Source organism: Mesorhizobium sp. M0808 (assembly GCF_040320025.1).
In the GTDB taxonomy this organism is placed as follows: Bacteria; Pseudomonadota; Alphaproteobacteria; order Rhizobiales; family Rhizobiaceae; genus Mesorhizobium.
Genome location: NZ_JAMYOX010000024.1, coordinates 1 through 55,548 on the forward strand (window position 1 = coordinate 1; position 55,548 = coordinate 55,548).

Genomic DNA, 55,548 nt, shown 5'->3' on the forward strand with positions numbered 1-55,548 from the left:
CCCAGCAATGTTCGGATCGGTGCCCAGTCCAGTTCCTTCGATACCAGGTCGAAAATCGTCTCGTCCGACGCCGCCAGCCCGTCCGCCAGACTCAACTGACCCAAAACACGATCCGCCATCCCGAATCTCCCTGCTTCGACCATCATCACAGAATCACCAATCGGCTTCTGTGCAAAGGTCTCACAAGGGGAGAAGGAAAGGCTAACCCCGGCCGTTCACCAGATCCCCGACAATGTCGTATTTGCCGGAGATACGCATCTTGTAGACCTCGTAGTTCTCCATCACGCGCTGGACGTAACTTCTTGTTTCCGTATAGGGAATCCGCTCGATCCAGTCGACGATGGCATCGATGTCCTTGCCGCGCGGATCGCCGTATTTCGCCACCCACTGGGCGGCGCGGGTGGGGCCGGCATTGTAACCGGCGAAGGTCAGCACGTAGGAGCCGTCGAAGCGGCCGAGCTGCTCGCCGAGAAAGGCCGCGCCCAGCGTTGCATTGTAGCCGGCATCGGTGGTCAGCCGGGCCTGAGAAAATGTCATGCCGGCCTTCTTCGCCAATTGCTTGGCCGTGCCCGGCATCAGTTGCAGCAGCCCGCGTGCGCCGGCGCTGGAGACGGCGCCGATGTTGAACTCGCTTTCCTGGCGGGCAATCGCATAGGCCAGCGCCTTGCCCGAGCCGGAAATGTTGGCGGTGTCGGGAATGACGCCGAGCGGATGCGACAGCGCGCCGACGTCGATGCCACGTGCGCCGGCGATCTTGCCCACCTTCAGCGCCATGAAATGGTTGCCTTGTCTTTCCGCCAGCATCGCAAGCAGCGCCAGTTCACCGGGGCTGCTCAACTGCCCGGCAAGGTCGCGGTAGAGGGTTTCGGCATAGCGGTCATAGCCTGCCTGCTGCAGCCGCTCGATGGCGCTGACCGCCTCGCGGGTGGCAAAATTCCGGCGGTCGGCGGCACTTGGCTGGGGGTAGACGATATTGAGGGTCTGCCGGCCGACACGCTCGCCGGCGAGCTGGCCGTAAAAGGTCGTGCCGTAGCTGGCGGCACGGCTGAAATAATCCTTGGCACTGCCGGGACCGCCGAGTTCGGCGGCACGGCCGAGCCAGTAATAGGCGCGCGACAGCGACATCGGCCCTTGGGCGAGCTCCGCGATTTGCGCAAAATGCTTGGCGGCGGTGCTCGGGTCGTTGAGGCCGCGCAGCGCGTACCAGCCCGCATGGAATTCCGCCTCGGCAGCATTGGCGGGACTTTCGGCGGCATGCGCGGCGACTATTCTGTAGGCCGTCTTCATGTCGCCCTGGTCGACCAGCTCGCGCGACAGCACCCGGCGTTCGACCCACCAGGCGTCCGGATCGACCAGAGCGTCGCGGTCGCCCGGCGCCTTCAGCACCAGCGCGGCGGCATCGGAAAATTTCTGTTGCTTGCGCAGATATTCGGCTTCGGCAAACAGATAGCCGGCCGCCCGCTGCGCTGCCGGCACCGCCTTCAGCAGCTTGGCCGCGTTCTTGTCGCCTTTGGTGACTGCCGCCCAGGCATCGGCCAATTGCTGGGCGCCGGCGAGACCGGCGACGCGCAGCGCCGAAGCGACCCGATCGGCATAGAACATGCGCTCCATGCGGAAGCGATGGTCGGCGGCCGGGATCAGCGCGCCGAACTCGCGGATGACCGCCGCCTCGTCCGTGGCTTCGAGCTTTTCGGTGCGCCAGAATGGCGACAGCACCGAGCGCGCCGCCTTCGTATCGCCCTGCGCTACATAGGAGCGGGCTAGGATCACCACACCCTCGAAGGTCAGCGGCTGGCTGCCGTCGAACGCCCGCACCACCACCTGTGGCGCGGGGTTCTCGCGATAGAGCGCGCGCTCGCTGTTCTTGCGCAAGGCGATCGTGCCCGGCCAGTTCGGCAGCATCTTCGCGGCATCGGCGATGTCGCCGCTCGGCACCTGGTCGCCGCCATAGAGCGCAATCGCCCAGGCAAGGATGTGCCGATCGAGCGATTTGGCCGGCAGCGCTTCGCGCACCTGGCGCGCGCGCTGAATGTCGTTTGCCGCCAGCGCATCGAGACCGCTCTTCAGCGCCGCGACGCTGGCGGATGGCGAAGGGGACTGCTGCAGTGCATCGTTCTGCGGCTCCGTCATCGGGATCGCCGACGTGACCTGCCCATCGACGCTGCCGCCGATCGCCGCGCCAGGGATCAGCACAACGATCGCGCCGAGAAGCGCGAAAAGATGAGGCCGCCTAGTCGGCATGGATTTGGTCATTTCCTATTCTTCGATGCTACAGCTGGCACAGATGAACTGCAGCCTATTCGTCTGTGATGAAGGGCCCGTAAAGAAACCTTATCGAGGTCGTTCGAATTGCAATTGCTGGCGCAATGCTTGCCGCGCAACAATGTCGAGACTATGGTGCGCCGCTTCGCTTTCGGCTAGAAGGCGCGCACGACAAACACCTACAGCGCCGCGCGTCTTCTCAGACGCGCAAAGGACGCTGTAGCAATTTAAATTTGGCGCATGATCCTTTCCGAAATCGACTGCGATTTTCGGGGTCATGCGCTAGTCCCAAGGAGTTGGACGACATGCTAAGAGGCTCGCTGACCGCGCTCGTCACACCGTTCGAAAAGAGCGGCCGTTTCGACGAGAAAGCCTTTCGCGCGTTCATCGCCTGGCAGATCGCCGAAGGCACGACGGGCGTGGTCCCTGTCGGCACCACCGGCGAGTCGCCGACGCTGTCGCATGACGAGCACCGCCAAGTCGTCAAGGTTTGCATCGAGGTCGCCAAGGGCCGGGTTCCGGTCGTCGCCGGCGCCGGCTCCAACAACACCGACGAGGCGGTCGGCCTGGTCCAGTATGCCGAGAAGGCGGGCGCCGACGCGGCCCTTGTCGTCACGCCTTATTACAACAGACCGACGCAGCGCGGCCTCTATGCGCATTTCGCCGCCGTCGCCAAGGCGACCAGCCTGCCGATCATCATCTACAACATTCCACCGCGCTCGGTGGTCGACATGAGCCCGGAGACGATGGGGCAATTGGTGCACGACTTCAAGAACATCGTCGGCGTCAAGGATGCCACCGGCAAGGTCGAGCGGGTTTCGGAGCAGCGCGCCACCTGCGGCAAGGATTTCATCCAGCTCTCCGGCGAAGACGCCTCGGCGCTCGGCTTCAACGCGCATGGCGGCGTCGGCTGTATTTCGGTGACGGCAAATGTCGCACCCAGGCTTTGCGCTGAATTCCAGGAGGCAACGCTTTCCGGCGACAGCGCCAAGGCGCTCGACCTCCAGGACCGTCTGTTGCCGCTGCACAAGGCGATTTTCATGGAGCCCGGCGTTTCCGGCGCGAAATATGCGCTGTCGAAGCTGGGCAAGGTCGAGAACGTGCTGCGCTCGCCGCTAATGACGGTCGAGCCGTCGACCGCCGAGAAGATCGACGCGGCGATGAAGCACGCCGGCTTGATAAACTAAGGATGAGGCGCCACCTCTCCGCATCATGAATCAAGTCAGAAAAGCCGATCCCAACAACAAGACCGTTGCGGAAAACCGCAAGGCGCGGTTTTCCTATGAGGTGCTCGACACGATCGAGGCCGGCCTGGTGCTGACCGGTACGGAAGTGAAATCGCTGCGCCAGGGTCAGGCCAATATCCAGGACAGCTACGCCTCGGTCGAGGGCGGCGAGATCTGGCTGATCAACTCCTATTTGCCGGAGTATCTGCAGGCCAACCGCTTCAACCATGAGCCGCGCCGCCGCCGCAAACTGCTGCTCAACAAGCGCGAGATGGCCAAGCTGGCGCAAAGCGTCGACCGCGAAGGCATGACGCTGGTGCCGCTGAAGATCTACTTCAACGACCAAGGCCGTGCCAAGCTGCTGCTCGCCGTTGGCCGCGGCAAGAAGCTGCACGACAAGCGCGAGACCGAAAAGCAGCGCGACTGGTCGCGCGAGAAGGGCCGGCTGCTGAAGGAGCGAGGGTGAGGAGCGGTCCGCGAAGCGGAGGAAAAGCCAGCGATTTGGCTTTTAGAGCGACGAACGCCCGGAGCCATAGCGGCGGGCAGGGCGGACCAAAAGGGATAGGTCTCGTTTGAAAAACCGGATCGTCTTATGGGGCGCGGCCGGTCTGCTCGTGGCGGGCCTCGTTCTGGCCGGCGGCTATACCTACTTCCAGACGTTTTCTCCGGACCGCGGCAAATATCCGGTCAGGGGCATCGACGTCTCCCATCATCAGCGGCAGATCGACTGGCGGCGTGTTGCCGCCGACGATGTCGCCTTCGCCGTGATCAAGGCGACGGAAGGCGGCGATCATGTCGACGATGCCTTCGCCGCCAATTTGCGCGCGGCCCGCGCCGCCGGTCTTGCCGTCGGTGCCTATCATTTCTTCACCTTCTGCAGACCGGGTGCGGATCAGGCACGCAACTTCATCTCGGTGGTGCCGCACGATCAGCCTTTGCTGCCGCCGGTGGTAGACATCGAGTTCGGCGGCAATTGCCCGCAGCGGCCAACTCCCGAACAGCTGAGCGCCGAACTCTCCGCCTTCCTCGGCCCGGTCGAGGCGGCGTTCGGCAAGACGGCGATCCTCTATGTGACCGACGAGGCGGCGCAAGCCTATGCCGGGCAGCTAGCCAGCCGCCCGCGCTGGCTGCGTTCGCTGGCGCTGCGGCCGGGCCATGACAACTGGATCTACTGGCAGTATCACAACCGGGGCCGCGTCGACGGCATCAGCGGCGACGTCGACCTGAATGTTCTCCAGGGCGGACCTGCGACGCTGGCCGCATTGTTTGCCGCAGCGCCTGAAGCGACAGCGTCGGATTGATGCTATTCCCGTCCACCAAAACACCCTCGATGGCACGAAGACAGAGCGACGAAGCTTCCCCATGTGGCTATTCATATCGCAGGCGGCGCCGTGCTAAGGACGTTTGATGCCGGAGCGCCCTTCATCAACCAATGACAGCAACGCCCCGCCTGCTGCGACGGACGGCGGCGACCCCCGCCTAACATTTGTCTATGCGGAGGCGGTGCGTGGCCTCCAGCACCAGCAGGGCGTGGTTGAAAGTCTCAATACGCGCGCCGGCAATCTGATCTTCGCAACCGCGTTCGCGAGTTCTCTCCTTGGAGGCAGGGCGCTCCTGGATGGCGTGGGGCCTTGGGACTGGCTGGCGCTGACATTGCTTTTTCTTATCGGGCTGCTGGTCGCGATTATGGTGTGGCCGTATTATAACTATACGTTCCGTTTCGATCCAGAGAAGCTGCTCCAGGACTTCGTCGATCAGCACCCTCCCGCAACCCTGGACGGGATGCACCGAGCGCTTGCGCTGCGCATCAAATCCGACATGGCCAGCAATTGGCGGATCATCCAACGCCTGCGCGTCGCGCTGCAGCTTGCACTGTTTCTGTGGTTGCTGGATCTCCTGGCCTGGTTGTTCGCGATCGCCCGAATCTAGGGCTCGTGCCCTGGCGGGCCTCGTCCGACTCTATGTCTTCAGAAAAGCTTCTATCTGACTGAAGACGTTGACGAACATCGCTTCCGTCAACACGCCGGTATTGGTGTTGTAGCGCGAGCAATGATAGCTGGAAAACAGCGTGATGCCATTGGCCTGCTGCTGCCCACCATGCCGGAACGGATAGGCGGCAACGCGTTGGCCGAGCGCCCGCACGGTCGACTGGTGCGCGATCGAGCCAAGCGCCAGCACGGCGCGCAGATTTGGAAACCGCGCAATCGTCGGCACCAGGAACGTCCGGCAGGTCGCTATCTCGGCGCCAACCGGCTTGTTGTCCGGCGGCACGCAGCGCACCGCATTGGTAATCGCCGTACCGACAAGCTCCAGCCCGTCATCCGGTCGCGCTTTGAATTCGCCGCGCGCAAAGGCGTGCGCGATCAGCGTGTTGTAGAGCAGGTCGCCGGCAAAATCGCCGGTGAAGGGACGCCCCGTCCGGTTTGCCCCGCGCAGGCCCGGCGCCAGCCCGACGATCAGCAGACGCACTGCATCCTCGCCTTCCGGCGGCAAAAAGGTCGGCACCGGCGCGTTGAACCAGGACGGCTCGCGCCGCCGCCACTCGGCGATGAAGTCGTGCAACCGCGGGCAGAGCGGGCAATCGCGATCGGGTTCGGGGGAGACGACCAGGGGTGCGGTCAAGGCAACGACCGTCAATAGTCTTCCTCGTCGACTTCGGCCGGTTCGGGCCGGCGCACCGGCCGCTCCGACGGATCGCGGCCGACTTCATTCTTGAGCGTCATCAAGTCGATGAAATGATCGGCCTGGCGGCGCAGATCGTCGGAGATCATCGGCGGCTGCGAAGCCATGGTCGAGACGATCGACACCTTGCGCCCGCGCCGCTGCAGCGCCTCGACCAGCGTGCGGAAATCGCCGTCGCCCGAAAAGATGACATAATGGTCGACGACATCGGCAAGCTCGAGCGCATCGACGGTCAGCTCGATATCCATATTGCCCTTAATCTTGCGCCGGCCGGTCGAGTCGGTGAATTCCTTGGCCGGTTTGGTCACCACCTTGAAGCCGTTATAGTCGAGCCAGTCGATCAGCGGCCGTATCGAGGAGTATTCCTGATCCTCGACCAGCGCGGTGTAGTAATAAGCGCGCAGCAGATAGCCGCGTTTCTGGAAGCTCGCCAGAAGTTTGCGGTAATCGATGTCAAAGCCCAGCGCGCGCGAGGTGGCGTAGAGATTGGCACCGTCGATAAAGAGAGCGATTTTTTCACGAGGATCGAACATGGAAAATGTCCTTTTTCGAAATAAGCGGTCGTCTAAATGGGTGGCGACTATCGGCCGGTCTGATAATAGACCTGTTGGCCTTCATCGTTCGAGATAACGCCAGTTTTACGGCAATCCAAGGCACCATGCCGCACCGCAAGCAATTGTGATCGGCGCTGTGTCGTCGCAGGCGGCCCGCGTCAGAGCTGCGCACCGCCATAAAAGCTTGTATTTTGGCGGCGTTCGGGTTATGGACCGCGCCTGTTTTCCATCAAATCCAGGCATGAAAGGGGCAACTCATGGCCCGCGTAACCGTTGAAGATTGCATCGACAAGGTCGACAACCGCTTCGAGCTGGTGCTCTTGGCCGGCCACCGCGCCCGTCAGATCAGCCAGGGCGCGCAGATCACCGTACCGCGCGACAACGACAAGAACCCGGTCGTTGCGCTCCGCGAAATCGCCGAAGAGACGCTGTCGCCGGATGACCTCAAGGAAGATCTCATCCATTCGCTGCAGAAGCATGTCGAGGTCGATGAGCCGGAGGCCGATGGCGAGGCGATTGCCGACCAGACCGGCAGCGCCGTTGCGGCCACCGATGCCGACGACGCCGAGGACAACGTCACCTTCGATCGCATGACCGAAGAAGACCTGTTGGCCGGCATCGAAGGCCTGGTGCCGCCGGAAAAAAGCGACGATTATTGATCTTACCGACAACTGCCGACACTTTCGCGTCGGCAGTTTCGTGGCTATCTATGACATGCGCCGTACGCCAGTGCGGCGCATGATTCATTTCAGCATTGCGAGATCCCGCCCATGATGCGTCAGTATGAGCTTGTCGAGCGCGTGCAGCGCTACAAGCCTGACGTCAACGAGGCGCTGCTCAACAAGGCCTATGTTTACGCCATGCAGAAGCATGGCCACCAGAAACGCGCCTCCGGCGACCCGTATTTCTCGCATCCGCTCGAAGTCGCCGCCATCCTCACCGAAATGCACATGGACGAGGCGACGATCGCCGTTGCCTTGCTGCACGACACGATCGAGGACACCACGGCGACCAGGGCCGAGATCGACGAATTGTTCGGCCCGGAAATGGGCAAGCTGGTCGAGGGCCTGACCAAGCTGAAGAAGCTCGACCTCGTCTCGAAAAAGGCCGAGCAGGCGGAGAACCTGCGCAAGCTGTTGCTGGCGATCTCGGAAGACGTGCGCGTGCTTCTGGTCAAGCTCGCCGACCGCCTGCACAATATGCGCACGCTCGACCATGTGCCGGAAGCCAAGCGCCTGCGCATCGCCGAAGAGACGATGGACATCTACGCGCCGCTGGCTGGTCGCATGGGCATGCAAGGCATGCGCGAGGAGCTGGAAGAGATTGCCTTCCGCTTCATCAATCCGGAAGCCTACCGCGCCGTCACCGCACGGCTGGCCGAAATCTTCGAGCGAAACAAGGGCGTGCTGTCGGAGATCGAGAAGGCGCTCTCCACGCTGTTCGACAAATATTCGATCAAGGCCGAGGTCAAGAGCCGGCAGAAGAAGCCGTGGTCGGTATTCCGCAAGATGGAGGCCAAGGCGCTGTCGTTCGAGCAGCTGTCCGACATTTTCGGCTTCCGCGTCGTTGTCGAGACGGTCGAGGACTGTTACCGCGCGCTCGGCGCCATCCACACCACCTGGTCGATGGTTCCCGGCCGCTTCAAGGATTACATCTCGACGCCGAAGCAGAACGACTACCGCTCGATCCACACCACCATCGTCGGCCCGTCGCGCCAGCGCGTCGAATTGCAGATCCGCACCTATCAAATGAACAAGATCGCCGAATACGGCGTCGCGGCTCATTCGATCTATAAGGATACCGGTGGCAAGATGAATGGTGCCGCCCATGCGATCTCGAAGGAAACCAATGCCTATGCCTGGCTGCGGCGCACCATCGAGCAGCTTGCCGAAGGCGACAATCCCGAGGACTTCCTCGAAAACACCAAGCTGGAACTGTTTCAGGACCAGGTATTCTGCTTCACGCCGAAGGGCATGCTGATCGCGCTGCCGCGCGGCGCCACGCCGATCGACTTTGCCTATGCCGTCCACACCGACGTCGGCGACACTTGCGTCGGCGCCAAGGTCAATGGCCGCATCATGCCGCTGATGACGGAGCTGAAGAACGGCGACGAGGTCGAGATCATCCGCTCGAAGGCGCAGGTCCCGCCGGCGGCGTGGGAATCGGTGGTCGTTACCGGCAAGGCACGCTCGGCCATCCGCCGCGCCACCAAGAATGCCATTCGCAAGCAATATTCGGGTCTCGGTATCCGCATCCTGGAGCGCGCCTTCGAACGCTCTGGCAAGACCTTCACCAAGGAAAGCCTGAAGCCGGTGCTGCACCGGCTGGCGCGCAAGGACATCGAGGATGTACTGGCCGCGGTCGGCCGAGGCGAACTTGCCTCCACCGATGTCATGAAGGCGGTGTTTCCCGACTACAAGGACGAGCGTGTCACGCTGGTCGCGCCCAAGCAGCGCGAGGAGGGCTGGTCGAAGATCCGCAACGCCGCCGGCATGCTGTTCCAGATTCCGGGCCGCGCCGCACGCAAGGACAAGAACCAGCCGCGCGACGACGCGGTGCCGATCCGCGGTGTGCGCGGCGATCTGCCGGTGCGCTTCGCGCCGGAGGGGGCAGTGCCAGGCGATCGCATCGTCGGCATCGTGCAGCCGGGAACCGGTATCACCATCTATCCGATCCAGTCGCCGGCGCTGCAGGCCTTTGACGACCAGCCCGAGCGCTGGATCGACGTGCGCTGGGATATTGACGAGCGCACCAAGGAGCGGTTCCCGGCGCGCGTCTCGGTCACCGCCATCAACGCGCCGGGTTCGCTGGCCGACATTGCACAGGTAGTCGCATCCAACGACGCCAATATCCACACTCTGTCGATGGTGCGCACCGCGCCCGATTTCACCGAAATGCTGATCGATCTTGAAGTGTGGGACCTCAAGCACTTGAACCGGCTGCTGTCGCAGCTAAAGGACAATTCGAGCGTCAGCGATGCAAGGCGCGTGAATGGGTGAATAGTGAATAGTGAATGAGGGTGCTCTCACTACCCTACTACCATTTACCATGGACATGGAGTGAACGATGAACACCGATGAAGTGCTGGGCATTTTCCGCGAGGCCGGCGCCGTTCTCGAAGGGCATTTCATCCTGACGTCGGGCCTGCGCAGCCCGGTCTTCCTGCAGAAGGCGCGCGTTTTCATGCATGCCGACAAGACCGAGCGCTTGTGCAAGGCGCTCGCCGAAAAGATCCGCACTGACGTGCCCGGCAGGATCGACTACGTCGTCGGCCCGGCGATCGGCGGGCTGATCCCGGCCTATGAGACCTCGCGCCATCTTGGTGCGCCGGCGATCTGGGTCGAGCGGGAAGGGGGCGAATTCAGGCTGCGCCGTTTCGAGATCGCCAAGGGATCGCGCGTTGTCATTGTCGAGGACATCGTCACCACCGGTCTGTCGATCCGCGAGACCATCGACTGCCTGCGCGGCCTTGGCGCCGAAGTCGTTGCCGCCGCATGCATCATCGACCGCTCGGCCGGCAAGACCGATGTCGGCGTGCCGCTGATCGCGCTCGCCGAATATGAAGTTCCGGCCTATCCAGCCGACATGCTGCCGCCCGAGCTCGCCGCCATACCGGCGATCAAGCCGGGCAGCCGCAATATCTAATGCATGTCGCCCAAAAGTGTGCGGCGGTTTTGGGACAACGACATGCATAAAAACAAGTCAAGAGGCGCTGCCGTGATTGCCGGCATCGATCATTTCGTGCTGACAGTTCGTTCGGTGGACGATACCTGCGCCTTCTATCAGCGGGTGCTTGGCTTCAAGCGCCTCGACGAGCCGGACCGACCAACGGCGCTGCTGTTTGGAACGCAGAAGATCAATGTGCATCAGGTCGGGCGTACCTTCGAGCCGAAGGCCAAGGCGCCGACGCCGGGCTCCGGAGATTTCTGCTTGATTGCTGCCCAGCCGCTCGCCGAGATATGTGCCAACCTCGCCGCCAATGGTGTGGTGATAGAGGTCGGCCCGGTCGAGCGTGTCGGCGCCCGGGGCGCGATGATGTCGGTCTATTTCCGCGATCCGGACGGCAACCTCGTCGAGGTCAGCGAATATCGATCCTAAGTGACGCTCCTTAAATTCGCCGCGATCATGCCCTGTTCAGAACGGCGATACCCAGGGCTGGCGCGACCGGCCACCGAGCGGATGCCCTCGGCCTCGTTGTTCTTCGGCCAGCGCATCGCTATATCAAAGTCGTAGTTGCTTTTCGGCGACCGCAGAGCGCAGCATAGGCTGTCGCGCCTGGCTGGAAAGGCCGGTGCGAAGCCATCGATGGAACTAGGAACAGGAACAGAGTGCTTTTTCGACGGCGCAAGCCTGATGGTTTTTTCGAGCGGGTGCGTACTTATTTGTGGCCGCGCCGCTCGTTCTCGCGCTCGCTGCGGTATTTTTCCAAGCGCATCCTGCGGCTTAGGGCCACGCCGCATGCCGTGGCCGCCGGTGTTGCGGCGGGCGTATTCGCGTCGTTTTTCCCGCTTGGCTTTCACTTCATCATTGCTGCCATCCTGTGCTGGCTGATCGCCGGCAATCTGGTCGCGGCAGCACTCGGCACGGTCTTCGGCAACCCCCTGACCTTTCCGCTGCTATGGGCCGCCTCCTGGGAGGTCGGCAAGCTGATCCTGCATGAACACCTGCCGGCGCATGGCCCGCCCGCGCATCTCGGCGACATGCTGCATAATCTTTCCTTTGCGCAATTGTGGGGACCGGTGCTGAAGCCGATGACGATCGGCGCAATACCGCTCGGCCTGGTTTTCGGCCTGCTGTTTTACGGCATCACCCGCTGGGGCATGGTCACTTTCCACGAGCAGCGCCGCAAGCGGCTGGCCGAAAGAGCGGCAAAGGCTGGAAAAACCGGGCCGGAAGTTCCTGCCGAATGATTATCGGTATCGGCAGCGACCTCATCGACATCAGACGCATCGAGAAGTCGCTGGAACGCCATGGCCAGCGCTTCATCCAGCGCATCTACACCGAGATCGAACAGGCGCGCTCCGAAAACCGCGCGGCGCGTGCGGCCTCCTACGCCAAGCGTTTCGCTGCCAAGGAAGCCTGCGCCAAGGCATTGGGTACCGGTATGGCGCAGGGTGTGTTCTGGCGCGACATGGGGGTCGTCAACCTGGCCAGCGGCAAGCCGACCATGGCGCTGACCAATGGGGCGGCAGCGCGGCTGGACGAAATTCTGCCTGAAGGGCACCGCGCGGTGATCCACCTCACCATCACCGATGATTTTCCGCTCGCTCAAGCCTTTGTGATCATTGAAGCGTTGCCGGTCGAAGAAGCGCCACATTGATTGCATCTGACCACCGGCATGACGTTGCCCAGCGCGCGCCGAGACTCTATACCATCCAACGCACAATCGAGGACGACATGAGCGTGGCTGAAAAAACCCAGAAGAAATCCGGCGGACTTGGCGAAACCGTCAGCGTCATAGTCCAGGCCCTGCTGCTTGCGCTGGTCATCCGCACGCTCCTGTTCCAGCCGTTCTCGATCCCGTCCGGGTCGATGCGGCCGACTTTGCTCGAAGGCGACTATCTCTTCGTCACCAAGTGGTCCTACGGCTTCTCCCGCTATTCACTGCCGTTCGGGCCGAACATCTTTTCGGGCCGCATCTGGGGCTCAGAGCCGAAGCGCGGCGACGTGGTGGTGTTCAAGTTTCCGCCGGATCCTTCTGTCGATTATATCAAGCGCGTCGTCGGCCTGCCGGGCGACAAGATCCAGGTCAAGGATGGCCAGCTCTTCATCAACGACGTGGGCGTGCCGCGCATCAAGGTCGGGCAGATCGACAACCGCGACATCACCGAGGAGAACGGGCCGGTCGATGTCTATCGCGAGACGCTGCCGAACGGCGTCAGCTACGACACGCTCGACCTGACGCAGGCTTCGATCGGCGACAATACCAAAGAGTTCAAGGTGCCGACCGGTCACTATTTCATGATGGGCGACAATCGCGACAACTCGTCGGACAGCCGCTTCACCGTCGGCTTCGTGCCGGACGAGAATTTGGTCGGCCGCGCCAACCTCATTTTCTTCTCGATCGGCGGCAGCGCCAGCCCGCTCGAAATCTGGAAATGGCCGTCACTGATGCGCGCCTCGCGCCTGTTCCATTTCGTCAATTAGGGCCATGGCGGCGACGAAACGGCTGACCGCCGATGCGCTCGCCGAGGCGCTCAGGGAGCGCACCGGCCACAGTTTTGGCGACCATCAGCGCCTGCAGCGGGCGCTGACCCATGCCAGCGCTCGCGGCAGTCACGCCGGCATCGACTACGAACGTTTCGAATTCCTGGGCGACCGCGTTCTCGGCCTTGTCGTTGCCGATATGCTGCTGGCGGCATTTCCCGACGCCGCCGAGGGTGAGCTGTCGCTGAGATTGAACGCTCTGGTCAACGCTGAAGCCCTGGCGGAAATTGCCGAGGAGATCGGCCTGCCGGAACTTATTCGCGCCGGTTCGGACGTACGCGGCCTCGACGGGCGCAAGCGCGTCAATCTGCGCGCCGATGCATTGGAATCGCTGATCGCCGTGCTCTATCTCGACGGAGGGTTGGAAGCGGCCCGTGACTTCATCCACAAATACTGGCGGCCGCGCTCGCAAGCCATTGACGCCGCCCGTCGCGATGCGAAAACCGAACTCCAGGAATGGGCGCATCAGGCGGCAGGCGCAGTGCCGGTTTACATAATCGACAGCCGCGAGGGACCGGACCACGATCCGCTGTTCACCGTCAGTGTCAAGGTCGGCGCCTATCCGCCGGCGACCGGCAGCGGGCGCTCCAAGCGCGAGGCGGAGCAGGCTGCAGCCGCGGCACTTCTGCAGCGGGAAGGCGTCTGGCTCGATCAAGGGAGTGCCGCATGACCGCCACCGAAGCTTCGGCAACAGAAGCTCCCGCTACCCGCTCCGGCTTCGTCGCGCTGATCGGCGCGCCCAATGCGGGGAAATCGACGCTGGTCAACCAATTGGTCGGCGCCAAGGTGTCGATCGTGACGCACAAGGTGCAGACCACGCGCGCTATCGTGCGCGGCATTGCCACCCACAACAACGCGCAGATCGTCTTCGTCGACACGCCGGGCATATTCAAGCCGAAGCGCCGGCTGGACACCGCGATGGTGACCACAGCGTGGGGCGGTGCCAAGGACGCCGATATCGTGCTTCTCTTGATCGATGCCGAGCGCGGCATCCGGGGCGATGCCGACGCCATCCTCGATCGGCTGAAGGATGTCCGACAGCCGATGGTGTTGATCCTCAACAAGGTCGATCGGGTCAAGCACGAGACGTTGCTGGCATTGTCGGCGGCAGCCAACGAAAGGGTGCCGTTCAAGCGCACCTTCATGGTTTCGGCGCTGACCGGGTCCGGCTGCAAGGACCTGCTCGACTATCTCGCCGAGACCTTGCCGGCCGGCCCCTGGTACTATCCGGAGGACCAGATCTCCGACCTGCCGATGCGCCAGCTTGCGGCCGAGATCACCCGCGAAAAGCTCTATCTCAGGCTGCATCAGGAACTGCCTTATTCCTCCCACATCGAGACCGAGAAATGGGAAGAGAAGAAGGACGGCTCGGTGCGCATCGACCAGACAATCTATGTCGAGCGTGACAGCCAGAAGAAGATCGTGCTCGGCCATAAGGGCGAGACGATCCGCGCCATCGGCCAGGCCGCGCGCATGGAAATCGCAGGCATACTCGAGCAGAAGGTGCACCTCTTCCTGTTCGTCAAGGTGCGCGAGAACTGGGGCGACGATCCCGAGCGCTACCGCGAAATGGGGCTCGAATTTCCGCACTGAGCCTGTTTGGGCGATCCGCAGAGCGGCCTGTTGGCCGCCTCAGGATTCTGAGCGGTCGCCGGGCTGCCCGCTTGGTCGACTTTGCATTTTGAACAACGGCCGAGTCATTCCGGGAGGCCATGCGTCGACCACGTCGTCGACCCGTTCCTCATTGGTACCGGCGCGACGGGAAATCCTGAGCGGGTTCTGAGAAATTTCCGATATTTCATGCAAACAGGCCAGCTGGGACGGCTGGAACACCTGCCGATAATGCGATCGTGCATGGTTACCGTTTGTCGTCTCTCCGTCATACACCCTGCCTATAGGCTGTGCGAAAGACCCGCTTCCGAGCAAACCGGAACCGGCAGGCAAACAGCCAGATCAGGACATGACCGGGACTTGGAATCGCATCGACCCCATCCGTCAGATCGAGTTTGCAAACGCCGTCGCTGTTGAGATCGAGCGCGTGCTGGCGCGGCAAGGCAAGGTGACGAACAGCGATGCGGTCGTTGCAGCGGGCAGGGTCGCCGGCGCCGTTGCCGCCGCCGTCGCTTTGCTTGCGCCGACCGACATCAGTGCGATTGACACCATGCAGGAAAGATTACCCGGCATGGCGTCGCGTTTCGTGCGGATATTGGCAGCCGAAGCTGCGGAACGCCGTGCCCGGACGCATCTGTCGACGGCGCACGAAGGCCAAGGGGCAGACATCCAACGCCTGGCCGGAACGGGCGACCTCGACTCGATGCGGGTCGAGGACTGGGCCGGTCGCGTCGCCGGGTCGACGTTCCTGCAGCAAAATCTCGGCATATCGCGCTCGACCCTGCATCGCTGGCAGCGGAGCGGCACGGTCGTTGCGTTGCGCACCGGTGGCCGCAAACATGTATTTCCCCTGGCCCAGTTCATCGATGGCAGGCCGGCGCCGGGTATCAAGGAAGTGTTATCCGCGATGCCCGATCCACGGCATGCCTGGTCGTGGCTGATCGGCCTCACGCCCGGCCTCGCCGGACGTATTCCCATTGAAATGCTCAAACGGGATCTGGTGGCGGAAGTCGTTCTTGCCGCACAGAACGCAGCGATGGCGAAGTCGGCTTGATCTCGCTGCCAACGTTAGAAGTCTATTTCAAAAAAAGAACACGTAGAAGAAATGTATGTCGGATTACGATCGGTTTTACGGCTAATGGCATAAGTATATTTTTGTGCAATTGTGACAGTGTCTCGTTTGTGCCGGCGGGAAATGTGAAGAAAATATGAAGTGATAGTTGTGAAACATGGAGTTATTCTGTTATGCAAACATTGATTATTTTTGGAATAGTCATTGAGACTGGAATGCGGATGAGTATGTTCGCCGCCTGAAGAGGGGGTGCGGTGCGCGCCTTTTTCGACGTGGGTGAGGCGTTCAGCCGTTCAACCCATGAATCCAAAGCCATTTTTAACTTTGACTGGAGAGGTCAGAAAATGAATATCAAGAGCCTTCTTCTCGGCTCAGCCGCGGCATTCGTCGCGGTCTCCGGTGCGCGCGCCGCCGACGCTGTTGTGGTCGCCGAGCCGGAACCCGCCGAATACGTCAAGATTTGCGACGTCTACGGCGCCGGCTACTTCTACATTCCCGGCACCGAGACCTGCCTGCGCATCGGCGGCTATGTCCGCTATGACGCCAGCTTCGGCGACGCCGGCCGCGTTTTCGATGGCGCGACGACACATGACCTTTTGGACGGTGACGAGCAGCAGACCTGGAACAAGAATGCCCGCTTCAATCTGAAGACGTGGACCGGCCAGGAGACCGAGCTCGGCACGTTGAAGACCTATACCGAGACCCGTTTCAACTTCGGCAACACCAAACACACCGTGAGCGGTGTTGATTTCAGCGTGCAGGACAACAAGGCGGTTACCCTGAACTTCGCCTGGATCCAGCTTGGAGGTTTCCGCGTCGGTAAGGATGAAACTGTCTATGATTCGTTCATCGGTTACGCCGGCAACGTCGTCCAGGACACTATCATTCCTTACGGCACCAAGGACACCAACCTGATCAGTTACTATTTCGACGGCGGTAATGGCTTTACGGCAGTCGCCTCGGTCGAAACGGGCTCCGGCGCTGACCAGTCGATCGACAGTTACGTTCCGTTTGTCGTCGGCGGCGTGAAATACAAGGGCGACTGGGGTGCGATCATTGCGGTCGGCGCCTATAACAGCACGTCGGAAGAATGGGCCGGCAAAGCTCGCCTCGACGTCAAGCCGGTTACTGACCTGACCCTGTTCGTGATGGCGGGCTACGGCAGCGACGACAACGTCGCGAAGAACTTCTACAAGCCGTGGACTGGCAACTTTGCCGTCTGGGGCGGCGGCAGCTATGCCGTCAACAAGAAGACCTCTTTGAACGCCCAGGTCTCCTATACCGACGACCAAGACTTCGCCGTTGCGGCCAACGTCGCCTACACCATCGTTCCTGGTTACACGATCACCGCCGAAGTCGATTATTACGACAATTTCGATGCCGACGATGCCGACGCAATCGGCGGCATCTTCCGCTTCCAGCGCTCGTTCTGATCAAACGACGATCTCGCAAAAAACGGCCTAGCGATACGCTACGGGCCGTTTTGGTTTGGCGGCGGATACGTCGCTCATCTTGATTTCGCCATCCAACCGGTGACAAGCTCTCGTCATGGAATGGCGCGACGAGGGAATCATTCTCGGCACCCGCAAGCATGGCGAAACCAGCGCCATTCTCGAGGTGATGACGCGCGCGCATGGCCGCCATCTCGGTCTCGTGCGCGGCGGCCGTTCGCGCAAACAGCAGCCTGTCTTGCAGCCCGGCAATCGCGTCGACCTGTTGTGGCGGGCGCGGCTCGACGAGCATCTCGGCACCTTCCAGGTCGAGGCCATCGAGATGAACGCCGCCCGGCTGATGGACAGCGCCGTTGCCGTCTACGGCCTGCAGACGATGGCCGCGCATTTGCGTCTTCTGCCTGAGCGTGACGCCCATGGCGGCCTTTACGAGACGCTTGCGGTGATGATCGCTCATCTCGACGATGCCGATGCCGCCGGCGAGCTGGTGGCCCGCTTCGAGCTGCTGGTACTCGACGAACTCGGTTTCGGCCTCGATCTCAGCCAGTGTGCGGCGACCGGCACCAGGCAGGACCTTGCCTATGTCTCGCCGAAATCCGGCCGCGCCGTGTCGCGGGCGGCGGGCGCGCCGTGGCGCGACAAGATGCTGGCGCTGCCTGCCTTCCTGCAGCGCGGCTCCGGGCTGCGCGCCGATCCGGCGGCGATCGAGGACGCCTTCCGGCTGACCGGCTTCTTTTTGACCCGCCATGTCTACGAACCGCGCGGCATCGAGCCTCCCGGCGCCCGCGCCGGGTTTCTCGCCGCCTTGCGCAGGCATCATTCACCCGGCCGTGAATCCGGCAAGGCAAGCGCCGGGGAAGCCGCCACCGGGGAAACCACCAGATGAGCGAAGTTGAACCTGATCCCGAAAACGTTTCGCCGCTCGGCCTTGGCACCATTTCGCAGGTGGGCGAGGCCTATGCGACGGCCAAGTTCAAAGTGAATTTGACTGGCCGATCACGCCAAGGACGGGCGAGGTGGTGTGCGAGGGCAAAGTGGTGCACAAGGGCCGCACGCTGACCGTTTCGGAAGCGGCGCTGAAGGACGCCAACGGCAAGCTGCTGGCTTTCGGCACCGAAACATGCTCGATCTTTCCGGCCAATCTGGCGGCACGTCGAATGGACCGGCCGTTTGGCCGCCGCATTTGAATGTCACTGAACATTGAATGTCAGTGACAACTGGCCTGGTTTGGGGGAACCGCCATGTTTGAAAGCCTGATTGGCCTCGTCGCCATAATCGTGCTGTTCGTCATCATTTCACGCCAGCAGAGCCGCATCGGCCTGATCGAGCGCGAGCTTGGCGCGTTGCGCAGCCTCGTGCTCTCGGGCGCGCCTGTCCTGCCGCCGCAAGCCAAGGAACCGGCTGCAAACGACAGCAAACCGGCGGATGCCGCAGCCCCAGTTACGGTTGCTGCCGACATTGCCTCATCGCCAACGACCGCAGCGGTCGTGTCAGCTACAGAGGCCGATGCCGATACAACGGCGCCGTCCGCGCCGGAGTCGGCGCAACCGGCGGCAGCGGCGAAGGCAGCTCGCCAGTCCGACGTCGAAACGGCGCTCGGTACCCGCTGGGCGGTCTGGGTCGGCGGCATCGCGCTGGCGCTGGGTGGCTTGTTTCTGATCCGCTACACCATCGAGGCCGGCATTTTCGGGCCACGCGTGCGGCTTGTCATGGCGGCGGCACTCGGGCTGGTGCTGGTCGCCGGCGGCGAGTTCATCCGGCGCACCGGCTTCAGGGTGCCGGTGCAAGGTGCCGCCGGTGCCTATATCCCGGCGATCCTGACGGCGGCCGGCGCTTTCATCCTGTTCGGTACCGTCTACGCCGCGTACAGCGTTTACGGCTTCATCGGCCCGACGCTCGCTTTCACGCTGCTCGGCGCCATCGGGGTGGCGACGATCGCGGCAAGCCTGGTCCACGGTCAGGCGCTGGCCGGCGTCGGCCTGCTCGGTGCCATGGTGACGCCGCTGCTGGTCGCCTCGCAGGCGCCCAATCCGTGGGCGCTGTTCGGCTATCTGGCGATCGTGCTCGCCGCCACCTGCGTCATTGCCCGCATCCGCGACTGGAGGCTTTTGATGGCCGCAGCCTTCGTCGCCACGGGCATCTGGACCATCTTCTACATGACCGACGCGCCGGGGGCGAACCTTGCCGTCATCCTCTTTATCGACGCGGTGACACTGGCCGTGCTCGCCTTCGTCTGGCTTGGCCGCCGCGACGAAGCGGTCGCCGGCAGCGGCTTCGACTGGCCGTCGATCGCGCCGGGCTTCTTTGTCGGCCTTTCGGCGCTGGCCCTGTTTGTCGATCCGGCCTTCGCCGCCATCCGCGGTGCATTGCCGGGGGCCGCCCTTGTCGCAGCCCTGGTGGCGGTGGCGCTCTACCGGCCGCGGGCGCTTGCACTGCTGCACGCCGCCGGGCTGGCGACGGTACTGGTCTATCTCGGCATCATTCCGCCGACCACGATCGCTTCTGATTTTTCGGGTGGCGCTCTCGGCGTCGACGGCATGCCGGTTGTGGCGTCCGATGCCTTGATGTTCAGGGTCGGCATCGCGCTCAGCCTGGTCTTCATCGGCGCCGGCTTTTGGGCGGCGCGCCGTTTTGCGGCCTCTGGCTGGCTGCGCGCCGCCGCATGGGCGGCCTGGAGCGCTGTCGCGCCACTGGTCATCCTGCTGGCGCTCTGGTCTGCCTTCGGCAATCTCGACCGTGACCTTGCTTATGCGGCGGTCGCAGCCGTTTTGGTCGGCGTCTTCGTCGCCGGCGGCGAATGGATAGCGCGCGGCGAAGCGCCGCCGCTGACCGGCGGCGCTGCCGTCTCCTTCGCGCTCGGCGGCGCGGCGATTGCCGGCTTGCTGATGCTGCACATGGCCTTCGGTTCAGGCTGGACAACCATCCTGCTCGGAGCAGCCGCCGTCGTGCCAGCGCTGGCGACGCGCTGGCGCAGCTATCCGGTGCTTGGCTGGATTTCCGTTGGCGCGGTGATTGCAGTGCTCGGCCGCGCTGCCTTCGACCCGACCATCGTCGGTGCCGAGTTCCTGTCGAAGACGCCGGTGTTCAACTGGCTGCTGCTTGGATATGGCGTGCCGGCGCTCGCCTTCGGCTTTGCCGCCTGGCAACTCGCCCGCACCACCAATGGCCGGCCGCGCCTCGCCATGGAGGCCGGCGCCGCGCTGTTTGCTCTGCTCGCCGTTGCCATGCTGGTGCGCCATGCCATGCATGGCGGCGTCATCGATACGGCTGCTGCGACGCTTGCCGAACAGGCGATCTACACGCTGATCGCCATCGGTGCCGGTGCCATCCTGGTCGCCATCGACATGCGCTCGCCAAGTTCGGTGCTGCGCTACGGCTCGATTGCAGCGGGCGTGGTCTCGGTCGCCTTCATCGTCCTCCAGCATTTTCTGGTGCTGAACCCCTTGCTGACGGACGAATCGACCGGCAGCATTCCGGTGTTCAACCTTCTGTTGCTCGCCTACCTCTTGCCGGCAGTCGCGACAGGCGCACTGGCGCTCTATACCCGCGACAAGCGGCCGAAATGGTATGCGGCCATGCTGGCGGTCATGGCGGCGGTGCTCGCCTTCGCCTATGCGACTCTGTCGGTCAGGAGGCTGTTCAAGGGTGAGTTCATCGGCCTGTGGAGCGGCCTCGGCCAACTCGAGACCTATACCTATTCGGCGCTCTGGCTGGTCATCGGCGTGGTGCTGCTCACCGCCGGTGTCTGGCTGAGGTCGCAGGTGCTGCGCATTGCGTCGGCGGCGCTGATCTCGGTCGCCGTGCTTAAGGTCTTCGTCTTCGACATGTCGGAGCTGGAAGGTGTGTTGCGGGCGCTGTCCTTCATCGGCCTCGGCGCGGTGCTCATCGGCATCGGCTTGTTTTATCAGCGGCTGCTGACAAGGGCCGCGAGGGAGGCCTAAGGGATCAGGGAGATCGCTGGAGTCACCGGCCTTCTTCAATTTTCCAAGGATGCAGAAAAGGCGCTGTCGCCGAAGCTGCCAATCTCCCCACTTGTGGGGGAGATGCCCGGCAGGGCAGAGGGGGGCGAAGGAACGCGGCCTCCAAGGCGAACAGGGCGAAGCGAATTCGCATTTTTTGCCGGTCGCAATGTATTTTGTTCTTGCTTTGTGCCGGCAGCTATGGTATTAGTTTGGGTATGGTGCCAATTGGCTCCAACGACCCGCCCGCCGAGGCGGGTTTTTTGTGTGTGCCGAGCATGATCGACAGCTCGGAGGTGCAAGTCCTCTACCCAGCCTGATGGCGGCGAAGGGTTATCGAAGCACAAGGGCGTCGTCGTGAGGCGGGGTCTGAAGGAAGTGTGGAGCAAAACCGCGACCCGATGGACAAGAACCGGATATGAGGCCTACCCGGCCGGACGAGCGGGCAACTGACCGCGAAGTCCAAGGTCATCCAGCCCCACCCTCTGTCCTGCCGGACATCTCCCCCACTTGCGGGGAGATCGCTGTCATTACTGCCTTCGCCAATTTTCCAGGGATGCAGAAAAGGCGCTGTCGCCGAAACCGCCAATCTCCCCCTTGCGGCGGCAGGCCAGAGGGTGTGCGAAGGAACTCGACGGCTCGATTCTGGATCGCTGCGCCTTCCGGCACGTGCCAAGGCGGGATATCGGGTCTTTGTCGCGTCGCTCGCGATGGGAGGGACTCTGTTTGCCTCTCAATCCTGCCGGGAATAAACCTGCCACTGGCAGCGTTATTCAGATGCTTGGGTGACCGGGGCGGCGGACCGCTTCGCGCTGGCCGCTTGCGCCGCGCCGCGAAGGCGCGTTCAATCACCACGGACAGGGGCTCCAGAACCAGCGGTCATGGACGAAAAGAAGGCAGCAATCCTTGGTGAAATACCGCGTCTGCGCCGCTATGCACGCTCGCTGTTGCGCGACCGCGATTCCGCCGACGATCTCGTCCAGGATTGTCTCGAGCGGGCACTTGTGCGGCTCGACAACTGGCAGACAGGAGAAAGCCCCAGGAGATGGCTGTTTACGATCATGCATCATTTATTCATCGACCAGATGCGCAAGGTGAACCGGCGCGGCGAGGCAGCGATGCTGCCGCTCGAGGCGAGCGAGGCGCAGGCAGCACCCGCCGAGCAGGTCGAGAGCATCGCCTCGCGCGAGATCGTCGAGGCTCTGCAGGCGATCAGCCCAGACCGGCGCGCGGCCCTTGTGATGGTCGCCATCGAAGGGTTTTCCTATGCCGAAGCCGCCAACATCCTTGGGGTTCCCGCCGGCACTTTGATGTCGCGCATCGCGCGCGGGCGTGAGGAGTTGCGCGGGCTTTTGGACGACACCGCGCGCCGCCGCTCGATAAGGATCGTCGAGAAATGAGCCGGCGCGATTTCTCCGAACGCGACATCCACATGGCTCTCGATGGCGAGTTGCCGGGCGACGAGCGGACGGCCTATGAGGCATGGCTCGAGGCCAATGCCGAGATGAAGGCCAAGAGCGCACGCTACGCCGCCGACCGGGCAGCATTGCGCGCAGCCTTTAACGGCGTGCTGGACGAACCCGTCCCGGTGCGGCTGAGCAAGGTGGTGCTTGGCGAGGCGCCGGTGGTCAGAGCGTCGCCGTCGCGCTCGCGTTGGTGGCTTGCGGCCGCCGCTGCCGCCATGCTGGTGATTGGCGGTGCTGGCGGCTATCTTGCCGGCATCGGCGGCCTCGGCCTGGAAAATACGGCCGAGGACCAGCTTGCCGAAGAGGCGATTGCCGCCCACGTCATCTATGCCGCTGAAAAGCGGCATGCTGTGGAAGTGCCGGCAAGCGACAAGGATCATTTGCAGAACTGGCTGTCTAACCAGGTAGGTTTGAAGCTGGTCGCGCCAGATCTGGCGGCGCAGGGATTCCAACTGGTCGGTGGCCGGCTGCTGCCTGCCGGCCAGGGCAAGGCCGCGATGCTGCTTTACGAGGACGACAAGGGCGAGCGCATATCGCTCTTCGTAATCGCCGAATCGGCAGCCAAGACCAAGGGCACTTATGGGGAGGAAGATGGTCCTGAGGCCGTCTACTGGCTGGACAAGGGTTATGGCTGCGCCGTCGTCGGCTCGCTGCCGCGCGAGCAACTGGCCGCGGTGGCCAAGAGCGCCTATGGCCAGCTGCTAGCAGGCTTGCAAAGCTGAGCAGGCTCTCGTTTTTTCCGGAGCCGCGCCGATGCCGAAACACGGAGGTCGTTCAAAGCCTTTGCGCGACCTGCCTGCCTTAAAAACTGTCACAATTCGGCCCTAATCGAGGTGCGATAGCGCTTGCTGAATGCTGGCATTTCGGCTGGTGTGACCGATGTTTAGACTAGGCCCTTTTCCACAACCCAATCGAGGTTTTCTGAGCCCGCATGCCTGCCGAGATTCGCAAGGCCCGCGCGTCCGACGTCGATGACCTCGCCGCCATCGAAAAAGCTGTTTTCTCGAGCGACCGCATTTCTCGCCGCTCCTTTCGCCAACTGATCGAACGCGACACCGCCGAACTGCTGGTTGGCGAGAACGATGGTCACGTCGCCGGCTATGCGGTCGTGCTGTTTCGCAAGGGCAGCGGCGTCGCGCGGCTCTATTCGATCGCCGTCGGTCCATTTTTCGGCGGCCGTGGCGTTGGCCGCCTGCTGCTGGAAGAGGCTGAAGCCGCCGCTTTCGAGCACGGCCGCATGATGCTTCGTTTGGAAGTCCGCGAAGACAATCCGCGCGCCATCCAGATTTACGAGCAGAGCGGCTACCGCAAGATCGGCCGTGAACCGGACTATTACGAGGACGGCGCCACGGCGCTGCGCTATGAGAAGACCTTGCGCGGCGACATTCCGGTCGCCACCGAAGTGCCGTTTTATCAGCAGACTTGCGAATTCACCTGCGGACCATGCTGCCTGATGATGGCGATGGCTAACTTCGACCCCGGATTCGTGCCGGATCCGGTGATGGAAATCCGGCTGTGGCGTGAGGCGACGACCGTTTTCATGATGTCGGGGCCGGGCGGCTGCGAGCCGTTCGGGCTTGCCGTCGCCGGCTATGAGAGCGGGCTTGCTGCTGAGATCTATGTGTCCTTCTACGGCGCGCTGTTCCTGCAGTCGGTGCGCAGCGAGGACAAGCGCCGGGTCATGGAGCTGGCGCAGGTCGACTTTCGCCGCCGCGCGGAACTTTACGGCATCCCGGTGAATTACCGTTCATTCGGGCTTGACGACATTCGCACCGCGATCGCAGAGGGAAAACTGGTGCTGGTCCTGATCAGCGGCTTCCTGATGTTCGGCAAGAAGGTTCCGCACTGGGTATTGGCCATCGGTGACGATGGCGATCATATCCTGATCCACGACCCCTGGGTCGAGGACGAGCGGCAGGAGACGATCCTCGATGCTGCCAATATTCCCGTGCCTTACGGCATCTTCATGAACATGGCGCAATTCGGCCGCGACGGATTGCGCGCCGCCATCACTCTCGGAAAGCGCGACAGCCAATGACCTGGGTCATCCTTACCGGCCGGCAGAACGATCTCGACCAGGTGGCGACGCCGCACAAGATCATCACCAATCGCGACTACCTTGCCCATCCGGCACTGTTTCGCGGTCAGCGGCCGAAGGTCATCAACCTGTCGAACAATTATGGCTACCAGAGCCGCGGCTATTACGCGTCGCTGCTTGCTGGTTCGCGCGGCCATAAGGTCATCCCGACGGTCGAAACGATGATCGACCTGTCAGAACGCAAGCTCTATGAGCACGCGTTGCCGGAACTCGAACTCGCACTCAACAAGTGCCGCAAGGACCTGGGTGGCGCTTTTCCGCAGAAGGTCTGCATCTTCTTCGGCATCGGACCATCCAGGATATGGGACCGCTTCGCAAAACTTCTGTTCGACTGGTTCCGTGCCCCGGCGCTCGAGCTCCACATCAGGGACAGCGCCGAATGGGCCTCGATCCGCAAGATTGGCTTCCATCCCCTGGCCAGGATGACCGAGGACGAGGAAACGCACTTTCTCCAGTGCCTGGAGACCTACACTAACCGCGAGTGGCGCGACACCAAGGGCCGCACGCCGGCGCGCTACACTTTCGCAACGCTGGTCGATCCGCATGAGGAACTGCCGCCGTCGGAGATTTCGTCGCTGCGCCACTGGGCCAAGATCGCTGAAAAGATGGGTGTCGAAATCGAGCCGATCACCAAGCGGGATCTGGCCAAGCTCGCCAACTACGACGCGCTGTTCATCCGCGAGACCACTTCGATCTCCAACCACACCTACCGCTTTGCCCGCCGCGCCCAGCAGGAAGGCATGCCGGTCATCGACGATCCGCTGTCGATGATCCGCTGCACCAACAAGGTCTATCTCAACGAGCTGATGACCTACAACAAGGTACCGGTGCCGCCGACGGTGATGATTGCCGGCACCTCGGACCTGGACGTTGCGGCACAGACGCTGGGCTTCCCGCTGGTGCTGAAGATCCCGGACTCCTCGTTTTCGCGCGGCGTCAAGAAATGCGGCACCTTTGAAGAGTTGAAGACGCTCGCAACCGAATGGCTGGAGGATTCCGACCTCCTGATCGCGCAAAAATTCATTCCGACGGAATATGACTGGCGTGTCGGTGTCCTCGGCGGCCAGCCCTTGTTTGCCGTTCATTATCTGATGGCCAAGAAACATTGGCAGATCGTCAATCATAAGGCCAACGGCAAGCCCGACCAGGGCGGCATCAAGACCTTCACCCTGAAGGAAGCACCGGCCCATGTCGTCGAGACGGCGGTGAGCGCGGCGCGCTGCATTGGCGACGGCCTCTACGGCGTCGACCTCAAGGAAACCAGGGACGGCGTCTTCGTCATCGAGGTCAACGACAACCCCAACCTCGACCACGGCTGGGAAGACTCCGGCGAAAAAGACGAGGTCTGGGTGCGGCTGACGCAGTGGTTCCTGGAGCGGCTGGACCGGCCGGGGCGATAATATCCGAACTGAGGGGAAAAAGATGCTGTTCTTCGTAACCGAGGATTTTCGCGGCTGCGACCGCAAGGAGATCTACCGCCGTTTCGCGACCAGGGCCGCCTGAAGCCGGACGCGCTTCTCGTGCACCACAGCTGGATCGCAGCGGATATGAGCCGCTGCTTCCTGCTGGTGGAGGCCGATGACGTCACGCTCCTGCAGCGGTGGGTCATCGAATGGGCGGATCTGGTCGAATTCGAGATTGTTCCCGTGGCGACGAACAAGGATATGGTGGAGGCATTGAGCGGACATCTCTGACCCGTTGGGAACCTCCTGGTTCGCCACACCTGAATGCCGCCTTCTCCTATCAAGGAATTAACACGCGGATCGAGCGTCATCTCAAGGAGATCTAAGGCGGTTGCCCGCGCTTCCGCGAGACTGTCGCACTTAGCCGGACTGCCGGATCGTCGCGCTCGACTTCAGCAGCCGATTAATGTCCGACGCCTTTGACGGCACCCCGATCAAATAGCCCTGGGCCTCGACACAACCCTCCTTTTGCAGGAATTCAAGCTGCGCTTCGGTCTCGACACCTTCGGCGGTGACGGTGATGCCCAGCTGTGCGCCAAGCCCGATGATGGTGCGCACGATCGCCGCGGTATCGCGACTGTCGATGTCACGGGTGAAAGAGCGATCGATCTTGATCTTGTCGACGGGAAAGCGCCTGAGGTAGCCCAGCGACGAATAGCCGGTGCCGAAATCGTCCAGCGCGATGCGGACGCCCAGATCGCGTAGCTGCCTGAGTGTCTTGAGCACCAGATCGCTCTCGTCCATCAGCACGGTTTCGGTGATTTCCAGTTCAAGCCGGTTGGCCGGCACGCCCGAGAACGCCAGTGCCGAGATAACGCTGCGGGCAAAGGTACCGCTTTTGATCTGCACAGCGGAGACATTGACTGCGATCCGCCAAGCCGCCCAGCCTGCCGCGGTCGTGCAGGCTTTTCGCAGCGCCCATTCTCCAAGCGGCACGATCAGCCCGGTCTCCTCGGCGGCCGGAATGAAGTCGTCCGGCCGTACCAGGCCGCGCACCGGCGAACGCCAGCGCATCAAGGCTTCGGCACCGACGATTTCGCCGGAGGCGATGTTCATGATCGGCTGGAAATCCAGCTCGAATTCCCGGCGCGACAGCGCTGCCCTGAGATCGATTTCGAGCGCCCGGCGTGCCCGCACCATCGCGTCCATGGCTGGTTCGAAGAAGCGGTACAGGTTGCGCCCTTCGCTCTTTGCCCGATAGAGCGCCATATCGGCATTTTTCAGCAAAGTGTCGGCGTCCTTGCCGTCATTCGGAAACAGCGCGATGCCGAGACTGATGCCGACACGCATGTCGTGTCTTTTGTCGCGAAACGGCTTTCCGATGATCTCGACGATGCGTTTGGCCAGCTTTTCCGCGTCGCCCGGGCTTTTGAGATTGAACTGGATGATGACGAATTCGTCGCCGCCGAAGCGGGAGACAACGTCCGTTTCATTGCGCAGGCACCGTTGCAGCCGTTCGGCCACGCATTTCAGCAGCCAGTCGCCGGAAGGATGGCCCCAAGTGTCGTTGACCGCCTTGAAGTGATCGAGGTCGAGCGAGAATATCGCCAGCGATCCGTCTCTCGTCTCACTCAGGGCTTGGTCGAGCCTTTCGCGAAGCATCGAGCGATTGGGCAGGTTCGTCAGTGTGTCGTGGTGCGCAAGATGGGTCATGCGCTCTTCCACACGCCTGCGCTCGGTGACGTCGTCGAACGTCGCGACCCAGCCGCCGCCGCTCATCGGCCGGCGCGCAACCAGCAGCGTCCTGCCGTCAGCGAGATGGCGATGCGTTACGTGTGTTTTCCCCGCCCGCAGGCAGGCTTCGATTTGCGAGATTTCGCTGTCGGGGTCGAGCTTTGTATAAATGCCCAGTTCCAGCAGCCGCTTGAACGCATCATGGTGACTCATGCCAAGCGGGAAGTCGGCCGGCCTGACATGATAAAGTTCCAGGAAACGTTCGTTGCGGACGATCAGCTTGCCATCCGCATCGTACATCAAAAGGCCTTGCGACATGTTGGCAAGTGCCGCGTCGAAACGGCGGTGCTGCTCCTTCAACTCCTGCTCGGCGCGCCGTTGCTCGGTGATGTCCTCGTAGATCGATACCCAACCGCCTGACGCCAGCGGCCGGTGCGAAATGTTGACGATACGCCCGTCTGCAAGCGTTTCCTCATAGGTGGAAGGTTTTGCCTGGTCGATATAGGGCTTGCGGATGGCATAGAGTTGCTCAGCGCTTTGCGAGGCGATGCCGATATCCACGCTGTGCTGGAGGATGTCGAAAAACCGGATGCCGGGCCGCACCACTTCGGCGTCGAGGCGAAAGATGCTGATGTAGTTCCTGTTGCAGATGATCATCCGTTCATCGGCATCGAACATGCACAGGCCATGCGACATGTTCTCGACCGCTGCCGAAAAACGCTCGTTCTGTTCGCGCAGCTCGTCTTCAATAGGTTGCGGCTGACCAACGCCTTTGGCCCTCCGTCGGCGGACGGACGAACCAGCCTTGATACCGGCAACGGGCATGAGGCAAGCCTATGGACCATGGTTAACCATGGCACTGTTGTCCCTGCCGGTTAATTTACCGTTTTCAGCCGGCTGGAACGGCAGTCTGGCGTCGAGACTTTTCGATCGCCGCAAAGCGTTTGAGAAAGGCATTCTGCGCCCAAGTCACCGAGCGCGGCGTGACGTCGAAGCGCTCGGCATTGAAGCCGCGCGGCCTGCCGAAGAACTCCGTCGCCTCTGCCGTCGAAAAACCCGCAAGCAGCGTTGCTTCGAAATAAGCGGCGATCTGATCCGCTCGCTTGATCTCCTTGCGCAGTCCCGCGTCGAGTTCGGCCGGCAGTGAAAAGCGCAGATGGATGGCGCGCTGCAGCCTGATCTCGCAATCCCTGTAGCTGCCGCCCATCACGGATTTGAACGGCGAGATCATGTCGCCGATGACATATTCCGGCGCGTCGTGCAGCAGCGCCGCCAACCGCGCGTCGGCGTCGGCATCCGGCATCAGCTCGCCGACAAGCGTTTCGACCAGCAGCGAATGCTGGGCGACCGAAAAGGCGTGATCGCCTCTGGTCTGGCCGTTCCAGCGTGCGACGCGGGCAAGGCCATGGGCAATATCGGAGATCTCGATGTCGAGCGGCGAGGGATCGAGCAGATCGAGCCGTCGGCCGGACAGCATGCGCTGCCAGGCGCGCGGCGGCGCCCCGGCGCGATCTGCAGCCATCAGGCGTCCTCCGCGCCGATGGCTTCCTGCGGAAAGCTGAATTTCGCCCAGGACGGGATAGCGAGCGACACGGCGACATCCTCCGCCAGGACCGGCAGGCCGGCGTCGAGCGCTGCCTTGACCCGGTCGATGCGGGCAATGGCAAGGCCTGTCCTGGCCGCGGTCGAGCCAAGCGTGCCGACCGGTCGCCCCTCCACGGTCAACTCTGCGCGCGAAGTGGGCAGGGTGCGTTCGGCCGAGACAATCAACACCCGACGCCTGGCAGTGCCGCGATGCTGCATGCGCGAGACGACCTCCTGGCCGACGTAGCAGCCTTTCTTGAAGCCGACACCGCCGATCTCGTCGAGCAGCACGTCATGCGGAAAAGCGTCGCCGAGTTGGTAGTCCGCACCGCTTTCGGCAATGCCATGGGCGATGCGAAAGGCTTGCCATGCGGCAAGGTCGCCGCCATCTGCGGTGTCATCATAGAAGCGCTTGACGGCAGTATCGACAAACCGCGCATCAGCAAACGGTGCTGATTCAAATTGCGAAATGGTTGAATCGCTTCCCCATGCGATGGCCACAACCGGCTGATCCAGCTTGGCAATTTCGACTTTGGCGCGCAATTTGTAGAGCGTCAGCCGTCGCATGAAATCATCGGCGGTCTCGGTACGGCATTCAAGTCGGAAAGCATTTTCGCCGGCGCGCGAGATCAGGAAGTCGAAAAGGATCTTGCCTTGCGGCGTTAGCAGCGCACCGGGCTTTGCTTCGCTGCTGCCGAGCACGTCGAGGTCGGTGGTCAGGATGTTCTGTAAAAAGTGCTCGGCATCCGGCCCGGACACGGAAACGAGTGCGCGATCTCTGAGCGAGGCAAAGGGCATGGTGGGAAAACGAGCCTGATCTTGCAAAACTATTGGTCATTACGTAAGCCGCTGGCACTTCCCCCGCAAGAGACCGGATCCGTATGGCCCCCATCTACGATCTCATCCTGACAGGCGGCACCGTGGTCAATCACGACGGCCAGGGTTTTCGCGACGTCGGCATCAATGGTGGGCGCATCGCTGCCATCAGCGACCTCCGCGAGGCGTCGGCCGGTGAGACGATCGACTGCCGTGGGCTGCACATCCTGCCGGGCGTCGTCGACAGCCAGGTGCATTTCCGCGAGCCGGGCCTGGAGCACAAGGAAGATCTGGAGACGGGCTCGCGGGCAGCGGTGCTCGGCGGCGTCACCGCCGTCTTCGAGATGCCGAACACCAATCCGCTGACCACCAGTGAGGCAACCCTTGCCGACAAGGTGCGGCGTGCCACCGGCCGCATGCATTGCGACTTTGCCTTCTGGGTCGGCGGGACCCGCGACAATGCAAAAGACGCTGGCGATCTCGAGCGGCTGCCAGGTGCGGCCGGCATAAAAGTTTTCATGGGCTCGTCCACCGGCGACCTGCTGGTCGAGGACGACGAAGGCGTTGCCTCGATCCTGAGGAACACACGCCGCCGCGCCGCCTTTCACTCCGAGGACGAGTTCCGGCTGCGCGAGCGGCTTGGCGAGCGCATCGCGGGCGATCCGTCCTCACATCCGGTGTGGCGCGACGAGATCGCTGCGTTGCGCTGCACCGAGCGCCTTGTGCGAATCGCGCGCCAGGTCCGCGCCCGGATCCATGTGCTGCACATCTCGACCGCCGAGGAGATAGGCTTCCTCGAACAGCACAAGGATGTCGCGACCTGCGAGGCGACGCCGCATCATCTGACGCTGAGCGCCGATGATTATGCGCAGTTGGGCACCCTGATCCAGATGAACCCGCCGGTGCGCGCCACGCGCCATCGCGACGGGGTCTGGTACGGCGTTGCGCAAGGCATCGTTGATGTGCTCGGCTCCGACCATGCGCCGCACACGCTGGCCGAGAAGGCAAAGCCTTATCCGGCGTCGCCGTCCGGCATGACCGGGGTGCAGACTTTGGTGCCGATCATGTTGGATCATGTCAACGCCGGCCGGCTGACGTTGCAGCGCTTTGTCGACCTGACCAGCCACGGCCCGCAGCGTATTTTCGGCATCGCCAGGAAAGGCCGTATTGCCGCCGGCTACGATGCCGATCTGACCATCGTCGATCTGAAGCGCCGCGAGACCATCGCCAACGCCCAGCAAGGCTCCAAGGTCGGCTGGACGCCTTATGACGGCACGCAGGTGACCGGCTGGCCGGTCGGCACCATCGTTCGCGGCCGGCGCGTGATGTGGGAAGGCGAGATCGTCGCGCCGGGCCAGGGTAGGGCGGTGGAGTTTTCCGAGGCGTTGGCGGGCTAAGCTCCCTGCCTCCATAGGGGCCAGGCTAAATCACTCAATCCCCAGCGACGAAGAACGTCCATTGTCCGGTCGGCGTGATGCCGACTCGGTAGAAGATGTACGCACCGAACTGCTTCATATCGTCATAGTCGCTGGCGGTGACGATCTTGAACAGCTCGACCCGCTGCCTGGCATCGAGCTTGTCCAGCGGCAGGGCGAAGAAATAGGGCCAGACATAGAGATCCTGCGGCGTGCCGGCATCGACATGGACAAAACCGGCATTGAGCACCTCTTCCAGGATGGCGAGGATCTCCTGGCCTTCCGTGTCGCCGGAAAGGCCTTTCAGGAAGGCGATCGGGTCGCCCTCCATGTCGCCCAGCGACAATTGGGTCATCATGTCTCCCGTGCCGATCAGCGGCCGAAGCTTTTCGATGTCGCCGCTTTTGCACGCCTCGACGATCAGATCGTGCATGCGCCTGACCGGTTCCGGCAACTTGGCGAGGTCGTAGACGACTTCGGGCACAGGCGCGTCGGGATCGACATGCGGATTGGCCACGCCGCCATCATTGGCCGGCCCTATCGGTTCGGTTTGTTCCGGCTCGTCGGACGGAGTCGGCTGGCTGGCTGCAGGTGGCGTCGTGCCGAGCGGGCCGGGCATCGGCACGGTACTTCCACGCGGCGACACGTCGCCGTCGGGCGGCGGCGTGACCGGCGAGGGCAGGTCTTCGCGCTTGATCTCGCTGAGGGCGTGAGCGGGACTGCTCGCAAGAAACAGTGCAGAAGGAATCATGGCGCAGGAAGCGGTGAGCCAAATGCTGAGGACCAGGCCGTGCGGCTTGCCTGATATCGAAAAATTCACCGCCTGCTACTCCCTGGTTCCAGGCCCGTCCATGTGCCCGGATATGATGTCCGGGCGGCGCGCCGTCGTCAAAGAACCGGGGTCAGTGCCGCAGTCTTTCGGGCTCGAAGGCCCCGGCAATCACCTTTTCACGCATGCGATCGAGCAGGGCAAGCGCCGAGGTCTCGCCATTGGTGCGCAGCATTTCGCCGAATGCCGTTTCGAGGGCTGCCTCGGCGATGATTTCCGGCTCGATCCCGGCCGACAATCCTTCTGCCCAGGCTTCGCTGTGGCTTTCCACGGCGGTCAGGCGCTTTTCTTCCCTGACCAGCGCGTCGATGTCGTTGACGCCATGTTCCATTGCGATTTCCACCCTTTCAAGCGGTGATCCGTTGGACAGGGATCAAGCTTGAGTTGTCCCTTTTACACGCAGGCGCAGTAAGTATTTGTAAATACGACATTTTTTTGGTCGTCTTCTACAAATTCCGTCGCGTCCAGCAAACCTGCGTCCGATCCGATTCAAACTTAGCCGATTAGGCCGGCCAAGGGGACGGAAACCTTCAGTTTGAGTTAATTTCACATTCGCGCGCTAACGTTTCGTTAACATAGTTGCAAAAGTGCAACATCAGGTTTGCACCAAGACCTCACCCGAGGCAAGCGGAGAAGTGTCGAACGCGTCCGCCGCCCACAGCGCCGGCGGTTGATGCCGGTTTGCCGGAACGGCAGCTGCCGTCGTCAGTTTCCGTAGCGCGAAGCGATGTCGCGAGACAGCGTCTCGCCTTCCTTCATGTAGCGGCTGATGGCTTCCGTCGCCGAGGCGGTGCATTGCGTATAAGTACCGCCGAACGACCGGTAGCCGCGGTTGAAGCTGGCGATGAAGCGGGCGCGCCGCTCCGGGTTCGGATTTTCCGATGCGATCAGTTTTTCCATCTCGGCTCGCCACCGATCGCCCTTCTCGCCACACAGATTACGCAGGAAATGCAGCGAGCCGAGCACTTCCGCCAGCCGCATCAGCCCGGGCTCGAACGGTGCTTCGGCGGCAATCGCCGGGCGCGCACCGACAACCACACTGACGGCGAGGCATGCGGCGAGAAACGAAGACGTGCGGCTCATGAGTCCTTGTGCTGAAACAATTTGTCGCCTGCAAGGCGATTCTCTGGCTCAGGTCTCGCCGTCTTTGTTGGGACCGAGTAGATCGTCCGCAATTTCAAACACCGCATCGGCGAGCGGCATCGCTGTCATTTCGGCCAGCGTATAGAAAGCCGCGGTTTCGGCGTCGTCGCTGGCCACCGCCTCGCCGCCAGCATAATCGGCCCCAAACACCGTCAGCCAGTAGTCGACCGGATGCCCGTCGCCGCTACCGTCGATGTGGATTTCCCGCAGCGGCCGGTAGCTACGCGCCTGCAATCCGGTCTCTTCCAGCAATTCGCGCCGTGCTGCCTGTTCCAGCGTTTCGCCGGCTTCGACCTTGCCGCCGGGAAAGGCATGGAGGCCTTGCGAGGGCGGCCTGGCCCGCTTGACCAGCAGCACCGTGTTCTCGCGCACGACGCAGACCGAGACTGCCGGAATGATCTTGCGTGCTTCCATGGGCTTCGGATCGCTCGATTGGCATAGCCCGTTGTGGACCGGCCGTCGGCGAACAGCTTTAGCGGTTGCGAAAGGCGGGTTCCATGGCCACTTTCACATGCCACCAATTCGAGAGCTGAATTCATGTGCGGACGCTTTGCCTTGACCGCCACTCCGGACCAGACCGCCGCCTTTCTCAGCCTGGCGGAACTTGAGGAGTTTCCGGCCCGCTACAACATCGCGCCGACGCAGCCGGTGCTGATGGCGCTCGCCGGACTGCCGCAGGCGCCGGGCTCGAACCTGCCCGACCGCCGCTCGATGCTGGTGCGCTGGGGCCTGATCCCGGCCTGGGTCAAGGATACGCGCAACTTCCCGCTGCTGTTCAACGCGCGTTCTGAGGGGGCTTCGGAAAAGGCGTCGTTTCGCGCTGCCATGCGCCATCGCCGCGCCCTGGTACCGGCTTCGGGATTCTACGAATGGCACCACACCGGTGGCAGAAGAGGGCAGCCCTATTGGGTGCGGCCAAGGCGTGGCGGGCTTGTCGCCTTCGCCGGGCTGATTGAGACCTATGCCGAGCCGGGCGGCTCGGAAATGGACACCGGCGCCATTCTGACCGCCCACGCCAATGCCGATACTGCCCATATCCACGACCGCATGCCGGTGGTGATCCATCCCGAAGATTTCGCGCGCTGGCTGGATTGCCGCACGCTCGAGCCGCGCGATGTGGCCCATCTGCTGAGACCCGCCCAGCCCGATTTCTTCGAAGCGATCCCGGTTTCCGACCTCGTCAACAAGGTCGCCAATACCGGGCCGGAGATTCAGGAGAAGGGCGTCGTCGAGCCTGAGCCCGAGAAGGTCAGGCGCCAGAAGTCCGGCGCGAACGACAGTCAGATGAATTTATTTTAGCAAAAGCTACTATTGCTGGTGTGCCGTGAGCGCCTCAATCTTCCCGACGGCATTCTCAGGCAGCGCGCGGCGAAACGATCTTCTGCGCTGGCTTCTTCTTCTTCGCGGTGTGCAGAAGAGCTGCGACGATTGCTGCCGGGCCGATCGCCCGGTAGTGGCTGGCGAGCGCCGGTTGCTTGGCGCGGTTGGATTCTTGCTTAGGCATTGTTCTCTTCCCTGGTAACGTCTTCATGTCTGCGTTTGCTGGCCGAATCCGACCAAATCGTGACGCTTGCTGATCTAGCCGGCGAATGTTTCATCACAGTGCCGACCTGTTTAATAAAATGTTTCAGTGGCTCAATTCCTGTGAGCCAACGATATTTTTGGCGAAGGTAGCGACTTGACGGCAACACCGGGCAAGGCGATAAAGCCGGCCATGAAAACGTCTTTCGCCATTTGTGGCATTTGCATTATCGGCTAGCCTCGCGCTGGTCCTGGACGTTTTCGCCTCATCTCCTCCCAGATTGGACAAACGCCCCGGCCAGCAGGCTGGACCCCGATTTGCGCCTCGGCGTAACCGACTCCATCCAGAGCACGATCCCAAAAGATCATGCCAAAGTAACGCACCGGGAACGCACGTATGTCTGACGCATCGAAGAGCCTGCGCCTCTACAATACGCTAACGCGGAGCAAGGACGATTTCTTCCCGATCGATCCGCGCAACGTGCGCATGTATGTCTGCGGCCCGACGGTCTACGACTTCGCCCATATCGGCAATGCGCGGCCGGTGATCGTCTTCGACGTGCTGTTCCGTTTGCTGCGCCATCTCTACGGGCAAGCGCACGTCACTTACGTCCGCAACATTACGGACGTCGACGACAAGATCAACGCCCGCGCACTGCGCGATTTCGGCGGCGAGATTGCCTCTGGCAAACTGTCGCTGAACGAAGCGATCAGGCGGGTCACCGAAAAGACCGCCGGTCAGTTCCACAAGGACGTCGCGGCGCTCGGTTGCCTGGAACCGACGGTCGAGCCGCGCGCCACCGAGTTCGTCGAGCCCAGGCCCGACGGCAAGGTCGACATGATCTTCTTGATTCAACGCTTGATCGAACGCGGCCATGCCTATGTCGCGGCTGGAGAAGTCTTGTTCGACACCGCTTCCATGCCGGATTATGGGCAGTTGTCGAAGCGCAATCTCGATGAGCAGCAGGCCGGCGCCCGCGTCGCCGTCGATGAGCACAAGAAGAACCCGCAGGATTTCGTGCTGTGGAAATTGTCTTCGCCCGAGGAGCCAGGCTGGGACAGCCCGTGGGGCAGGGGTCGGCCGGGCTGGCACATCGAGTGCTCGGCGATGTCGGCCGCCTATCTCGGCGAGGTGTTCGACATCCATGGCGGTGGTCTCGACCTGATCTTTCCGCACCACGAGAACGAGATCGCGCAATCGCGGTGCGCCCACGGCACCGAAACGATGGCCAAGATTTGGATGCACAACGGTTTCCTGCAGGTCGAAGGGCAGAAGATGTCCAAGAGTCTGGGCAATTTCTATTCGATCACCGAATTGCTGGAGACGGATACCTTTGGCGGCCGCAAATGGCCGGGCGAGGTGCTCAGGCTGGCGATGCTGATGACGCACTATCGCGAGCCGATCGACTTTTCCGTGCGCAAGCTGGAAGAGGCGGAGAATACGCTGCGCAAATGGAAGCGGGCGGCCGATCTGGCGCCGCCGACGGCAAAGCCGGTGCCGGCGGATGTGATCGAAGCGCTGTCGGATGACCTTGCCACCTATGCCGCATTCCAGTTGCTGACGCAGTTGGCTGGTGATGCTGTTGATTTCAACGCAGGTAGCGGCAACGCAGCCGCCGAAGACAACGATGCTGCCGCTTCACTGAAGGCATCGCTTCTGTTCCTCGGCTTCGACATCGCAACAGCCAAGGTGGATGAAGACGCCATTGCCAAGGCGATCGCCAAACGCCTCGCGCTGATCGCCGCCAAGAACTGGGCCGAGGCCGACCGCATCCGCGACGAGTTGCTGACGCAAGGCATCCAGTTGAAGGACGGCAAGGACCCCGTCACCGGCGAACGCATCACCACCTGGGAGGTAAAAAGATGATCGATCATCTCGGCATCACCGTTTCGGATTTCGACGCGTCGAAGGCTTTTTACGACAGGGCGATGGCGCCGCTCGGCGCCTCGCTGCTTTACATGGTGCCGCAGGAATATACCGGCGGCGCCAAGGTCGGCGGCTACGGCCGCGACCGGCCGGTGTTTTGGCTGCACGCCGGCAAGGACAAGCCGAAGGATCATCAGCATGTCGCTTTCACCGCGCGCAGCCGCGCCGAGGTCGATGCCTTTCACGCCGCGGCGATCGCCGCCGGCGGCAAGGACAATGGCGGGCCTGGCCTGCGCCCGCACTACCATCCGAACTATTATGGCGCCTTTGTCTTCGATCCCGACGGCAACAATGTCGAGGCGGTCTGCCATGCCCCGGAGTAGTGCGCGATGAGCCTCGACAACAGACCGGTCTATACAGGCGGCTGCCAGTGCGGCGCGGTGCGCTTCCGCGTCGAAGGAGCTCTCGGCGATGCTTCCGTATGCCATTGCCGCATGTGCCAGAAGGCGAGCGGCAATTTCTACCTGCCGCTGGTCTCGGTGCGCGGCGCAAGGCTGGACTGGACGCGCGGTGAGCCCAAACGCTTCCGCTCGTCCAACGCGGCTTTGCGCGGTTTCTGCGCCGAATGCGGCACGCCGCTGACCTTCGAAGCGCCCGACGGGGTGGCCCTCGCCATCGCCACATTCGACCACCCCGAGGAGATCGCCCCGACCATCCAATGGGGTGTCGAAGCCAAGCTCCCGTACGTGGATCACGTCCACGAATTGCCAGGTGAGGAAACGATGGCCGACGTCTCGTCGGCCTCCTATCTCGCCGATCTCGTCTCCTACCAACATCCCGACCACGACACCGAACAATGGCCGCCGGAGGAAAAATCATGACCGAAACCGTTCGTACCGGCGGCTGCCAGTGCGGCGCCGTGCGCTTCCGCATCCACGGGGCGCTCGGCCGTCCGTCCATTTGTCATTGCCGCATGTGCCAGAAACAGTTCGGGTCGTTTTTCGGCGCGCTGGTGACAGTGCCGAGCGACGGCGTCGAATGGGTGCGCGAGGAGCCGAGTTACTTTCAGTCGTCGGTCAACATCGATCGCGGCTTCTGCGCCCGCTGCGGCACACCGCTGACCTACCGCCAGCCCGGCGCGCTGGAGATCGCCATCGGCGCCTTCGACGACCGTTCCGATCTGGCGCCGCAGATCCAGGTTAACTACGCCGCCAGGCTGCCTTGGGTCGAGACGATCTTCGACGCGTCGATCCATGACGACCCGGATTTCTACGCGCGACAGGAATCCATCATCTCCTTCCAGCATCCCGATCACGAGACGGCCAACTGGCCGCAGCAGGGCCTGAAATTATGAGCAGCGAATTCCGTACCCTCTATCCCGAGATCGAGGCTTTCGAGTCCGGCATGCTCGACGTTGGCGATGGCCATCAGGTCTATTGGGAGCGCTCCGGCACCAGAGGGGCCAAGCCGGCTGTCTTCCTGCATGGCGGGCCGGGCGGCACCATTTCGCCAAAGCACCGGCGGCTGTTCGATCCGAAGCTGTACGATGTCATCCTGTTCGACCAGCGCGGCTGCGGAAAATCGACGCCCAATGCCTCGCTTGAAGCCAACACCACCTGGCACCTGGTCGCCGACATCGAGCGCCTGCGAAAAATGTGCGGCTTCGACAAATGGCTGGTGTTCGGCGGTTCGTGGGGTTCGACGATGGCGCTGGCCTATGCCGAGACCCACCCCGAGCGGGTCAGCGAACTGGTCGTGCGCGGCATCTACACGCTGACCCGCGCCGAACTCGAATGGTACTACCAGTTCGGCGTGTCGGAGATGTTCCCCGACAAGTGGGAGCGGTTTCTGGCGCCGATCCCGGAGGCCGAGCGCGGCGACATGATGGCCGCCTACCGCAAACGGCTGGTCGGCAGCGATCCTGTGGCGCAGGTCGAGGCCGCCCGCGCCTGGAGCCTGTGGGAGGGCGAGACGATCACGCTGCTGCCGGAACCGGAAACCAGCGGTCCCTTCGGCCAGGATGATTATGCCCTGGCTTTCGCCCGCATCGAGAACCACTATTTCGTCCATGCCGGCTGGCTGGAAGAGGGACAGCTGCTGCGCGATGCATGGAAGCTTAAGGATATCCCGGGTACCATCGTTCACGGCCGCTACGACATGCCGTGCCCGGCGCGCTACGCCTGGGCGCTGCACAAGGCGTGGCCGAAAGCGGATTTCCATCTGATCGAAGGCGCCGGCCACGCCTATTCGGAGCCGGGCATCCTCGACAGGCTGATCCGCGCAACGGACATGTTTGCCGGGAAATGACCATGGCTCGCGAGCGCCTTTATCTGTTCGACACCACGCTGCGCGATGGTCAGCAGACGCCGGGTGTCGACTTCTCCGTCGAGGACAAGATCGCCATCGCCAAGCTGCTCGACGAGTTCGGCATCGACTACGTCGAGGGTGGCTACCCCGGCGCCAATCCAACCGACACCGCCTTCTTTGCCGAGCGTCGCACGGCCGATGCCAAGTTCGTTGCCTTTGGCATGACCAAACGGGCAGGAGTGTCGATCTCGAACGATCCTGGGCTTGCCGCGCTGGTCCAGTCGAAGTCGGACGCCATCTGTTTCGTCGCCAAGAGTTGGGACTACCATGTCCGCGTCGCGCTCGGCTGCACCAATGAGGAGAACCTCGAGGCGATCAAGGCCTCGGTCGAGGCGGCGCTCACTGCCGGCAAGGAGGCGATGGTCGACTGCGAGCATTTCTTCGACGGCTTCAAGGCCAACCCCGATTATGCGCTGGCCTGCGCCAGGACGGCCTGCGATGCCGGCGCGCGCTGGGTGGTGCTGTGCGACACCAATGGCGGCACGCAGCCCTCCGAGGTGCGTTCCATCGTCGAAAAGGTGATCGCCGCCGGCATACCGGGCGACCATCTCGGCATCCACGCCCATGACGACACCGGCCAGGCGGTGGCGAATTCGCTTGCCGCCGTGGAGGCCGGCGTGCGCCAGATCCAGGGCACGCTGAACGGCATCGGCGAGCGCTGCGGCAACGCCAACCTGATCTCGATCGTGCCGACACTGGCGTTGAAGCCGGCCTTTTCCCGCCGCTTTGCTACAGGCATTTCGGCAGAGGCGTTGACCGGTATATCGCGCCTGTCCCGCGCCTTCGACGAGTTGCTGAACCGTGCGCCCGAAGCGCAGGCGCCCTATGTCGGCGCCTCCGCTTTTGCTACCAAGGCCGGCATCCATGCCTCGGCGCTGGCCAAGGAGCCGGCGACCTACGAGCATGTGCCGCCAGAGACCGTCGGCAACCGCCGCCGCGTCATGGTTTCGGACCAGGGCGGCAAGGCCAATTTCCTGGCCGAGCTGAAACGGCGTGGCATCGACATGCCCCGGGACGACCATCGCCTCGACGCGCTGATCGCCGTGGTCAAGGAGCGCGAGGCCGAGGGCTATGCCTACGAAGGTGCCGACGCCAGCTTTGAGCTTTTGGCGCGCAAGATGCTGCACGGCCTGCCGGAATTCTTCCGCGTCACTTCGTTCCGCTGCATGGTCGAGCGCCGCTTCGACGCCAACGGCCAGCTGAAGACGGTCTCGGAGGCGATCGTGAAAGTGCTGGTGGAGGGCGACGAGAAGATGTCGGTGGCCGAAGGCCACGGCCCGGTCAACGCGCTCGACATTGCGCTGCGCAAGGATCTCGGCAAATTCCAGAGCGAGATCGCCGATCTCGAACTGGCCGACTTCAAGGTGCGTATCCTCAACGGCGGCACCGAGGCGATCACCCGCGTGCTGATTGAATCACATGACGGCACCGGTGCGCGCTGGTGGACGGTCGGCGTCTCCGAAAACATCATCGATGCTTCCTTCCAGGCGCTGATGGATTCGATCGTCTATAAGCTGATGAAGAACCGCGACATGGCGGGCTTGGCGGCGGCGGAGTAAGAAATGGGCTTTTCGATAAGCTGGCTGGGCTTTCGCGGTTACGGGATAAAGGAAGCTGCGGCGTTGTTCGGGCGCGAGATTGGCGATCCATCGGAGATTTTCGAAGCGCCTGTGAACGCCTATGCCAGCGAAAAGAACTGGGCGATCATCATCCTCGATCCCTGCAGCTTTCCGAACCCGCCTCAGCAATATCTGGCCGCGATTTCGCAAGAGCGGGAAATCGTGATCGCGCACATAGAAGAGCATGTAATGTTCGCGCGCGCCGAGCTCTGGCGCGACGGAAGGAACATCTGGAAAGTCTGGCACAGCGGCGACAAGACCGTGCGGGACTTGCATGTCACGGGTGATCTCCCCGCGTCTTTCGAAGCGCTGAAGCAACAGTGTTTTTCAAAGCAGGATGAAGAAGATAGCAAAGGTACAGAGGTCGATCTTGTTTTTGACCTTCCCCTCGATCTTGCGGCGGAACTGACGGGCTTTAGGCACGATGAAGGTTCGCCCGACAACGTCTTTTTCGAACTCAAGGAGAAGCCTGCTCCGCCTTGAGACCGTGTCGTGCCGGGCCTGCAATCACTCTCGCAGACAGCGGCAATTGTTCGACGTTTAGCGGTCGTGTTGAACCATCAGCAAGACTCCATTGATCCATCAGCAATTTGCGATGGTTTTGGGCAAGCCGCTGGCGCATAGCCTTGGGCCATGACTACCCAAGCACTTCACATCGAGGCCGACACCAAAGCTCGTCGCGGCTTCCTGCTGGCGCTCGGCGCCTACCTGCTTTGGGGGCTGCTGCCCTTCTACATGAAGGCTGTCGCGCATCTGCCGCTGGCCGAAGTTATCGCCCACCGCATCGTCTGGTCGGTGCCGATCGCGGCCGCTGTCCTGGTCTGGGCCGGTCGCACTGCCGATTTCAAAGCGGCAGTTCGTTCGCCGCGCATCATTTCGATGGCGGTGCTGACGGCGGCGCTGATCTCGGTCAACTGGGGCATCTATGTCTGGGCGATCGCGGTCGACCGCACCATCGAGACCGCGCTCGGCTACTACATCAACCCGCTGGTCAGCGTCGTTGTCGGCGCGCTGCTCCTCGGCGAGCGGCTCGACCGCCTGCAGATCGCGGCGGTGGTGCTGGCGGCAATCGCGGTCGCGGTGCTGACCATCGACGCCGGCAAACTGCCCTGGGTGTCGCTGGTGCTAGCCTTTTCCTTTGCCGCCTATGGCTTCTTCCGCAAGACGCTGCCAATCGGCCCGAGCCAGGGCTTCCTGCTTGAAGTGCTGCTGCTGTCGGTGCCGGCACTCGGCTACATCATCTTCCTGATCGCCACAGGACAGGATCATTTCGTCTCCAGCTCGCTGAACGACACCGCCTTGCTGATCGGCTGCGGTCCGGTCACCGCCGTGCCTCTGCTGTTGTTTGCGTTCGGCGCCAGGCTGCTGCGCCTCTCCACCATCGGCATCATGCAATATATCGCGCCGACGATCGTCTTTTTGATCGCGGTGCTGATTTTCGGCGAACCCTTCGGCAGTGTTCAGGCCATAGCCTTCGGGCTGATCTGGGCGGCACTGGCGATGTACTCCTGGTCGATGTTTTCTTCGGCGCGCAAGACCGTTTCCGCATCAGCTCGAGCCGCGTAACGAAGAAAGGCGGCTGGCCGGTCTTAATGCCGGCAGCCGCGTCTTTCACGAGCGCTCAGCGCTTCGGCCCGAAGCCGGGATATGGCTGCAGCGGCACGACGGCGGCAATATCCATCATGCCGGCCTTGACCAGCGGTAAAGTTGCAAGATGGTGGCGCACATCGACATCGCTGCCGGCTTCGAACATCATGCCGCTGCCGGGAATGTCGCCCCGATTCCACACCTGACGCACGGCGCCTTCGGCATAGAGCGTGCGGCGCTGCTCGGCCTCGCCAGGCAGCAGCGGCGCGAAATCGGCGTCGGTGAACTTTTCGGTGTTGCGCGCAAGAAGGGCAAAGAACTGCATCGGAATCTCCTGATGTTGGCCGTTGGAATGGCGGAAATATTCGCTTCTGCTGGCCAGACAGTCCAAGACTGATTAGGCTAAATTTGAGACCTCACGGGACTTGAGCATCGAAGCAACAATGTTCGACCTGCGCCAGCTCCGCTATTTCATCACGGTGGCCGAAACCGGCAACGTCGGGCGTGCCGCCGAATTGCTGCACATCTCGCAGTCGCCGCTCAGCCGTCAGATCATTCAGCTGGAGGAGCAGCTGGGCGTCGCACTGTTCGAGAGGGCGAGGCAGCGTGTTCATCTCAATGCCGAGGGCCGCGCTTTTCTTGCCGAGGCGCGTGCGCTGCTGGCCCATGCAAGACGGCTGGAGGAACTCGGCCGCAATCTCGCCAGCGGTACGGTCGGCCGTCTCGCCATCGGTTATGTGGAAGGTGCGGTCCATGCCGGGCTTGTCGCTCGGATGCTGCGCCAGTTTCGCCGCGACCGGCCCGAATTTCATCTTCAACTGAAGGGTCAGCGTTCCGCCGCCCAGATCGAAGCGCTGCGCGAACGATCGCTCGATCTGGGCCTTGTCAACACGCCTCCTTCTGCCGATGATCCCGACATCGTCGCCATGCTCATCATGCGCGAGCCGCTGGTTCTGGCGATGCCGGAAGGCGATCCATTGGCAGAAATCGCGGAGATACTGCCGCAGCAACTGGACGGCCGTACCTGGATCACGGTGGTGCGCCAGCCTGACGACACCAACCGCAGCCAATTTCTCGCCGCCTGTGCGAAGGCCGGTTTCCTGCCCGACATAGCCTATGAGACGACCGATCCGTTGACGTCGTTGGGCTTGGTCAGCGCCGGGCTTGGGCTGGCGACGGTGCAGGCCAGCCTGCGGAGTGCCGCCCCGCTTCAGATCGTGTTTCGCGATCTGCCGTGGTTCGAACGCACCGTCTCGATCCATCTCGCCTGGCGGCGTCAGGACAAGCGTGCGGTCATCGGAGACTTGAGGAAGGCAGTAGGGAAGGAGTGAATAGTGAATAGTGAATAGACAGGCGCCGGTTTGGAAAGTCTTCTACTTCACCATTCACCATTCACCATTCACCATTCACCATTCACTCTACATCTTATCAATCACCGACTGCACGCCCTCCGTCGGTGCATCGACGGAGGATCCCGCCACCATGATAGCGGCGACGATTGCTTCCGGATCCTCGACCACCAGCGGCTTGACCCGTTGCGCCGTGTGGATGAAGCCCTCCGCTGCCATGTGGTCGAGCAACGCCAGCATCGGATCCCAGAAGCCTCCGACGTTGCCGAAGACCATCGGCTTGCGGTGATGGCCGAGCTGTGCCCAAGTCATGATCTCGACGATCTCCTCGACGGTGCCGATGCCGCCGGGCAACGCCACAAAGGCGTCGGATTTCTCAAACATCCTGTGCTTGCGCTGGTGCATGTTGTCGGTGATGACGAGCTCGTCGAGCCGGTTAAGCGCGGTTTCGGTCGCCTCCCTGTTGATCAGAAAACGCGGAATTATGCCGGTTACCTTGCCACCGGCCTTTAATGCCCCTTCAGCGACGGCACCCATGATACCTTTAGTGCCGCCGCCATAAATCAGACGCAGGCCGGACTTGGCGATCGAGCGGCCAAGCAGGTGTCCGGCCTTGATATAGGTCTCATCTCGGCCCGGGGACGAGCCGCAATAGACGCAGACAGATCGAATCGTGTTCATGTTATGATTGGTGATAGGGACTATTGGCATGGTCAAGCCCTGGGGCGGGCTTTTTCTTGTCGGCTTTGGTAAAACAGGCTAGACCGAAATTAGGTGGCTAAGGGGCAGGGAAACATGGCAATTAATCCATTGAAGGCGTTTTTGTTCGCGGCTGGCGGCTCTGTCGCCGCGGCGGGAACCGCCTATGTATCGGGCGCGCTCGACCCGTATCTCAATTCTACCCGGCCTGCGGAGGTCGCGGCGCTGACGCCGCCGGCTTCGAAACCGGCCGCTCCGGCGACCGAGGGCCGGCTGCCGCCTGCGCCCGCCGCGTCCACCGATGCCGCAGCGCCCGCCGCGCCGGCCGCAGCAGGTGCAATCGTGCCGACCTTCGACATCGTGCGTGTCGAAAGCAACGGCTCGATCGTCGTCGCCGGCAATGCGGCGCCCAACGCCAAGGTCGAGATTCTCAACGGTTCGGCTGTGCTCGGCTCGACGGTCGCCGGTCCCGACGGCGCCTTTGCCATTATTCTCGACGATCCGTTGAAGCCCGGCGACTACACGATCACACTGCGCTCGACGGCTGGCAATGTCGTGACCGCCTCGGCGCAGACCGCCGTCGTTTCGATCCCCCAGAATTCCACCGGCCAAGTGCTGGCAATGGTCGAGGAGCCGGGCAAGCCGTCCGAACTGCTCACTGTTCCTGCCCCTCAGGCGAAATCTGACGCCTCGCCGCCTGTCGGCGAACAGGCGGCCGTTCAGCCACCCGCCACCGGCACCGAATTGCCGGCTGCCGCAGCGCCGGCGCCAGCCGCCCCGGCGGCTGATGTTCCAGCAGCGCCTGCTCCTGCCGCGCCGGCCGCTGTTGAAGCCGCGCCGGCTCCGGCAGCACCCGCCACACCGGCAGCGCCCGCTACTCCCGCGGTGGAGCCGAAGATCGTCGTCGAAGCTGTCGAAATCGACGGCAACAAGATTTTCGTTGCCGGCCTCGCCGATCCCGGCCGCAAGGTGCGTGCCTATGCCAACGATATCCTGCTCGGTGACGCGAAGACCTCGCCCGACCGCCACTTCCTGGTCGAAGCGACACGCGACATCCCGGTCGGCACCTACACCATCCACGTCGATGCGCTCGACGCCGACGGCGTGACGGTGGTGGCCCGTGCGGCTGTGCCGTTCGAGCGCGAGCCTGGTGAGGCGGTTGCGGCCGTGGCGCCGGCCGAGCAGAAGCCTGCCGGGACAAAACAAGCCGAGCCGAATGCTCCGGCGACCGAAGCCGCACCGGCAACGGCCGCCGAAACGCCCGCAACTGCCCCCACTCCTGCAACCGAGGCCCCGGCCGAAATGGCTGTCGCAACGCCTCCGGGCGAAACTCCCGAGACCGTGGCGCCAAAGCTCGAACATGCCGATGGCGCAGTCATCATCCGCCGCCATGACACGCTGTGGCGGATTTCGCGGCGGGTCTATGGCCAGGGCATGCGCTACTCGACCATCTATCTCGCCAACCAGGACCAGATCAGCAATCCGAACCGCATCTGGCCGGGGCAGGTGTTCAAGGTGCCGGAGAAATCGAAGGAAGGCGAGCCCGCCGATCTCAAAGCAATGGGCGACCAGATGACGACGGCGCCAGTCAAGACCGAGTAGCCGTTCTGCCCATCAGGATAGCTTGCGGCAGGGCCAGTCATCGTTTATCGCCGATGGACGATGACCGAATCCCCCCTCGTAACGGACCGAAGCCGCGCGGCAGATGAACGCGCGCCGGCCAACTGCACGCCGGCCAACTGCACGCCGGATAGCCGCGTTGTCGCTGTCCGGCTCGCGGCCCTTTCGCATCCAGCGCGGATCGAAATTCTCAAACACCTTTCCGCAAGCCGTTCCTGCTGCTGTCGCGAGGTCGTCGAGCATCTCGACCTGGCGCAGTCCACCGTTTCCCAGCATTTGAAGATCCTGGTCGAGGCCGGGCTGATCCGCTTCGAGCCTGACCGCCAGCGCTCGCGCTATGAGCTCGACCGCGCCGCGCTCGCCGATGTTTCGGCATCGCTGGCCGCGCTGGTCGATTCCTGCTGCTCCGGCCGCTAAAATCATAAAGGTAAACAAGAATGGCCGAGAAAACCGTTTCCGCAGATTCCGGCTCGACCTTCAGAACGTTGCGCAATCTCTGGCCCTATATGTGGCCGGCCGACCGCGCCGACCTGAGGGCGCGCGTGGTGTGGGCAACCGTACTGCTGGTTGTCGCCAAGCTGACCCTGGTGGCCGGACCCTATTTCTTCAAATGGGCGACCGACGCACTGGCCGGCGATAGCAAATCGCCGCCGCCGCTGCCGGCCCTGCTGCTGGCGCCGGTCATGCTGGTCGTCGCCTACAATGCCGTGCGGCTGGTGCAGCTCGGCTTCAACCAGTTGCGCGACGCCCTGTTTGCACGGGTCGGCCAGCATGCGGTGCGCCGGCTCGCCTTCCGCACCTTCGTGCACATGCACGAACTGTCGCTGCGCTTCCACCTCGAACGGCGCACCGGCGGACTGTCGCGCGTCATCGAGCGCGGCACCAAGGGCATCGAGACGATCGTCCGCTTCACCATGCTGGCGACGGCGCCGACAATCGTCGAATTCGCGCTCACCGCCGGCATCTTCGCCGTCACCTATGGCTGGCTATACGTCTTGGTGATCGCGGTCACGGTCTGGCTCTATGTCTGGTTCACCGTCAGGGCGAGCGATTGGCGTATTTCGATCCGCCGTGAGATGAACGAAAGCGACAATGAAGCCAGCACGAAGGCGATCGACTCGCTGCTCAACTACGAAACAGTCAAATATTTCAATAACGAAGCCATGGAGGCCGAGCGGTTCGACCGGTCCACGGCGCGCTATGAGTTGGCGGCGACCAGGACCTGGACCTCGCTTGGCTGGCTGAACTTCGGCCAAGGTGTGATCTTCGGTATCGGCATGACCGTCGTCATGGTGATGTCGGCGCTCGAGGTGAAGGCGGGCACACAGAGCGTCGGCGATTTCGTCTTCGTCAACGCCATGCTCATGCAGCTTTCGGTGCCGCTGAATTTCATCGGCATGATCTACCGCGAAATTCGCCAGGGCCTGACCGACATCGAAAACATGTTCGATCTGCTCGACGTCAAGCGTGAGATCGTTGATCGGCCGGGCGCCAAGCCGCTGGTCGTCGATGCCGGCAGGGTCGAGTTCCGCGACGTACATTTTTCCTACGACCCGAACCGCAAGATCCTGAAGGGCATCAGCTTCGAGGTGCCAGCCGGCAAGACGGTGGCCATCGTCGGCCCCTCCGGAGCCGGCAAGTCGACCATTTCGCGGCTTTTGTTTCGCTTCTACGACATCCAGCGCGGCAAGATTCTGATCGACGGCCAGGACATTCGCGACGTGACGCAGGAGAGCTTGCGCGCTGCCATCGGCATGGTGCCGCAGGACACGGTGCTGTTTAACGACACCATCGCCTACAACATCCGCTACGGCCGCGTCGGCGCCAGCGAGGAGGATGTGCGCAAGGCGGCAGAACTGGCCCAGATCGGACCGTTCATCGAGCGGCTGCCCGACGGCTATCGCTCAATGGTCGGCGAGCGCGGATTAAAACTGTCTGGCGGCGAGAAGCAGCGGGTGGCGATTGCCCGCACCATTTTGAAGGCACCGCCGATCCTGATGCTCGACGAGGCGACCTCGGCGCTGGACAGCCACACCGAGCAGGAGATCCAGGCGGCACTCGACCTGGTCAGCCAGGGCCGCACCACCCTCGTCATCGCCCATCGGCTGTCCACAGTGATTTCGGCCGACGAGATCATCGTCCTGCAGGATGGCCAGATCGCCGAGCGCGGCACCCATGTCGCCTTGATAGCCAAGCGCGGCCTTTATGCATCAATGTGGGACCGCCAGCGCGAGGCAAGCGAGGCCGAGGAGCGGCTGCGCATCGCCCGCGAAAGCGACGAGTTCGGCGTCGTCGTCCGCCGCCGCACCTCGGAGGTGAGCTGAAAATTCGTGCTTGACCTCAACTTAAGTTGAGATCGTAGGCCGTTTTGGATCGCAGCAAGATGCGTCGTTCAAAAACGGAGGCAATCGATATGAATGGGATAAATCAGGCAGTTAGTGGCGGCAGTGTATTCCGGGTGGACAAGTTTGTCGTTCCGGCCAACGCCCGCGAGGAGATTCTTGCCAAGGTCCGGATGACGCATGATTTGCTGCGCCAGCAGCAAGGGTTCGTCCAGGATTTCCTGCTTGAGCAATTCTCGGGGCCGGGCGAGTTCAACCTCGTGACCATTGTCGAATGGGAAGGGCAGGCCGCCGTCGACAAGGTCGTGCCGATCATCAAGGCTGCGCATGAGCGCATCGGCTTCAATCCTCAGGAGACCATTGCGCGACTTGGCGTCAAGGCCGATATCGCCAACTATCAGCGGATTCCCGGGGTGTAAGCTCTTCTACGGCCAGCCCGCGCCCGGCGCGGTAGCCTCGATGCTGAGCACCTGGCCGGTACGGGCATCGCTAATCATATGTTCGAAGCCGTGCCATTCGGCGGCGACGATGAACAGCGTTTTTCCCTCGCTGCCGCCGAGCATGCAGGCAAAACAGCCGCGATCGACGTCGACGCTTTCGAGCATCGCGCCGCCCTCGCGCACCCGCACGCAATGCCGGTTCGGAACGTCGGCGTACCAGGCCGCACCTTCGGCATCGAGGCAGATGCCGTCGGGAAAACCGTTGCCGAGATTGGCCCAGATCCTGCCGTTGGAAAGGCCACCATCGGCAGCGATGTCGAAGGCGGTCAGCCGGTTGGCGTGGGACTCGGCAACGATAAGCGTCTTGTTGTCAGGCGTCACCGCCATGCCATTGGCGAAGGCGAGGTTCTCAGCCACCTGCTGAACCGAGCCGTCAGGCGCGACCAGCACGATGGCGCCGGGGCCGAAATGCTGGCCGGGATCCGGAACGGGCCCACCACCATTGACGTAGATGTTGCCGCGTCCATCGACGACGATCTCGTTCCACGGGCTCTTTGATAGTTGTCTCAGATCGGCATGGGTGACCAATGTCCCGTCTGCCTCCTGCCTGAGGATCAGCCCTTCGCGGCCGGACACGACAAGCAGGCGCCCGTCCGGCAGCCAGTCAATGGAATAGGGCAGGGTGGCCGGCACGGTGAGCGCGATCTCGCTGTTGCCTAGGGCGTCAACGGCGATGATCTGGCCTGTGCCCCAGTTGCAGAACCACAGCCGGCCATCGTGCCAGCGCGGTGACTCGCCGAAGGCCAAGCCGTTCATCACCACTTGCACTTGCCTAGCTGCTGATTTCTGCATGGGCCGAGAACCTCCGGGTTTGCGCAAATCGTCATGGCCGAAAGGCCGATGAGAGGCGCTGTCTTGCCAAGGACGGGCGAGAGTGCTGCGTTCCGACAATCGCAATGAACATTTCCGGTTGATCACTTCGGCAGTCCGGATGCTGCTAACGGCATCCTGAAACGGCGGCGACCGCCACCCCCCGAGCGCTCTCATTGTCGCGTTGCGACCGCGGGGTGTTTCCGCTATTGAGGCCGGACTTGGAACCAAGGTTGCCCTCATCCATGAGCCTCGTTGACACGATCAAGAATGCGTTCGTTCCGATCCATCGCGAGGGTTATCCCTTTATCGCTGCATTCGGCGCGGCGACGCTCTTTCTTGGCTATTTCTCCTCGACCCTGTTCTGGATCGGTCTCATCCTGACGGCCTGGTGCACCTATTTCTTCCGCGATCCCGAGCGTGTCACGCCGATCGATGACCGGCTGGTTGTCAGCCCGGCCGACGGCATCGTTTCGGCGGTTGGCCCGGCCGTGCCGCCGCGCGAGCTTGGCCTCGGCGGCGGCGAAATGACCCGCATCTCGGTATTCATGAACGTCTTTTCCTGCCACGTTAACCGCTCTCCGGTGCGTGGCCGCATTTCCAGGATCGAGCATCGGCCAGGAAAATTCCTTAACGCCGAACTCGACAAGGCAAGCACCGAGAACGAGCGCAACGGGCTGGTCATCGAAAGCCCCAATGGAACGGTCGCCGCGGTACAGATTGCCGGCCTGGTGGCGCGGCGCATCGTCTGCTGGGCCGAGCCCGGCGGCGCCATCGGCACCGGCGAACGCTTCGGGCTGATCCGCTTTGGCTCGCGCGTCGATGTATTCCTGCCCTCGACCGCGACGCCGCGTGTCGCCGTCGGCCAGACCGCAGTTGGCGGTGAGACGGTGCTGGCGGAATTCGGCGGCGTTGCCGCAACGCCGCTCGTGCGGATCTCCTGACCGGTGGCCCCGCCGTTCAAGAAATTCGAGGCGCATGGCGGCGGTGGCCCGCGCATTCGCGAAATCCCGATGCGCATGGTGCTGCCCAATCTGGTCACGGTGCTCGCCATCTGCGCCGGCCTGTCAGGTATTCGCTTCGGCTTCGAGGGCCGCTTCGAGCCAGCGGTGGTGATGGTGCTGCTCGCGGCCTTCCTCGATGGTATCGACGGCCGTCTGGCGCGAATGCTGAAGGCGACTTCCAAATTCGGCGCCCAGATGGATTCGCTGGCCGATATCGTCAATTTCGGCGTGGCACCGGCGCTGGTGCTCTATGCCTTTCTGCTCGACAGGGCAGGTTCGCCGGGCTGGATCGCCGCGCTGCTGTTCACCATCGCCTGTGGGATGAGGCTTGCCCGTTTCAACGTGCTCGACGAAGAGCTCGACCGTCCGCAGTGGCAGACCGAATATTTCGTCGGCGTGCCGGCGCCGGCGGGTGCGGTGCTGGTGATGCTGCCGCTCTATCTGTTCTTCCTCAGGCTTGGGCTTGAACCCAGCCGCCTGGCAGCCTTCATTGCCACCGGCTTTACAATATTGGTGGCGTTCCTGCTGGTCAGCAGACTGCCCGTCTATTCCGGCAAGAGCGTCAGGATACCGGGCGACAGGGTGCTGCCGATCATCCTCGCAGTCGTCCTCTACGTCCTGCTTTTGATGACCTATCCCTGGTATACGCTGACGGCCTCGGTTGCCGGCTATCTGCTCTTCTTGCCGTTCAGCGTGCGGGCCTATTCGAGACGCGCCAAGCGCGAAGGCGAGAAGGTGCCGTCCTCGGATATTGGCTGACGGATTTGGTGCCAGTTCGCGTTGCGCCTGGCAGTGCATGATTCCGAAAAGGGGTCATCCGTTTAGACTTGGGAGCGGCTCGCAGAGCACGCGGCGCTGTGGAACGCACCTCAAAAACCCCGTTTTCGGAACTTGCTGGGCGGCTAGACCGTTTGTGTTGGTAGGTCCGCTTGAGCGGCTGCTCGTGATACGTCGTCGACGTAGCGCAAAGCTGCCGCATCCGGCGCAGAACCATCGGAAACGAGGAGAAATGGCTGTCATCCTCATCGGCGTGTTACTGACTGTCGCCGGCCTCGTCTATATGGCGGTAGCAGCCATCATGCGCGGGCGGCTTAGTGAACCGGCCGCTGTCTCCACCGCGCCGGACAGTCCGACGCCTTACCTCGCAACACCAGGTCCGACCCTGGAGCCGCGGCGGCGCGGGCTCCGGTTTCTCGGCCTGTCGCAGAACTGGCCGGGCCTGCTGATGATGGCCGTCGGCGCCATTCTGCTGTTGTCGGTGGTGGTCTTCTAATGCATTCGCGCAAAAGTGTGCAGCGGTTCTGCGATAACGGCATGCATAAAAGCAAGAATCTAAAGCGCGTCGCACGACGGGGCTTTAGAGTTCTCGACAGCAAACCTCAGGCGGCTGCGCTCAGTCCCAGCCTCTCGAGTGCCAGCTTTCTAGTCGAGACATAGTCGGTCTTGCCGGAGCCCAGTACCGGGATCTCCTCGACCTTGACGATGTCGTTCGGCACCATCAGTTCGGCCGCGCCGGCTTTTTTGCCGAATTCGCGCAATTCGTGGGGATCGGCATTGTCGGCCGTGGTGACCAGAACGAGGCGCTCGCCGCGCCGCTTGTCCGGCACCGCTACCACGGCGTGATGCTCTTCCGGCCACAGCGACTGCACCAGCATCTCGACGGCACCAAGCGATACCATCTCGCCGGCTATCTTGGCGAAGCGCTTGGCGCGGCCGCGAATGGTGATGAAGCCTTCGCGATCGACCGAAACGATATCGCCGGTGTCGTGCCAGCCTTCGAGCGGCTGCAGCTCGCCAGGCCGGTCGCCGGTCATGTAGCCCATCATCAGGTTCGGCCCGTCGAGCCACAGCCGGCCGGCGTCGCTGATGCCTTCGACCGGTTCGAGTTTCATGCGCATGGCCGGCAGCAGCCGCCCGACCGTTCCATCGCGGCCGTGGATGGCGGTGTTGACGGCAACCACTGGTGCGGCCTCGGTCAAGCCAAAACCTTCGATGATCTCGGCCTGGAAGCGCTCGCGGTAAACCCGGCGCGTCTCCGGCTTCACCGCCTCGGCACCGGCCACGACGAAGCGCAGGCTTGAAAAATCGCCGTCCTTGGCGGTGCGGGCATAGTTGGCGAGGAACGTGTCGGTGCCGAACATCACCGTCGGCCGGACCTTGCGCGCCACCTCCGGAATAAGTTTGTAGTGGAGCGGTGACGGGTAGAGGAACAGCTTTATTCCGGTGACCAGCGGCAGGATGGTGCCGCCGGTCAGCCCAAACGAGTGGAACACCGGCAGCACGTTGAGCAGGATATCGGCCGGCGAGATGGTGATGCGGGCTTCCGCCTGCATCGCATTGGCAAGAAGGTTCCGGTGCGACAGCACCACGGCCTTGGGCGTGCCTTCCGAGCCGGAGGTGAACAGGATCACTGCCGGCTTGGCCGCATCCTGGCGCTGCAACGGCCAGCGCCACAGCAAGGCGGCTGCGGCCTTGTCCAGCACGGTCAGGCTTGCGCGGACATCCTCCAGCCACAGCAGTTTCGCCCCGCCCTTTTCCACCGCCTCGACGATGTCGGCGAGGTTGGCCTTTTCGACAAAGGCGCGTGAGGAGACCACGGTTCGGATCATCGCCGTGCGGACGGCGGCGGTGACGCTGGCCGGGCCGGCGGTATAGTTGATCATTGCTGCCACCCGCGCAGCCGACAAAAGTCCGACGAACGACAGCACGACGCCATTGGCGTTGGGCAGGAGCAGCCCAACCGCTTCGCCCGGCGCTGTTATTGCCTCGAACCGTCGGCCCAAAACCCTGGCGCCGATGAACACTTTCCGGTAGCTCAGGGCACCGCCAATGACGTCCTCGATTATTGGGTGCGAAGCGCCAACACGGTCGGCCGCATCGCGCATGGCGAGGAACAGCCCTCGGTCGAGATCACTTCCGAAAAGCCTGGCCTCGGCGAAGCGATCAAACAGCGCATTGGTGTTGGAGGCCTGATCTGGGTTCCGCGCCACCAGCTCGGCGATGGTCATCGGCTCCAGCGCGCTGATCGACAGCTGCGGAAACCAATGGCGCGGCGCCTTGTCCGCCGGCGTCAGCGAGGCCGGCAGGCTGCGTGCGCCGGCAACGAAGACCGGCACGATACGGGCGTCGGCCTGCATGGCGATACGGGTGATGGCGCGAAACAACCGAAACGACTTGACGTCTGGCTCGACCGCATCCGGCAGGTAAACGGCGAGCCGGCCCTTGCCCTTCAGCACCCGCACCAATCTGCGGCTGACGAAGACATGCTCGGCGTTGAAGGCGATGGTGCGGCCGAGCTCGCGCCACGGCTCCAGCCACGGCGATCTGGCCGAAGCCTGGTCGAGGATGTGCAGCGTGTCCTCCGGCAGCAGCGACAGCATCAGCGCCGGCTCGATGCGTGACTGATGCCAGATGACATAGATGACCGGGGCCACCGACCTGCGCGCAATCTTGATGCGCTCGTCGCTGATCCGGTAGGCGAGCTTGAACGGCACGTAGAGCAGCGCCTGGCTCAAACGCAGGCCGAGGCGGAACTTCTCCACCACTCCGATCAGCAGCCAGGCCGCGACAAGACCCGCAAGCAGCGCCAGTGTCAGGATCATCGCCGCATCTCCCAACGATCTCACGTCACGGCTCTTCAGTGGCCGCTTCGGGTGAGAACCTAGCCGAAGTTGGATCAACGTCAATGCGGCTCCATTTTTCCTTCTCTCCTATGTTTGATTCGGCTCGGCTGCCTATCGCAGCTACGCCGCTTTCATCCTTCCGCTGATGAAGCGGAATTCCTGCGTCTTGCCGCCAAAGCCATAGGCGGCTGCAGGCACTTCATGCACGAGGGCGTAGCTTTCCTCATGCACCTTACCCAGCAGCCGGCCGAATGCCGCGAAAATTGCCTGCAGATACGCCTCCAGTTCGAGCTTGGTGTTGGTGCCGTCGACAACCTTGATGTCGAGCCACGCCGTGTTGGTGCCATGCTCGGCCAGCGACTTGCCGCCGGCGAACCAGTGCTCGGGGTCGTGATAGGAAATGGCAACAGCTGTGATCGTCGCATCCTTGCGCAGATGCGTGGCCGTCAGTTCGGTCACTTCCTTGGCAATGGCGGCGGACAAAGCGGCATCGGGCTTGCCGGTAACGCTGACATTGATGATCGGCATATTTCTTCTCCTCGGTTTCAAGCGGCGCCTCTTCGCCGTCGAGAAAATCATGCCATCGTCCTTTGATCAAAAAAATCGAATTGTTTTTGATAAACACTTTGATAGTATCGAATTATGCAGATGTTCGATCCCGACCTCCTCAAGACTTTCCTCGCTTTCGTCGATGGCGGTTCCCTGGCGCGGGCCGGGTCGATCGTCGGTCGCTCGCCGTCCGCAGTGACCGCGCAGATGCAGCGGCTGGAGGATGTTGTCGGCGAACCGCTGCTGGTGCCGCAGGGGCGAGGGCGCGGCCTGACGTCGGCAGGCGAGGATCTGATCGTTCACGCGCGTCGCATCCTTGCCGCGCACCGCGAGGCGTGGCTGGCCCTCAAAGGCGCGCACGCCGACGGGCGCGTCGCCATCGGCACCACGCAGGATTTCGCCGACAGCGGCTTGCCGCAGCTTCTCAGGGCTTTTGCTGTCAGCCATCCGCGCGTCAGGATCGAACTGCGCGTCGGCCGTTCCGCCGAACTGGCGCAGGCTTTGCAGGCCGGCACCCTTGATCTGGCCATTGCCATGCGGCAGGTGCCGACACGGGACGAAGTCGGTGTGCTCAAGGAA

At 62.6% G+C, this 55,548-nt stretch carries 58 protein-coding genes (1 of these 58 only partly in view); 42 read left to right on the forward strand and 16 right to left on the reverse strand.

Annotation, left to right across the window (positions count from 1 at the left end):
• Positions 1-201 precede the first annotated feature (201 nt).
• Positions 202-2,241: a lytic transglycosylase domain-containing protein gene (locus NKI25_RS23595; protein ID WP_352592105.1), complete on the reverse strand. Its 2,040-nt coding sequence runs from the start codon at positions 2,239-2,241 to the stop codon at positions 202-204.
• A 326-nt stretch (positions 2,242-2,567) separates the two neighbouring features.
• On the opposite strand from NKI25_RS23595, the gene dapA reads away from it, so the two are divergent.
• The 4 genes from dapA to NKI25_RS23615 all read left to right on the forward strand — a co-directional run bounded on the left by dapA (position 2,568) and on the right by NKI25_RS23615 (position 5,417).
• Positions 2,568-3,449, forward strand: coding sequence for a 4-hydroxy-tetrahydrodipicolinate synthase (gene dapA / locus NKI25_RS23600; RefSeq protein WP_352490891.1), 882 nt, complete (start codon positions 2,568-2,570; stop codon positions 3,447-3,449).
• Between the two features lie 25 nt (positions 3,450-3,474).
• On the forward strand, positions 3,475-3,954 hold the full coding sequence (smpB, locus tag NKI25_RS23605) for an SsrA-binding protein SmpB (protein ID WP_023768487.1): 480 nt from the start codon (positions 3,475-3,477) through the stop codon (positions 3,952-3,954).
• A 106-nt stretch (positions 3,955-4,060) separates the two neighbouring features.
• Positions 4,061-4,789, forward strand: a complete 729-nt coding sequence (locus NKI25_RS23610; protein ID WP_352569836.1) for a GH25 family lysozyme — start codon at positions 4,061-4,063, stop codon at positions 4,787-4,789.
• Between the two features lie 106 nt (positions 4,790-4,895).
• Entirely contained in the window at positions 4,896-5,417 is a 522-nt protein-coding gene (locus NKI25_RS23615; RefSeq protein ID WP_352826597.1) for a hypothetical protein, read from the forward strand.
• 30 nt (positions 5,418-5,447) lie between these two features.
• Here NKI25_RS23615 and NKI25_RS23620 read toward each other — a convergent pair whose 3' ends face one another.
• A complete protein-coding gene (locus NKI25_RS23620; protein WP_352999574.1) occupies positions 5,448-6,125 on the reverse strand; it encodes a uracil-DNA glycosylase in 678 nt (225 codons plus the stop codon).
• Entirely contained in the window at positions 6,122-6,703 is a 582-nt protein-coding gene (locus NKI25_RS23625) for a LabA-like NYN domain-containing protein (RefSeq protein ID WP_023677774.1), read from the reverse strand. The genes NKI25_RS23620 and NKI25_RS23625 overlap by 4 nt, the downstream gene beginning before the upstream one ends.
• 278 nt (positions 6,704-6,981) lie before the next feature.
• Here NKI25_RS23625 and rpoZ point away from each other — a divergent pair, with 278 nt between their 5' ends.
• The 19 genes from rpoZ to NKI25_RS23720 all read left to right on the forward strand — a co-directional run bounded on the left by rpoZ (position 6,982) and on the right by NKI25_RS23720 (position 26,282).
• Entirely contained in the window at positions 6,982-7,383 is a 402-nt protein-coding gene (gene rpoZ, locus NKI25_RS23630; RefSeq protein WP_023677773.1) for a DNA-directed RNA polymerase subunit omega, read from the forward strand.
• 111 nt (positions 7,384-7,494) lie between these two features.
• Positions 7,495-9,723 (forward strand): RelA/SpoT family protein, encoded by a 2,229-nt coding sequence (locus tag NKI25_RS23635; RefSeq protein WP_023677772.1) that lies wholly within the window; start codon positions 7,495-7,497, stop codon positions 9,721-9,723.
• A gap of 67 nt (positions 9,724-9,790) precedes the next feature.
• Positions 9,791-10,369: an orotate phosphoribosyltransferase gene (pyrE, locus tag NKI25_RS23640; RefSeq protein WP_352826598.1), complete on the forward strand. Its 579-nt coding sequence runs from the start codon at positions 9,791-9,793 to the stop codon at positions 10,367-10,369.
• 42 nt (positions 10,370-10,411) lie between these two features.
• Positions 10,412-10,822 carry a VOC family protein gene (locus NKI25_RS23645; RefSeq protein ID WP_352826599.1) on the forward strand — a complete coding sequence of 137 codons (411 nt, stop codon included), beginning with the start codon at positions 10,412-10,414 and terminating at the stop codon, positions 10,820-10,822.
• 230 nt (positions 10,823-11,052) lie between these two features.
• Complete coding sequence (locus NKI25_RS23650) at positions 11,053-11,634, forward strand: DUF2062 domain-containing protein (protein WP_023677769.1); 582 nt, start codon at positions 11,053-11,055, stop codon at positions 11,632-11,634.
• Entirely contained in the window at positions 11,631-12,044 is a 414-nt protein-coding gene (acpS, locus tag NKI25_RS23655) for a holo-ACP synthase (RefSeq protein ID WP_352467214.1), read from the forward strand. Before NKI25_RS23650 ends, acpS begins: the two co-directional genes overlap by 4 nt.
• A gap of 77 nt (positions 12,045-12,121) precedes the next feature.
• Positions 12,122-12,871, forward strand: coding sequence for a signal peptidase I (gene lepB / locus NKI25_RS23660; protein WP_352999576.1), 750 nt, complete (start codon positions 12,122-12,124; stop codon positions 12,869-12,871).
• 4 nt (positions 12,872-12,875) lie between these two features.
• Positions 12,876-13,601: a ribonuclease III gene (gene rnc, locus NKI25_RS23665; RefSeq protein WP_352999578.1), complete on the forward strand. Its 726-nt coding sequence runs from the start codon at positions 12,876-12,878 to the stop codon at positions 13,599-13,601.
• Positions 13,598-14,524, forward strand: a complete 927-nt coding sequence (era, locus tag NKI25_RS23670; RefSeq protein ID WP_352999580.1) for a GTPase Era — start codon at positions 13,598-13,600, stop codon at positions 14,522-14,524. The genes rnc and era overlap by 4 nt, the downstream gene beginning before the upstream one ends.
• A gap of 367 nt (positions 14,525-14,891) precedes the next feature.
• On the forward strand, positions 14,892-15,596 hold the full coding sequence (locus NKI25_RS23675; RefSeq protein WP_352999582.1) for an antitoxin Xre/MbcA/ParS-like domain-containing protein: 705 nt from the start codon (positions 14,892-14,894) through the stop codon (positions 15,594-15,596).
• 362 nt (positions 15,597-15,958) lie between these two features.
• Positions 15,959-17,047, forward strand: coding sequence for a porin (locus NKI25_RS23680; RefSeq protein WP_352999584.1), 1,089 nt, complete (start codon positions 15,959-15,961; stop codon positions 17,045-17,047).
• A gap of 115 nt (positions 17,048-17,162) precedes the next feature.
• Positions 17,163-17,951 (forward strand): DNA repair protein RecO, encoded by a 789-nt coding sequence (recO, locus tag NKI25_RS23685; RefSeq protein WP_352771023.1) that lies wholly within the window; start codon positions 17,163-17,165, stop codon positions 17,949-17,951.
• Between the two features lie 133 nt (positions 17,952-18,084).
• Entirely contained in the window at positions 18,085-18,252 is a 168-nt protein-coding gene (locus tag NKI25_RS23690; RefSeq protein ID WP_352785849.1) for a hotdog fold domain-containing protein, read from the forward strand.
• A 54-nt stretch (positions 18,253-18,306) separates the two neighbouring features.
• On the forward strand, positions 18,307-21,006 hold the full coding sequence (locus NKI25_RS23695) for a DUF2339 domain-containing protein (protein WP_352785851.1): 2,700 nt from the start codon (positions 18,307-18,309) through the stop codon (positions 21,004-21,006).
• Between the two features lie 899 nt (positions 21,007-21,905).
• Positions 21,906-22,424: an RNA polymerase sigma factor gene (locus NKI25_RS23700; protein ID WP_023677758.1), complete on the forward strand. Its 519-nt coding sequence runs from the start codon at positions 21,906-21,908 to the stop codon at positions 22,422-22,424.
• Entirely contained in the window at positions 22,421-23,212 is a 792-nt protein-coding gene (locus NKI25_RS23705) for an anti-sigma factor family protein (protein ID WP_352999586.1), read from the forward strand. The genes NKI25_RS23700 and NKI25_RS23705 overlap by 4 nt, the downstream gene beginning before the upstream one ends.
• 209 nt (positions 23,213-23,421) lie before the next feature.
• Positions 23,422-24,528: a peptidase C39 family protein gene (locus NKI25_RS23710; protein ID WP_023677756.1), complete on the forward strand. Its 1,107-nt coding sequence runs from the start codon at positions 23,422-23,424 to the stop codon at positions 24,526-24,528.
• On the forward strand, positions 24,525-25,988 hold the full coding sequence (locus NKI25_RS23715) for a RimK family ATP-grasp domain-containing protein (RefSeq protein WP_023677755.1): 1,464 nt from the start codon (positions 24,525-24,527) through the stop codon (positions 25,986-25,988). The genes NKI25_RS23710 and NKI25_RS23715 overlap by 4 nt, the downstream gene beginning before the upstream one ends.
• 120 nt (positions 25,989-26,108) lie before the next feature.
• The gene (locus tag NKI25_RS23720; protein WP_245274738.1) at positions 26,109-26,282 is read left to right on the forward strand and encodes a DUF3303 domain-containing protein; all 174 of its coding nucleotides are present in this window, start codon (positions 26,109-26,111) and stop codon (positions 26,280-26,282) included.
• 129 nt (positions 26,283-26,411) lie between these two features.
• Here the strand turns inward: NKI25_RS23720 and NKI25_RS23725 are convergent, their stop codons facing one another.
• From NKI25_RS23725 to ygfZ, 3 genes are all read right to left on the reverse strand, one after another.
• Positions 26,412-28,550 carry a putative bifunctional diguanylate cyclase/phosphodiesterase gene (locus tag NKI25_RS23725; protein ID WP_023677754.1) on the reverse strand — a complete coding sequence of 713 codons (2,139 nt, stop codon included), beginning with the start codon at positions 28,548-28,550 and terminating at the stop codon, positions 26,412-26,414.
• Positions 28,551-28,614: 64 nt separating this feature from the next.
• A complete protein-coding gene (locus NKI25_RS23730; RefSeq protein ID WP_023677753.1) occupies positions 28,615-29,247 on the reverse strand; it encodes an HD domain-containing protein in 633 nt (210 codons plus the stop codon).
• Entirely contained in the window at positions 29,247-30,107 is an 861-nt protein-coding gene (ygfZ, locus tag NKI25_RS23735) for a CAF17-like 4Fe-4S cluster assembly/insertion protein YgfZ (protein WP_352827078.1), read from the reverse strand. The genes NKI25_RS23730 and ygfZ overlap by 1 nt, the downstream gene beginning before the upstream one ends.
• Positions 30,108-30,190: 83 nt before the next feature.
• Between ygfZ and NKI25_RS23740 the strand changes: the two genes are divergently transcribed.
• Entirely contained in the window at positions 30,191-31,522 is a 1,332-nt protein-coding gene (locus NKI25_RS23740; RefSeq protein ID WP_352827080.1) for a dihydroorotase, read from the forward strand.
• 34 nt (positions 31,523-31,556) lie between these two features.
• Here the strand turns inward: NKI25_RS23740 and NKI25_RS23745 are convergent, their stop codons facing one another.
• From NKI25_RS23745 to NKI25_RS23760, 4 genes are all read right to left on the reverse strand, one after another.
• Complete coding sequence (locus NKI25_RS23745) at positions 31,557-32,360, reverse strand: hypothetical protein (protein ID WP_023677750.1); 804 nt, start codon at positions 32,358-32,360, stop codon at positions 31,557-31,559.
• Positions 32,361-32,442: 82 nt separating this feature from the next.
• Positions 32,443-32,700 (reverse strand): hypothetical protein, encoded by a 258-nt coding sequence (locus tag NKI25_RS23750; protein WP_023677749.1) that lies wholly within the window; start codon positions 32,698-32,700, stop codon positions 32,443-32,445.
• A 374-nt stretch (positions 32,701-33,074) separates the two neighbouring features.
• Entirely contained in the window at positions 33,075-33,452 is a 378-nt protein-coding gene (locus tag NKI25_RS23755; protein ID WP_023677748.1) for a TIGR02301 family protein, read from the reverse strand.
• Between the two features lie 48 nt (positions 33,453-33,500).
• Positions 33,501-33,926: an NUDIX hydrolase gene (locus tag NKI25_RS23760; RefSeq protein ID WP_352448986.1), complete on the reverse strand. Its 426-nt coding sequence runs from the start codon at positions 33,924-33,926 to the stop codon at positions 33,501-33,503.
• A gap of 123 nt (positions 33,927-34,049) precedes the next feature.
• Between NKI25_RS23760 and NKI25_RS23765 the strand changes: the two genes are divergently transcribed.
• Positions 34,050-34,811, forward strand: coding sequence for an SOS response-associated peptidase (locus NKI25_RS23765; protein ID WP_352827082.1), 762 nt, complete (start codon positions 34,050-34,052; stop codon positions 34,809-34,811).
• A 55-nt stretch (positions 34,812-34,866) separates the two neighbouring features.
• On the opposite strand, the gene NKI25_RS23770 is transcribed toward NKI25_RS23765, so the two are convergent.
• Positions 34,867-35,016: a hypothetical protein gene (locus NKI25_RS23770; RefSeq protein WP_023677745.1), complete on the reverse strand. Its 150-nt coding sequence runs from the start codon at positions 35,014-35,016 to the stop codon at positions 34,867-34,869.
• 414 nt (positions 35,017-35,430) lie between these two features.
• Between NKI25_RS23770 and cysS the strand changes: the two genes are divergently transcribed.
• From cysS to rarD, 8 genes are all read left to right on the forward strand, one after another.
• A complete protein-coding gene (cysS, locus tag NKI25_RS23775; RefSeq protein WP_352637875.1) occupies positions 35,431-36,900 on the forward strand; it encodes a cysteine--tRNA ligase in 1,470 nt (489 codons plus the stop codon).
• Complete coding sequence (locus tag NKI25_RS23780; RefSeq protein WP_352827084.1) at positions 36,897-37,283, forward strand: VOC family protein; 387 nt, start codon at positions 36,897-36,899, stop codon at positions 37,281-37,283. Before cysS ends, NKI25_RS23780 begins: the two co-directional genes overlap by 4 nt.
• Positions 37,284-37,289: 6 nt before the next feature.
• A complete protein-coding gene (locus NKI25_RS23785) occupies positions 37,290-37,781 on the forward strand; it encodes a GFA family protein (RefSeq protein WP_023677742.1) in 492 nt (163 codons plus the stop codon).
• On the forward strand, positions 37,778-38,254 hold the full coding sequence (locus tag NKI25_RS23790; protein WP_352827086.1) for a GFA family protein: 477 nt from the start codon (positions 37,778-37,780) through the stop codon (positions 38,252-38,254). The genes NKI25_RS23785 and NKI25_RS23790 overlap by 4 nt, the downstream gene beginning before the upstream one ends.
• On the forward strand, positions 38,251-39,207 hold the full coding sequence (gene pip / locus NKI25_RS23795; protein ID WP_352827088.1) for a prolyl aminopeptidase: 957 nt from the start codon (positions 38,251-38,253) through the stop codon (positions 39,205-39,207). The genes NKI25_RS23790 and pip overlap by 4 nt, the downstream gene beginning before the upstream one ends.
• Entirely contained in the window at positions 39,204-40,826 is a 1,623-nt protein-coding gene (gene cimA, locus NKI25_RS23800; protein ID WP_352827090.1) for a citramalate synthase, read from the forward strand. The genes pip and cimA overlap by 4 nt, the downstream gene beginning before the upstream one ends.
• Positions 40,827-40,829: 3 nt before the next feature.
• Positions 40,830-41,369: a hypothetical protein gene (locus NKI25_RS23805; protein ID WP_352501831.1), complete on the forward strand. Its 540-nt coding sequence runs from the start codon at positions 40,830-40,832 to the stop codon at positions 41,367-41,369.
• 150 nt (positions 41,370-41,519) lie between these two features.
• On the forward strand, positions 41,520-42,452 hold the full coding sequence (gene rarD, locus NKI25_RS23810) for an EamA family transporter RarD (RefSeq protein WP_023677738.1): 933 nt from the start codon (positions 41,520-41,522) through the stop codon (positions 42,450-42,452).
• A gap of 55 nt (positions 42,453-42,507) precedes the next feature.
• Here rarD and NKI25_RS23815 read toward each other — a convergent pair whose 3' ends face one another.
• Complete coding sequence (locus NKI25_RS23815) at positions 42,508-42,798, reverse strand: muconolactone Delta-isomerase family protein (protein WP_352569658.1); 291 nt, start codon at positions 42,796-42,798, stop codon at positions 42,508-42,510.
• 100 nt (positions 42,799-42,898) lie between these two features.
• Here NKI25_RS23815 and NKI25_RS23820 point away from each other — a divergent pair, with 100 nt between their 5' ends.
• The gene (locus NKI25_RS23820) at positions 42,899-43,804 is read left to right on the forward strand and encodes a LysR family transcriptional regulator (RefSeq protein ID WP_352569659.1); all 906 of its coding nucleotides are present in this window, start codon (positions 42,899-42,901) and stop codon (positions 43,802-43,804) included.
• Positions 43,805-43,891: 87 nt separating this feature from the next.
• Here the strand turns inward: NKI25_RS23820 and NKI25_RS23825 are convergent, their stop codons facing one another.
• Positions 43,892-44,503 carry an LOG family protein gene (locus tag NKI25_RS23825; RefSeq protein WP_352827094.1) on the reverse strand — a complete coding sequence of 204 codons (612 nt, stop codon included), beginning with the start codon at positions 44,501-44,503 and terminating at the stop codon, positions 43,892-43,894.
• Positions 44,504-44,617: 114 nt separating this feature from the next.
• Between NKI25_RS23825 and NKI25_RS23830 the strand changes: the two genes are divergently transcribed.
• The 4 genes from NKI25_RS23830 (at position 44,618) to NKI25_RS23845 (ending at position 48,902) form a co-directional block, all read left to right on the forward strand.
• Positions 44,618-46,123 carry a LysM peptidoglycan-binding domain-containing protein gene (locus NKI25_RS23830; protein WP_352999588.1) on the forward strand — a complete coding sequence of 502 codons (1,506 nt, stop codon included), beginning with the start codon at positions 44,618-44,620 and terminating at the stop codon, positions 46,121-46,123.
• Positions 46,124-46,183: 60 nt separating this feature from the next.
• Positions 46,184-46,558, forward strand: coding sequence for an ArsR/SmtB family transcription factor (locus NKI25_RS23835; RefSeq protein ID WP_352827098.1), 375 nt, complete (start codon positions 46,184-46,186; stop codon positions 46,556-46,558).
• A 20-nt stretch (positions 46,559-46,578) separates the two neighbouring features.
• Positions 46,579-48,465, forward strand: a complete 1,887-nt coding sequence (locus tag NKI25_RS23840; RefSeq protein ID WP_023677732.1) for an ABCB family ABC transporter ATP-binding protein/permease — start codon at positions 46,579-46,581, stop codon at positions 48,463-48,465.
• An 89-nt stretch (positions 48,466-48,554) separates the two neighbouring features.
• Positions 48,555-48,902, forward strand: a complete 348-nt coding sequence (locus tag NKI25_RS23845; RefSeq protein WP_352620473.1) for an antibiotic biosynthesis monooxygenase — start codon at positions 48,555-48,557, stop codon at positions 48,900-48,902.
• A 6-nt stretch (positions 48,903-48,908) separates the two neighbouring features.
• On the opposite strand, the gene NKI25_RS23850 is transcribed toward NKI25_RS23845, so the two are convergent.
• Positions 48,909-49,775 (reverse strand): SMP-30/gluconolactonase/LRE family protein, encoded by an 867-nt coding sequence (locus tag NKI25_RS23850; RefSeq protein WP_352706673.1) that lies wholly within the window; start codon positions 49,773-49,775, stop codon positions 48,909-48,911.
• A 263-nt stretch (positions 49,776-50,038) separates the two neighbouring features.
• Here NKI25_RS23850 and NKI25_RS23855 point away from each other — a divergent pair, with 263 nt between their 5' ends.
• The 3 genes from NKI25_RS23855 to NKI25_RS23865 all read left to right on the forward strand — a co-directional run bounded on the left by NKI25_RS23855 (position 50,039) and on the right by NKI25_RS23865 (position 52,070).
• Positions 50,039-50,737, forward strand: a complete 699-nt coding sequence (locus NKI25_RS23855) for a phosphatidylserine decarboxylase (RefSeq protein WP_352706675.1) — start codon at positions 50,039-50,041, stop codon at positions 50,735-50,737.
• 3 nt (positions 50,738-50,740) lie between these two features.
• Positions 50,741-51,556: a CDP-alcohol phosphatidyltransferase family protein gene (locus NKI25_RS23860; RefSeq protein ID WP_023719846.1), complete on the forward strand. Its 816-nt coding sequence runs from the start codon at positions 50,741-50,743 to the stop codon at positions 51,554-51,556.
• Positions 51,557-51,806: 250 nt separating this feature from the next.
• Positions 51,807-52,070 (forward strand): hypothetical protein, encoded by a 264-nt coding sequence (locus NKI25_RS23865; RefSeq protein WP_023677727.1) that lies wholly within the window; start codon positions 51,807-51,809, stop codon positions 52,068-52,070.
• Positions 52,071-52,176: 106 nt separating this feature from the next.
• Here the strand turns inward: NKI25_RS23865 and NKI25_RS23870 are convergent, their stop codons facing one another.
• Positions 52,177-54,399: an AMP-binding protein gene (locus NKI25_RS23870; RefSeq protein ID WP_352956804.1), complete on the reverse strand. Its 2,223-nt coding sequence runs from the start codon at positions 54,397-54,399 to the stop codon at positions 52,177-52,179.
• Positions 54,400-54,540: 141 nt separating this feature from the next.
• On the reverse strand, positions 54,541-54,948 hold the full coding sequence (locus NKI25_RS23875) for a tautomerase family protein (protein ID WP_023677725.1): 408 nt from the start codon (positions 54,946-54,948) through the stop codon (positions 54,541-54,543).
• Between the two features lie 114 nt (positions 54,949-55,062).
• Between NKI25_RS23875 and NKI25_RS23880 the strand changes: the two genes are divergently transcribed.
• On the forward strand, positions 55,063-55,548 hold the 5' portion of the coding sequence (locus NKI25_RS23880; RefSeq protein WP_352999590.1) for a LysR substrate-binding domain-containing protein. The gene runs 408 nt beyond the window's last position; 486 of the gene's 894 nt are visible here — the first part of the coding sequence; its start codon is at positions 55,063-55,065; its stop codon lies off the right edge, out of view.

Bases quoted from the DNA above. Each gene is read 5' to 3' on its own strand.
- NKI25_RS23595 (WP_352592105.1), bottom strand. From the start codon at position 2,241: ATGCCGACTAGGCGGCCTCATCTTTTCGCGCTTCTCGGCGCGATCGTT.
- dapA (WP_352490891.1), top strand. From the start codon at position 2,568: ATGCTAAGAGGCTCGCTGACCGCGCTCGTCACACCGTTCGAAAAGAGC.
- smpB (WP_023768487.1), top strand. From the start codon at position 3,475: ATGAATCAAGTCAGAAAAGCCGATCCCAACAACAAGACCGTTGCGGAA.
- NKI25_RS23615 (WP_352826597.1), top strand. From the start codon at position 4,896: ATGCCGGAGCGCCCTTCATCAACCAATGACAGCAACGCCCCGCCTGCT.
- NKI25_RS23625 (WP_023677774.1), bottom strand. From the start codon at position 6,703: ATGTTCGATCCTCGTGAAAAAATCGCTCTCTTTATCGACGGTGCCAAT.
- rpoZ (WP_023677773.1), top strand. From the start codon at position 6,982: ATGGCCCGCGTAACCGTTGAAGATTGCATCGACAAGGTCGACAACCGC.
- NKI25_RS23635 (WP_023677772.1), top strand. From the start codon at position 7,495: ATGATGCGTCAGTATGAGCTTGTCGAGCGCGTGCAGCGCTACAAGCCT.
- pyrE (WP_352826598.1), top strand. From the start codon at position 9,791: ATGAACACCGATGAAGTGCTGGGCATTTTCCGCGAGGCCGGCGCCGTT.
- NKI25_RS23645 (WP_352826599.1), top strand. From the start codon at position 10,412: ATGCATAAAAACAAGTCAAGAGGCGCTGCCGTGATTGCCGGCATCGAT.
- acpS (WP_352467214.1), top strand. From the start codon at position 11,631: ATGATTATCGGTATCGGCAGCGACCTCATCGACATCAGACGCATCGAG.
- lepB (WP_352999576.1), top strand. From the start codon at position 12,122: ATGAGCGTGGCTGAAAAAACCCAGAAGAAATCCGGCGGACTTGGCGAA.
- rnc (WP_352999578.1), top strand. From the start codon at position 12,876: ATGGCGGCGACGAAACGGCTGACCGCCGATGCGCTCGCCGAGGCGCTC.
- era (WP_352999580.1), top strand. From the start codon at position 13,598: ATGACCGCCACCGAAGCTTCGGCAACAGAAGCTCCCGCTACCCGCTCC.
- NKI25_RS23675 (WP_352999582.1), top strand. From the start codon at position 14,892: ATGACCGGGACTTGGAATCGCATCGACCCCATCCGTCAGATCGAGTTT.
- NKI25_RS23680 (WP_352999584.1), top strand. From the start codon at position 15,959: ATGAATATCAAGAGCCTTCTTCTCGGCTCAGCCGCGGCATTCGTCGCG.
- recO (WP_352771023.1), top strand. From the start codon at position 17,163: ATGGAATGGCGCGACGAGGGAATCATTCTCGGCACCCGCAAGCATGGC.
- NKI25_RS23695 (WP_352785851.1), top strand. From the start codon at position 18,307: ATGTTTGAAAGCCTGATTGGCCTCGTCGCCATAATCGTGCTGTTCGTC.
- NKI25_RS23700 (WP_023677758.1), top strand. From the start codon at position 21,906: ATGGACGAAAAGAAGGCAGCAATCCTTGGTGAAATACCGCGTCTGCGC.
- NKI25_RS23705 (WP_352999586.1), top strand. From the start codon at position 22,421: ATGAGCCGGCGCGATTTCTCCGAACGCGACATCCACATGGCTCTCGAT.
- NKI25_RS23710 (WP_023677756.1), top strand. From the start codon at position 23,422: ATGCCTGCCGAGATTCGCAAGGCCCGCGCGTCCGACGTCGATGACCTC.
- NKI25_RS23715 (WP_023677755.1), top strand. From the start codon at position 24,525: ATGACCTGGGTCATCCTTACCGGCCGGCAGAACGATCTCGACCAGGTG.
- NKI25_RS23725 (WP_023677754.1), bottom strand. From the start codon at position 28,550: ATGCCCGTTGCCGGTATCAAGGCTGGTTCGTCCGTCCGCCGACGGAGG.
- NKI25_RS23730 (WP_023677753.1), bottom strand. From the start codon at position 29,247: ATGGCTGCAGATCGCGCCGGGGCGCCGCCGCGCGCCTGGCAGCGCATG.
- ygfZ (WP_352827078.1), bottom strand. From the start codon at position 30,107: ATGCCCTTTGCCTCGCTCAGAGATCGCGCACTCGTTTCCGTGTCCGGG.
- NKI25_RS23740 (WP_352827080.1), top strand. From the start codon at position 30,191: ATGGCCCCCATCTACGATCTCATCCTGACAGGCGGCACCGTGGTCAAT.
- NKI25_RS23750 (WP_023677749.1), bottom strand. From the start codon at position 32,700: ATGGAACATGGCGTCAACGACATCGACGCGCTGGTCAGGGAAGAAAAG.
- NKI25_RS23755 (WP_023677748.1), bottom strand. From the start codon at position 33,452: ATGAGCCGCACGTCTTCGTTTCTCGCCGCATGCCTCGCCGTCAGTGTG.
- NKI25_RS23760 (WP_352448986.1), bottom strand. From the start codon at position 33,926: ATGGAAGCACGCAAGATCATTCCGGCAGTCTCGGTCTGCGTCGTGCGC.
- NKI25_RS23765 (WP_352827082.1), top strand. From the start codon at position 34,050: ATGTGCGGACGCTTTGCCTTGACCGCCACTCCGGACCAGACCGCCGCC.
- NKI25_RS23770 (WP_023677745.1), bottom strand. From the start codon at position 35,016: ATGCCTAAGCAAGAATCCAACCGCGCCAAGCAACCGGCGCTCGCCAGC.
- cysS (WP_352637875.1), top strand. From the start codon at position 35,431: ATGTCTGACGCATCGAAGAGCCTGCGCCTCTACAATACGCTAACGCGG.
- NKI25_RS23780 (WP_352827084.1), top strand. From the start codon at position 36,897: ATGATCGATCATCTCGGCATCACCGTTTCGGATTTCGACGCGTCGAAG.
- NKI25_RS23785 (WP_023677742.1), top strand. From the start codon at position 37,290: ATGAGCCTCGACAACAGACCGGTCTATACAGGCGGCTGCCAGTGCGGC.
- NKI25_RS23790 (WP_352827086.1), top strand. From the start codon at position 37,778: ATGACCGAAACCGTTCGTACCGGCGGCTGCCAGTGCGGCGCCGTGCGC.
- pip (WP_352827088.1), top strand. From the start codon at position 38,251: ATGAGCAGCGAATTCCGTACCCTCTATCCCGAGATCGAGGCTTTCGAG.
- cimA (WP_352827090.1), top strand. From the start codon at position 39,204: ATGACCATGGCTCGCGAGCGCCTTTATCTGTTCGACACCACGCTGCGC.
- NKI25_RS23805 (WP_352501831.1), top strand. From the start codon at position 40,830: ATGGGCTTTTCGATAAGCTGGCTGGGCTTTCGCGGTTACGGGATAAAG.
- rarD (WP_023677738.1), top strand. From the start codon at position 41,520: ATGACTACCCAAGCACTTCACATCGAGGCCGACACCAAAGCTCGTCGC.
- NKI25_RS23815 (WP_352569658.1), bottom strand. From the start codon at position 42,798: ATGCAGTTCTTTGCCCTTCTTGCGCGCAACACCGAAAAGTTCACCGAC.
- NKI25_RS23825 (WP_352827094.1), bottom strand. From the start codon at position 44,503: ATGAACACGATTCGATCTGTCTGCGTCTATTGCGGCTCGTCCCCGGGC.
- NKI25_RS23830 (WP_352999588.1), top strand. From the start codon at position 44,618: ATGGCAATTAATCCATTGAAGGCGTTTTTGTTCGCGGCTGGCGGCTCT.
- NKI25_RS23835 (WP_352827098.1), top strand. From the start codon at position 46,184: ATGACCGAATCCCCCCTCGTAACGGACCGAAGCCGCGCGGCAGATGAA.
- NKI25_RS23840 (WP_023677732.1), top strand. From the start codon at position 46,579: ATGGCCGAGAAAACCGTTTCCGCAGATTCCGGCTCGACCTTCAGAACG.
- NKI25_RS23845 (WP_352620473.1), top strand. From the start codon at position 48,555: ATGAATGGGATAAATCAGGCAGTTAGTGGCGGCAGTGTATTCCGGGTG.
- NKI25_RS23850 (WP_352706673.1), bottom strand. From the start codon at position 49,775: ATGCAGAAATCAGCAGCTAGGCAAGTGCAAGTGGTGATGAACGGCTTG.
- NKI25_RS23855 (WP_352706675.1), top strand. From the start codon at position 50,039: ATGAGCCTCGTTGACACGATCAAGAATGCGTTCGTTCCGATCCATCGC.
- NKI25_RS23865 (WP_023677727.1), top strand. From the start codon at position 51,807: ATGGCTGTCATCCTCATCGGCGTGTTACTGACTGTCGCCGGCCTCGTC.
- NKI25_RS23870 (WP_352956804.1), bottom strand. From the start codon at position 54,399: ATGATCCTGACACTGGCGCTGCTTGCGGGTCTTGTCGCGGCCTGGCTG.
- NKI25_RS23875 (WP_023677725.1), bottom strand. From the start codon at position 54,948: ATGCCGATCATCAATGTCAGCGTTACCGGCAAGCCCGATGCCGCTTTG.